General features: G+C 52.8%; 50 protein-coding genes and 1 tRNA gene. 18 read left to right on the top strand and 33 right to left on the bottom strand.

Annotated features, from left to right (window positions below):
* Position 1: 1 nt before the first annotated feature.
* Complete coding sequence (locus AB1483_08500; protein ID MEW6412496.1) at positions 2 to 961, top strand: site-specific DNA-methyltransferase; 960 nt, start codon at positions 2 to 4, stop codon at positions 959 to 961.
* On the opposite strand, the gene AB1483_08495 is transcribed toward AB1483_08500, so the two are convergent.
* The 8 genes from AB1483_08495 to AB1483_08460 all read right to left on the bottom strand — a co-directional run bounded on the left by AB1483_08495 (position 962) and on the right by AB1483_08460 (position 7806).
* Positions 962 to 1402, bottom strand: coding sequence for a hypothetical protein (locus tag AB1483_08495; GenBank protein ID MEW6412495.1), 441 nt, complete (start codon positions 1400 to 1402; stop codon positions 962 to 964).
* Between the two features lie 113 nt (positions 1403 to 1515).
* Entirely contained in the window at positions 1516 to 1725 is a 210-nt protein-coding gene (locus AB1483_08490; protein MEW6412494.1) for a TOBE domain-containing protein, read from the bottom strand.
* Between the two features lie 437 nt (positions 1726 to 2162).
* Positions 2163 to 2501 carry an RNA-binding protein gene (locus AB1483_08485; GenBank protein MEW6412493.1) on the bottom strand — a complete coding sequence of 113 codons (339 nt, stop codon included), beginning with the start codon at positions 2499 to 2501 and terminating at the stop codon, positions 2163 to 2165.
* Positions 2502 to 2885: 384 nt separating this feature from the next.
* Positions 2886 to 3152 carry a bacteriophage holin gene (locus tag AB1483_08480; protein MEW6412492.1) on the bottom strand — a complete coding sequence of 89 codons (267 nt, stop codon included), beginning with the start codon at positions 3150 to 3152 and terminating at the stop codon, positions 2886 to 2888.
* Positions 3153 to 3177: 25 nt separating this feature from the next.
* Positions 3178 to 3645 (bottom strand): YbaK/EbsC family protein, encoded by a 468-nt coding sequence (locus AB1483_08475; protein ID MEW6412491.1) that lies wholly within the window; start codon positions 3643 to 3645, stop codon positions 3178 to 3180.
* Between the two features lie 480 nt (positions 3646 to 4125).
* A complete protein-coding gene (locus AB1483_08470; GenBank protein MEW6412490.1) occupies positions 4126 to 4854 on the bottom strand; it encodes a UDP-2,3-diacylglucosamine diphosphatase in 729 nt (242 codons plus the stop codon).
* A 37-nt stretch (positions 4855 to 4891) separates the two neighbouring features.
* The gene (gene purL, locus AB1483_08465; protein ID MEW6412489.1) at positions 4892 to 7132 is read right to left on the bottom strand and encodes a phosphoribosylformylglycinamidine synthase subunit PurL; all 2241 of its coding nucleotides are present in this window, start codon (positions 7130 to 7132) and stop codon (positions 4892 to 4894) included.
* A 107-nt stretch (positions 7133 to 7239) separates the two neighbouring features.
* Positions 7240 to 7806, bottom strand: coding sequence for a YdeI/OmpD-associated family protein (locus AB1483_08460; GenBank protein ID MEW6412488.1), 567 nt, complete (start codon positions 7804 to 7806; stop codon positions 7240 to 7242).
* A gap of 234 nt (positions 7807 to 8040) precedes the next feature.
* Here AB1483_08460 and AB1483_08455 point away from each other — a divergent pair, with 234 nt between their 5' ends.
* The gene (locus AB1483_08455; protein ID MEW6412487.1) at positions 8041 to 8463 is read left to right on the top strand and encodes a C-GCAxxG-C-C family protein; all 423 of its coding nucleotides are present in this window, start codon (positions 8041 to 8043) and stop codon (positions 8461 to 8463) included.
* Positions 8464 to 8655: 192 nt separating this feature from the next.
* On the opposite strand, the gene AB1483_08450 is transcribed toward AB1483_08455, so the two are convergent.
* Positions 8656 to 9657 carry a membrane dipeptidase gene (locus tag AB1483_08450; protein MEW6412486.1) on the bottom strand — a complete coding sequence of 334 codons (1002 nt, stop codon included), beginning with the start codon at positions 9655 to 9657 and terminating at the stop codon, positions 8656 to 8658.
* A 32-nt stretch (positions 9658 to 9689) separates the two neighbouring features.
* Complete coding sequence (locus AB1483_08445) at positions 9690 to 10091, bottom strand: cupin domain-containing protein (protein MEW6412485.1); 402 nt, start codon at positions 10089 to 10091, stop codon at positions 9690 to 9692.
* Between the two features lie 223 nt (positions 10092 to 10314).
* On the opposite strand from AB1483_08445, the gene AB1483_08440 reads away from it, so the two are divergent.
* Positions 10315 to 11064 carry an SDR family oxidoreductase gene (locus AB1483_08440; GenBank protein ID MEW6412484.1) on the top strand — a complete coding sequence of 250 codons (750 nt, stop codon included), beginning with the start codon at positions 10315 to 10317 and terminating at the stop codon, positions 11062 to 11064.
* 7 nt (positions 11065 to 11071) lie between these two features.
* A complete protein-coding gene (locus AB1483_08435; GenBank protein MEW6412483.1) occupies positions 11072 to 11362 on the top strand; it encodes a TIGR04076 family protein in 291 nt (96 codons plus the stop codon).
* On the opposite strand, the gene AB1483_08430 is transcribed toward AB1483_08435, so the two are convergent.
* Complete coding sequence (locus tag AB1483_08430; GenBank protein MEW6412482.1) at positions 11359 to 13059, bottom strand: cation:proton antiporter; 1701 nt, start codon at positions 13057 to 13059, stop codon at positions 11359 to 11361. The genes AB1483_08435 and AB1483_08430 overlap by 4 nt on opposite strands.
* A gap of 357 nt (positions 13060 to 13416) precedes the next feature.
* On the opposite strand from AB1483_08430, the gene AB1483_08425 reads away from it, so the two are divergent.
* On the top strand, positions 13417 to 14124 hold the full coding sequence (locus AB1483_08425) for a class I SAM-dependent methyltransferase (protein ID MEW6412481.1): 708 nt from the start codon (positions 13417 to 13419) through the stop codon (positions 14122 to 14124).
* A 15-nt stretch (positions 14125 to 14139) separates the two neighbouring features.
* Here the strand turns inward: AB1483_08425 and nth are convergent, their stop codons facing one another.
* From nth to gcvT, 13 genes are all read right to left on the bottom strand, one after another.
* Complete coding sequence (gene nth, locus AB1483_08420; GenBank protein MEW6412480.1) at positions 14140 to 14790, bottom strand: endonuclease III; 651 nt, start codon at positions 14788 to 14790, stop codon at positions 14140 to 14142.
* A 5-nt stretch (positions 14791 to 14795) separates the two neighbouring features.
* A complete protein-coding gene (gene prmC, locus AB1483_08415) occupies positions 14796 to 15689 on the bottom strand; it encodes a peptide chain release factor N(5)-glutamine methyltransferase (GenBank protein MEW6412479.1) in 894 nt (297 codons plus the stop codon).
* Entirely contained in the window at positions 15686 to 16645 is a 960-nt protein-coding gene (locus tag AB1483_08410; protein ID MEW6412478.1) for a hypothetical protein, read from the bottom strand. The genes prmC and AB1483_08410 overlap by 4 nt, the downstream gene beginning before the upstream one ends.
* A 6-nt stretch (positions 16646 to 16651) precedes the next feature.
* Positions 16652 to 17731, bottom strand: coding sequence for a peptide chain release factor 1 (gene prfA, locus AB1483_08405; protein MEW6412477.1), 1080 nt, complete (start codon positions 17729 to 17731; stop codon positions 16652 to 16654).
* Between the two features lie 75 nt (positions 17732 to 17806).
* Positions 17807 to 18775 carry a DUF1385 domain-containing protein gene (locus tag AB1483_08400; GenBank protein MEW6412476.1) on the bottom strand — a complete coding sequence of 323 codons (969 nt, stop codon included), beginning with the start codon at positions 18773 to 18775 and terminating at the stop codon, positions 17807 to 17809.
* A gap of 123 nt (positions 18776 to 18898) precedes the next feature.
* Positions 18899 to 19111 (bottom strand): 50S ribosomal protein L31, encoded by a 213-nt coding sequence (rpmE, locus tag AB1483_08395; GenBank protein MEW6412475.1) that lies wholly within the window; start codon positions 19109 to 19111, stop codon positions 18899 to 18901.
* A 189-nt stretch (positions 19112 to 19300) separates the two neighbouring features.
* Positions 19301 to 19963, bottom strand: a complete 663-nt coding sequence (locus tag AB1483_08390; protein MEW6412474.1) for a class I SAM-dependent methyltransferase — start codon at positions 19961 to 19963, stop codon at positions 19301 to 19303.
* A gap of 4 nt (positions 19964 to 19967) precedes the next feature.
* Positions 19968 to 20588: a flavodoxin family protein gene (locus AB1483_08385; protein ID MEW6412473.1), complete on the bottom strand. Its 621-nt coding sequence runs from the start codon at positions 20586 to 20588 to the stop codon at positions 19968 to 19970.
* Positions 20581 to 22467, bottom strand: coding sequence for an ABC-F family ATP-binding cassette domain-containing protein (locus AB1483_08380; protein MEW6412472.1), 1887 nt, complete (start codon positions 22465 to 22467; stop codon positions 20581 to 20583). The genes AB1483_08385 and AB1483_08380 overlap by 8 nt, the downstream gene beginning before the upstream one ends.
* Positions 22464 to 24539, bottom strand: coding sequence for a BatA domain-containing protein (locus AB1483_08375; protein MEW6412471.1), 2076 nt, complete (start codon positions 24537 to 24539; stop codon positions 22464 to 22466). Before AB1483_08375 ends, AB1483_08380 begins: the two co-directional genes overlap by 4 nt.
* 14 nt (positions 24540 to 24553) lie before the next feature.
* Complete coding sequence (locus AB1483_08370) at positions 24554 to 26443, bottom strand: hypothetical protein (GenBank protein ID MEW6412470.1); 1890 nt, start codon at positions 26441 to 26443, stop codon at positions 24554 to 24556.
* 43 nt (positions 26444 to 26486) lie between these two features.
* Complete coding sequence (locus tag AB1483_08365; protein ID MEW6412469.1) at positions 26487 to 27221, bottom strand: 2-phosphosulfolactate phosphatase; 735 nt, start codon at positions 27219 to 27221, stop codon at positions 26487 to 26489.
* 4 nt (positions 27222 to 27225) lie between these two features.
* Entirely contained in the window at positions 27226 to 28329 is a 1104-nt protein-coding gene (gene gcvT, locus AB1483_08360) for a glycine cleavage system aminomethyltransferase GcvT (GenBank protein ID MEW6412468.1), read from the bottom strand.
* 265 nt (positions 28330 to 28594) lie between these two features.
* Here gcvT and AB1483_08355 point away from each other — a divergent pair, with 265 nt between their 5' ends.
* Positions 28595 to 33463: a tetratricopeptide repeat protein gene (locus tag AB1483_08355; protein MEW6412467.1), complete on the top strand. Its 4869-nt coding sequence runs from the start codon at positions 28595 to 28597 to the stop codon at positions 33461 to 33463.
* Positions 33464 to 33575: 112 nt separating this feature from the next.
* Here AB1483_08355 and acnA read toward each other — a convergent pair whose 3' ends face one another.
* Positions 33576 to 36254: an aconitate hydratase AcnA gene (acnA, locus tag AB1483_08350; protein ID MEW6412466.1), complete on the bottom strand. Its 2679-nt coding sequence runs from the start codon at positions 36252 to 36254 to the stop codon at positions 33576 to 33578.
* Positions 36255 to 36456: 202 nt separating this feature from the next.
* On the opposite strand from acnA, the gene ispE reads away from it, so the two are divergent.
* The 5 genes from ispE to AB1483_08325 all read left to right on the top strand — a co-directional run bounded on the left by ispE (position 36457) and on the right by AB1483_08325 (position 39509).
* Positions 36457 to 37350, top strand: a complete 894-nt coding sequence (ispE, locus tag AB1483_08345) for a 4-(cytidine 5'-diphospho)-2-C-methyl-D-erythritol kinase (protein MEW6412465.1) — start codon at positions 36457 to 36459, stop codon at positions 37348 to 37350.
* A 17-nt stretch (positions 37351 to 37367) separates the two neighbouring features.
* Complete coding sequence (gene spoVG / locus AB1483_08340) at positions 37368 to 37631, top strand: septation regulator SpoVG (protein ID MEW6412464.1); 264 nt, start codon at positions 37368 to 37370, stop codon at positions 37629 to 37631.
* A 22-nt stretch (positions 37632 to 37653) separates the two neighbouring features.
* Positions 37654 to 37725: transfer RNA gene (locus AB1483_08335), tRNA-Gln, on the top strand.
* A gap of 89 nt (positions 37726 to 37814) precedes the next feature.
* Positions 37815 to 38774, top strand: a complete 960-nt coding sequence (locus AB1483_08330; protein MEW6412463.1) for a ribose-phosphate pyrophosphokinase — start codon at positions 37815 to 37817, stop codon at positions 38772 to 38774.
* Between the two features lie 42 nt (positions 38775 to 38816).
* Positions 38817 to 39509, top strand: a complete 693-nt coding sequence (locus tag AB1483_08325) for a 50S ribosomal protein L25/general stress protein Ctc (protein ID MEW6412462.1) — start codon at positions 38817 to 38819, stop codon at positions 39507 to 39509.
* Between the two features lie 93 nt (positions 39510 to 39602).
* On the opposite strand, the gene priA is transcribed toward AB1483_08325, so the two are convergent.
* From priA to AB1483_08305, 4 genes are all read right to left on the bottom strand, one after another.
* Positions 39603 to 41987, bottom strand: a complete 2385-nt coding sequence (priA, locus tag AB1483_08320) for a primosomal protein N' (protein ID MEW6412461.1) — start codon at positions 41985 to 41987, stop codon at positions 39603 to 39605.
* Between the two features lie 66 nt (positions 41988 to 42053).
* A complete protein-coding gene (locus AB1483_08315) occupies positions 42054 to 43442 on the bottom strand; it encodes a tetratricopeptide repeat protein (protein MEW6412460.1) in 1389 nt (462 codons plus the stop codon).
* A 90-nt stretch (positions 43443 to 43532) separates the two neighbouring features.
* Positions 43533 to 44885, bottom strand: coding sequence for a DUF4139 domain-containing protein (locus AB1483_08310; GenBank protein MEW6412459.1), 1353 nt, complete (start codon positions 44883 to 44885; stop codon positions 43533 to 43535).
* A 123-nt stretch (positions 44886 to 45008) separates the two neighbouring features.
* Positions 45009 to 45944 (bottom strand): squalene/phytoene synthase family protein, encoded by a 936-nt coding sequence (locus AB1483_08305; GenBank protein MEW6412458.1) that lies wholly within the window; start codon positions 45942 to 45944, stop codon positions 45009 to 45011.
* Positions 45945 to 46025: 81 nt separating this feature from the next.
* Here AB1483_08305 and AB1483_08300 point away from each other — a divergent pair, with 81 nt between their 5' ends.
* The gene (locus AB1483_08300; GenBank protein MEW6412457.1) at positions 46026 to 47219 is read left to right on the top strand and encodes a glycosyltransferase family 4 protein; all 1194 of its coding nucleotides are present in this window, start codon (positions 46026 to 46028) and stop codon (positions 47217 to 47219) included.
* 114 nt (positions 47220 to 47333) lie between these two features.
* The gene (locus AB1483_08295) at positions 47334 to 48050 is read left to right on the top strand and encodes a cytidylate kinase family protein (GenBank protein MEW6412456.1); all 717 of its coding nucleotides are present in this window, start codon (positions 47334 to 47336) and stop codon (positions 48048 to 48050) included.
* Here AB1483_08295 and AB1483_08290 read toward each other — a convergent pair.
* The 4 genes from AB1483_08290 to AB1483_08275 all read right to left on the bottom strand — a co-directional run bounded on the left by AB1483_08290 (position 48047) and on the right by AB1483_08275 (position 52508).
* The gene (locus AB1483_08290; protein ID MEW6412455.1) at positions 48047 to 48427 is read right to left on the bottom strand and encodes a CoA-binding protein; all 381 of its coding nucleotides are present in this window, start codon (positions 48425 to 48427) and stop codon (positions 48047 to 48049) included. The genes AB1483_08295 and AB1483_08290 overlap by 4 nt on opposite strands.
* A 131-nt stretch (positions 48428 to 48558) precedes the next feature.
* Positions 48559 to 48999, bottom strand: coding sequence for a VOC family protein (locus tag AB1483_08285; protein ID MEW6412454.1), 441 nt, complete (start codon positions 48997 to 48999; stop codon positions 48559 to 48561).
* 141 nt (positions 49000 to 49140) lie between these two features.
* A complete protein-coding gene (locus AB1483_08280) occupies positions 49141 to 49893 on the bottom strand; it encodes an FAD-binding oxidoreductase (GenBank protein MEW6412453.1) in 753 nt (250 codons plus the stop codon).
* A 449-nt stretch (positions 49894 to 50342) separates the two neighbouring features.
* Positions 50343 to 52508, bottom strand: a complete 2166-nt coding sequence (locus AB1483_08275; protein ID MEW6412452.1) for a sigma 54-interacting transcriptional regulator — start codon at positions 52506 to 52508, stop codon at positions 50343 to 50345.
* A gap of 1490 nt (positions 52509 to 53998) precedes the next feature.
* Here AB1483_08275 and AB1483_08270 point away from each other — a divergent pair.
* The 5 genes from AB1483_08270 to AB1483_08250 all read left to right on the top strand — a co-directional run.
* The gene (locus tag AB1483_08270) at positions 53999 to 54883 is read left to right on the top strand and encodes an RHS repeat-associated core domain-containing protein (GenBank protein ID MEW6412451.1); all 885 of its coding nucleotides are present in this window, start codon (positions 53999 to 54001) and stop codon (positions 54881 to 54883) included.
* A 373-nt stretch (positions 54884 to 55256) separates the two neighbouring features.
* On the top strand, positions 55257 to 55967 hold the full coding sequence (locus AB1483_08265; GenBank protein ID MEW6412450.1) for a hypothetical protein: 711 nt from the start codon (positions 55257 to 55259) through the stop codon (positions 55965 to 55967).
* A gap of 10 nt (positions 55968 to 55977) precedes the next feature.
* Positions 55978 to 56754 carry an RHS repeat-associated core domain-containing protein gene (locus AB1483_08260; GenBank protein ID MEW6412449.1) on the top strand — a complete coding sequence of 259 codons (777 nt, stop codon included), beginning with the start codon at positions 55978 to 55980 and terminating at the stop codon, positions 56752 to 56754.
* A 37-nt stretch (positions 56755 to 56791) separates the two neighbouring features.
* Positions 56792 to 57358, top strand: coding sequence for a hypothetical protein (locus tag AB1483_08255; protein ID MEW6412448.1), 567 nt, complete (start codon positions 56792 to 56794; stop codon positions 57356 to 57358).
* Positions 57359 to 57433: 75 nt separating this feature from the next.
* Positions 57434 to 57671 (top strand): hypothetical protein (locus tag AB1483_08250; GenBank protein MEW6412447.1); only part of this gene is annotated, 238 nt, incomplete at its 3' end.

Below are 57671 nucleotides of genomic sequence, written 5' to 3'. Positions count from 1 at the left end.
TATGGAACATCACGTACTGCCAAGGCTCGATATCAACGCCGGTGAAATCCGCGAAAAACTTCTCCCGCATTGCCGCCTGAAACCGGGCGATACCTGGCACGACCCCCTGAATGGTCACATCGTAGCCTGTGGTGATGCCGCCGACAGCGAGTTCATCAAAAGCCTATTCGGTACGCATCGCGCCACTCTGGCGGTACACGACCCACCCTACAATCTGGTGATGTTCGAGAAACAGTCGGTCGATGAATTCATCGACTGGTGCCGCCTGTGGATTGATAACACATACGCTGTGCTATCCGATGACTCCTCTCTCTATGTCTGGCTGGGGGCGGATCAGAACGATAATTTCCAGCCGCTGCCGCAGTTCATGCTCATGATGGCGGGCACTCTGTTTCAGTCGCGGTCATTTATCACTATGCGCAATCAGCGCGGCTATGGTACCCAGAAAAACTGGATGGCGGTTCGTCAGGAGCTTCTGTACTACACCAAAGGGGAGCCGTCGTTTGAAGTTCAATACACGGATATTCCGAAAATTCTTCGCGGATACTACAAAGAGGTCAATGGTGAGATGACCGAGAATCTGGAACGCGGGAAATCACCTAATATACGTCCGGGGAATGTATGGGTGGATATACAGCAGGTCTTTTACCGGATGCAGGAGAATGTGAACGGATGTTACGGCCAGAAACCGCTGAAAGCGATTGAGCGGATCATCGAGGCGTCATCTGGAAGAAGAGATATAGTAACGGATTTCTTCAGTCATTCCGGCACGACCCTTCTGGCCTGCGAGCGCACCGGCAGGAAGTGTATTACGCTTGATATTGATCCGATTTTCGCCGAGATAACGATTCGCAGGCTTGAGCACTACCGCGCGACCGGCCGCACCGGCTGGCAAGCAGGCAATCCGTTTCAGCGGGAGTTGGCGGATCGCAGGGGCCGAGCTAAGGCTGCGAGCGCCTGATCAAACTATTCCTCCGCCGGTGTATTCTACCTCAAGGTACGTTGACTCGTCCTGCCAGAAAAACACGGAGTCGGGCATTTCAAATGTCTCCGAAGACAGGGTAATCAATATTCGCACCGGAATCACCGTAGTGTCTGCTGGACAGGAGTCGCTACTGTCACGAGCAACGAAGACCTTCACGTAGTAATTTGGGCCGATGTTACTGGTTTCGATGTGACTGTACTCCCAGCAGGGACTGGTTACCGTCGTGAACACGGTGACTTCAACGTATCGCAGTTCGGCGTAATGGCCGGCATACCAGGATTGGCCAATCGAATCGACCGCTACGGCGGTCAGGTACGGATCAGGCTCTTCAATCGGTTGATACGTAACTCTCTTGTCGGATGAACATCCGGCGGCGATTATGAGCGCCACGCCCAGCAATATGATATAGTGTCTCAAGATTGTTCCTCCCTCGACAATGTGCTAAAATCGTTTTCATTCCAAAGACGTAACTTCCGGCCGATTTGTAAAATCTTTTTTTGAGCCGAATCGGTAGCCCGCCCGGCGGTAGACTATTCTTTCACCAGCAGGACATGGATGGCCTTAACGACCACTTTGACCGGGTCGCCTTCTTTGAGGCCGAGGTCATTGAGTGAATCTACCGTGAAGACTGACTGCATTTTGGAATTGGCGGGGATATCGAGTTTGACCTGACACATGATGTCCCCTTTTTTGATCTCGGTAACTTTGCCGATCAGTTCGTTTCTCGCGCCGTATTTCATGAGCTTTTCTCCCTCTTGCCGGATGGTGATTTGGCTTTTGTTTCTGCAGTCCAAGTTATGTATCAGGTCACAATTTCCGCAAGCAGAAATCAGGACCTGACACAACGGAGGCGGTCACAATTTCCGCAAGCAGAAATCAGCCTTCGACACAACTGGTTTGAATTTCCGTCTTTGTTTACGCCTTCGGGCTCAGGTTCCGTCAGGTGTTGTCCCGATAGTTTCGGGATGTCACCTGACGGTGTTTTGCTCCTGTGTCAGGTCACAATTTCTGCAAGCAGAAATCAGGACCTGACACAACGGAAGGGGTGCTAATCTTCGCAAGTGGAAATCGGGAGTCGCGCGGGGCAAAGCCAGCCGCAAGAAAAAGGGGCCGGTTGAAACCGGCCCCTTAAAAGTCGTCGACCAAAATCTATTGATCGGCAGATGAAAAGAAGACTCTACCAGTCCTCACGACGGCCACCACCGTGACCACCGCCGCCGCGACGGCCACCGCCACCGCCGTCTCTACGACCACCGCCGCCGCCACCGCGTTCTTCACGCGGACGGGCTTCGTTGATGTTGAGAGCACGACCTTTGAGGTCTTTTCCGTTGAGACCCTCGATGGCGGCTAAGCCTTCATCCTTGGATGCCATCTCAACGAAACCGAAACCGCGGGATTCACCGCTGTAACGGTCCTTAATGATGTTGACGTTTGTGACCTGCCCGTAGGCTTCAAAGGCCTGGCGAATATCCTCTTCTGTCGCTTGGTACGACAAGTTGCCGACGTAGATATTCATTATGTTCTCCAGCTTGGTTTTCCGCAGCTACAAGTTTGGACAAAGGCCGACCCGCGGCAGCGGACAAACACGTTCTCGCGCACTATTGCGCCTATATTTTAGGATTAATTTTATTCAGGAGTTCGAGATAGATAAAAACCTTGACCAATAACTAATTAACAATGACTAACATTCACACTTAATATATCGGCATGAAGTCCGGTCGTCAATAGTTTTTTTTGCTGTCCCGCCCGGATTTGCCCGGTTAACCCGAGTGGCTACACGGTCTTATGGGTGGGCCTTGATTGTCGAAACCTCCCCGCCGATGGCGGCGACCCTAACGGGCCCGCCGATGGCGGATTAGGAAACAAGGGATTTCGACCTGCCTGATTTCTTGCCGGGGGCTCAGGTGGATTTTACGGATGACTTGCCGGCAAACCAGTTGTACACCCAGGCGAAAAGCGCCCCGCCGATCAGACCGTCCACCATCCCCCAGGCCAGCCCGATAAGGCTGCCCAATGGGCTTACATTGTAGCCGCGATAGATGAGGGACAGGCAGGTCGGGTCGCCGGTCGGGCCATCGAAAAGAATAATCCACCAGGTGATAACGAACAAACCGGCACCCCAGAGGATGCCGCCCGTGAGGGCAAGCGCCCAAACATTGAGTTTCATAATCGGTCTCCGCGTTTTAGTGGCATCAGACTCTGTGGGAGAATTTCAGCACCTTCGGTTTGACCAGCCGGGCGTAGTCATTCATGGAGAGCTTAATTAGCTCCGTGTGCGACCCGGCGTTGAAAGCTATCTCCTTGTCTTCGAGAAGGCTCTCCGCCACGAAAACGTCCATTCCGTACAGGTTGCCGAACGGCGGCATGGCGCCGATCTCACAATCCGGGAAAAGGTCTTTGAACTCGCGCTCGGTGGCCAGCGCCACTTTGTCGCTGCCGATCAAATTCTGGAGAACGCCGAAATCGACCTTGTAAGAGGCCGGTAGCACCGCCATAGCCATCTTACCACCTACTTTGACCATCACGGTCTTGGCCAGTTCCCGGCCCGGAATGTGGGCCGAAGCGGCGATCTGCTGGGCGGTGTAGGCGGTCGAGTGCCTGATGGACACGTACTTGACATCGTTGGTGTCAAGAAAGCTTTTTAGTTTGTCTACTGGCATGTTTCCTCCCTTGCCTTTCTGCTCGCGCGAAAGCTGCGGCCTGTCGCGACGAAGCGTTTGTCTTTACAATAGAATCACGGATGTCGAACCGATGTTGTTGGAGGACACAAAAGACGTTTACCCCCGATGGGGGGATACAAGGAAGCCACCCTCTGATTTTAATATGCACTCAGGAGCGAGGAGTGTCAATAGCGCTTTGGTCGAGAAAACCCATCGGGTGGCCCACCGCCCTACGTTTGTTGAAGAAGTCCTCGTGCCTGGTTGTGGCAGGTCATGTAAATTCGCGTAGCAGATTTAGGTGACCTGACGCTTGTGCAGCTCTTGAACTTAGGTGTCAGGTCACAATTTCTGCAAGCAGAAATCAAGACCTGACACAACAGCGCAAAGGTTCTTCAACAAGCCCTTTGGGTGGGTTGCTCGTTGGTTTATTTTTGTGGCCGGAAGAACCAACCCAGAGGGTGGGGCACTGCGTTGTTGTGACTACTCGCTTTGGTCGAGAAAACCGAGTTCAATTTTACCGTCGGCCAGACGGGCATAGCTGAAATGGTGTATGAAATCGCCGGTGTTGATATACGTGCCGCCGTCGAGCTTCTTCTCGACAGGTATGTGCAGATGGCTTATCGCCACGATATCGAAACCATCAGCCAGCTTGCGCTGAGCGTAGGCTTCATAATCCGGCGCGAAAGTGTGGTCGCGGCGGGAAGTGTATTCGCGTGATGACCCGCTGACGGCCTTGGCGAGCGGAATAGCCCAGTCGGGGGGGAGTTTGCGATAGAGCCAGATGTTGAACCGGTTGCGAAGGATTCGTTTCAGCAAGCGGTAGCCGCGATCCGCCGGCGCCAGACCATCGCCGTGAATCAAATGCAGCTTGAGGCCATCGTACTCCATTTCAAGACAGTCACGATGAACCTTCATGCCCATCTGAGTTTCGAAGAAATCGCCCATCCAGAAATCATGGTTGCCGCTGACATAGTCGATTTTGATGCCGCGATCGATGAGTTCACTGAGCATGAAAAGCACCTGATGGTGGTCCTTTGGGATGGCGTGTTTGTACTCGAACCAGAAATCGAACAGGTCGCCCAGAATCACGAGACGGTCACCATCGAGCTTGACCTTCTCGAACAAGGCGCGAATCGCGGCGACTTTCCGGGCCTCTTTCTCCTGCGAGGCGGATCCCAGATGTGCGTCTGAAAAGATATACAATGCCATAGACTAAATATGATCTATCGGCGGCGATAGAAAGACACTACTTGACCTTCTCCATGAATCGGCTCATGGCGTTGTACCAGGAGTCATCCATCGAAGCCAGGTCGATATCGACCAGATCATTTATCTTTAGGCGTCCGCCGCCGACTCTGCCGATCTCTTTGAACGGCACTTTCGCACCGGTGAACAGTTTCGACACGTGCTTAACCATCGATGGTTCACAACTGATGATTACTCTCGATGGTACCTCGCCGAACAGCAGGGCATCGGCGCGGATAGAATCATCGAGCGTGATCCGGGCGCCGATTTGATTTTCTCTATTCGAGATACAGCACTCAGCGAGCGCCACAGCCAGGCCGCCTTCGGAGCAATCGTGAGCCGAGCGGATCAGACCTTTTTTGATAGCATCGAGCAAGGCGTCCTGCAGGCGTCGTTCGGCCTGTAAATCGAGCGGGGGAACCTGTCCTTTGGTCTGGCGGAAGATCGTGTGGAGATATTCCGACGCGCCGAGATGTTCTTTGTTTTCTCCGAGTAAAAAGACAATGTCGCCATCCTTTTTGAACCACTGGGTGGTAATGTGCGAAGTGTCCTCTACCAGACCGATCATGCCGATCACAGGGGAGGGGAACACGGCTCGGGCGGGGTCTTCGTTGTAGAACGATACATTACCGCCGGTCACCGGAGTCTCGAACACCCGGCAGGCGTCGCCCATGCCGCCGACTGACTCGGCGAAGCCATAATAGATTTCCGGTTTGTACGGATTGCCGAAATTGAGGCAGTTGGTAATCGCCAGCGGTTTGCCGCCGGAACAAACGATATTGCGGGCCGCCTCGGCCACCGCGCTTTGCGCCCCGAGACGCGGATTGATATAACAATACCTTCCATTGCAGTCAGTGGTCATGGCCAGGGCTTTTTTGGTTTTGCGAAGACGAAGAATCGCGGCATCGGAGCCAGGCCCGATAGCGGTGTTGGTCCGCACCATGGAATCATATTGATCGAATACCCAACCCTTGTGACAGATGTTCGGAGCCGAAAGCATAGCGCGCAGGGTCTCGTTCCAGTCGCGATCGAGGGGGTAGTCGGCCAGATCGATCTTCACGATTTCATCCATGTATGCCGGGCGCTTTGTCTCGCGATGATACACCGGGGCGCCACCGCCGAGCACGAGGCAGTCAGAGGGGATACGGGAGACTACTTCACCATTGAGCCTCACCGTCATCATTTCGTCGCTGGTGACACGGCCTATGATGACCGAGTCGAGACCCCATTTATCGAAAATGGCTTTGACTTTATCTTCGTTGCCCTTCTTGACACACACCAGCATCCGCTCCTGTGATTCGGATAGAAGCGTTTCGTAAGGGATCATGCCCGTTTCGCGCACGGGGACTTTTTCGATATCTATTACGACACCCGACTTGCCCTTGGCCGACATCTCCGATGACGAACAGGTGAGACCCGCCGCCCCCATGTCCTGAATGCCGACGATCAACCCCTCGCGGATGATTTCGAGAGTGGCTTCCACGAGAAGTTTCTCGGTGAACGGATCGCCTATTTGCACCGATGGGCGCTTGGACTCTGATTTTTCGCTGATTTCTTCGGAGGCGAATGTCGCGCCGTGGATACCATCGCGGCCCGTCTTGGAGCCGACAATCATAACCGGGTTGCCCTCGCCCTTCATCACCGCCGACGCCATCTCGCTGGTTTTCACGATACCGACCGCCATGGCGTTGACCAGCGGGTTGCCGGTGTAGGATTCATCGAAATAGACTTCACCAGCTACGGTCGGGACGCCGAACGAGTTGCCGTAGTCGCCGATACCGCGCACGACGCCATCCACCAGATATCTCACGCGTCCATTCGAGGGCAAGCCGAAGCGCAGGGAGTTGAGCGAGGCGATAGGTCTTGCGCCCATAGTGAAGATATCGCGAAGGATGCCGCCCACGCCTGTTGCCGCGCCTTGATAGGGTTCGACTGCCGATGGGTGGTTGTGGGATTCGATTTTAAAAATGACCGCCAGACCATCACCGATATCCACCGCGCCGGCGTTTTCTTCGCCCGCCTTGGCGAGCAGACTTTCGCCGTCGCGGGGGAGAGTTTTGAGCAGGGCAATGGAGTTTTTGTAGGAGCAGTGCTCGGACCACATGACCGAGAAGATGCCGAGTTCGGTGTAGTTTGGTTCGCGGCCGAGGATCTGTTTTATTTTCTCGTATTCTTCCTTGTTAAGCCCGTGGCTTTCAATCATTTCGGGGGTAACATCGGGTTGCTTATAGGCGGCGGCCATATTATCTCCTTATAGTAAAAACCGAATATAGCCCCCGCAGAGGGCAAGGTCAACAGGCATTTGGGGGGCGAGTCCTGATGAGAATGATGTGCAGATCCTCCGAGTCGTTATTTCATCCCCAGCTTCTCGCCGCGCTCAAGCAGAGCGATAGACTCAGCAACGCGTTTGGCTCGGGTCTCGGGACGTTTCGCGAACGAAATCCATCCGATGAACTGCTTCTTGTACGATGGAGCGAGATTGTCGAAGTGCGTCTTCGCCTTCTTGTTCTTCGCCAATGCCGCCTTGAATTCATCGGGTAAGTCCGGAGGCAACGACGGAGGGTCGGGTTTGTCCCACTGGCCGGATTTCTTAGCTTCATCCACCAGCGCCAGTCCGGCATTGGTCATCAGTCCAGTCCTGACGAGTTTGGCGACGCGTTTCTTGTTAAGGTCGGACCAGTTACTTGAAGGTTTGCGCGGGGTGAACTTGCGAACATACTTGTGATCATCAATTTTCTTTATAACGCTGTCGATCCAGCCAAAGCACAAGGCTTCTTCCACCGCGTCATCATATTCCAAAGAGGGCCTGTCCGCGCCTTTTTTGTAGAAGACCAGCCAGACGCCCTCGCTACGGCTACGGTTTTTCGATAACCATTTTCGCCAATCACCGCGGGTTTTCAGATATAATTCTTCCATCGTCTCGCTTCGAGAGATTCTTCCGGCCCGTGACGTACGCCTGAACAATATATACTTTGTATTATCATGAAACAATAATTCGGTAGCCGCCGTAGAAACTTGGAGGTGAATTGTTGGCAGGTTGGACCGGCAGTTCAAAACCACTTCAAGTCCCCGCAGAGGGATTGATATCCAAGTGATTTTGATGTAAGTTGGATTAACTCAAGGTCGAAGGACATCTTAAGGAGATAATGTATGTCACGTGAAAAGATAGAGAAGAAGGCTTACAGTTACATGGCGTCAGGCTTTAACTGCGCCGAGTCGGTACTCCTGGCGACAATAGAGTCGCGGATAAATGATCTGGATGGAGAACTTCCGCGAGTGGCTTCCGCCCTAGGCGGCGGCGTAGGCGGCACGCACGAAGAGCTCTGTGGGGCGCTTTCGGGCGGAGTTTTGGCTATCGGCCTGCTTTATGGCAGGACAAGACCGGGTGTCGATGTTCAGAAGGCGAAAGACCTGGCGACGGAATACCGCGCCCGTTTCGCAAAAGAATTCGGCTGCACGAAGTGCAGCACGCTTCTGGAAGGATTCGGCGAACAAAATGACAGCGATAAATGCCGTGCCCTGACAGGGCAAGCAGCGGGTTTGCTCTCGGATATTCTGGATGAAAAGGGGTGATGGCACTAATTTCATGTTATAGCGTGATGCCCGGTGAATCTTCACCTAAGTTGTGCCCGGTCAATCTGTGCTTAGGTTGTGCCCGGTGAATCTTCACTTAAGTTGTGCTGGTGAATCTTCGCTTAGGTTATGCCCGGTGAATCTTCAGATTCACCGGGTTTTTTACGCGATGGCTCAAAGCCCCATGCCCGTTTATCCGAGCCGCTTCATAAACCGCAGGGCATTCTGATTGGCTATATTATTTGCCGTTGACTCCCCGAACCTGCCGGTCAGGTCGTGGAGGATATCGACATATTTCCCGGCGTTCTCATGCTCGGGGAAATAAAACGGTCTTCGGCTCTGATCGGGGTGGTCATCGGTATAGAAAAAGTCAGCCCCAAGCGCGATTGCCTTCTCACCGCCCAGACTCAAACCATATTCGATATGTTTCATCAGATACGCCGGGTCCGAGGGGTGCATGAAAGCACGAACGAAATTGATTCCGATAAGGCCCTGACGGCTCATGATTTCCTTGGCGAGTTCATCGGGAAGGTTACGTCGATGGTCGTGCACCGACCGAAAGTTGGAATGGCTGGCGATAATCGGAATCCTCAGGCCCGCTGAGTCGATATGGTCAATGATATCGTGCGCCAGATCGTCACTGGTGTGCGACAGATCGACCGCGATCTTCTTGCCGTTAAGGTACTGCAGAAGCGTTCGGCCGTCATCTTTCAGCCCGACATCGGTCGTGTTGCCGCCGCCAAACCTGTTTTCCCTGTGGTGAGTCAAAGATATGTATAGCGGTCGTCCGATATCGGCTATCAGCCGGTCGAGAAACATGAAAGCGTCCTCGAGTGAATCATCGGCGCCGCAAAAAGATGAGGCGTTTTCTATAGCTGGTACTATCGCCGTTTTGCCGGATTGAGAGATCCTGTCGATTTCCTGCGGATCCCCAAAAGTTGTAAAAGAGTCACTGTAGTCGGCCAGAAGTTTGCCGTACCATGCTATCTGCGCGTTACTGACGCTCAAATCAGGCGTTTCTTCGACCGAGCTTATAGCCATCACCTGCAGCGCCACCTTGCCCTCCTTCAAGAATGGCGTGGCGCAGCCAACCTGTTGCGTGTTATCGGGGGAGGCGTTATCAACAGTGGCCAGGTAGTGGGTCATATCACAGTGGAGATCGACAACGGGATAGGTTCGTTTGGCCTGCGTCATGATGATTCCTTTCGTTTTCCCTCGAATATAAGCTATAGCTGTTCTTCGATTGATTTCGCGATGTGCGAGATAGCGTCGCCGACGTGCTTCGTGCTCTTGTTCTCGATAAGCATCATCCAGCAATCATCTCGCGAGCTTACCCGGTGCCTGACACCTTGCTTGACGATGAAAAATTCCCCGGCCTCGAGTGTCAGCGGCGGCTCGTTCTCAACGAACATCGTAAGACTACCCTCGAGAATGTAAAACATCTCGTCTTCGTTGTCGTGCGTGTGCCAGGGAACATCCTCACCCTTCGTCTTGGTAACCTTGATAAAGACGTCGTTCACTTCACCGATAACTTTCGGCGCGAAATACTCATTGAGCCGTTTACTCAGCTCTTTTATGTTTCGCTCGGCGGTGTTTCTGAATTCCGATTTTCTGACAGGTTCGCTCATGGCAGCCCCCTTCTGTGTCAATGGGTTTGTTCTGCAATCAGCTCAGCATTGAGTACACACTTCTGATGACAACTATTACGATACCAGCATACGAGGCTCTTGTCAAGGCGTGTAGTGGTCGTTCGCTGAATCGGTCGACTTGACTATTGTTGGTCAGACTGTTATGCTTGAGGAAAATCATCACAAACAAACCGGGGATGTTCATCCCCACCGAGGTGGCCTTATGATATTAAAAGGAAAGGTCGCGGTTGTGACCGGATCGAGCCGTGGAATCGGCGCGGCCACGGCTAAAATTCTGGCAGCCAACGGCGCTAAAGTTGCGGTCAACTACGTTCAGAACAGAGAGGCGGGGGAGAAGGTAGTCAGGGAGATTAAAGACGCCGGCGGCGAGGCTATTTTGATTCACGCCGATGTTTCGGTTCGCGAACAGGTCGTGGCCATGGTCAAAAAGACCGAAGCCGAACTGGGGACGGTGGATATTCTGGTTAACAACGCCAATATGAGTTTTCCCGTGGTGCCCTTCGTGCAGTTTCCGTGGGAAGGGTTTGAAAACAAGCTTCTGCACGAAATGCGGGCCGCGTTCTTTTGTTGTCAGGCGGTGGTGCCCGGCATGATTGAACGCAAAGGCGGATGTATCGTGAATATCAGCAGCGGGCTTTCGCGGGTTCCTGGTGTTGGATTTATCGCGCACACGAGCGCCAAGTCGGCCCTTGACGCGTTCTCGAAAGGGCTGGCCCTGGAACTGGGTCCGCACGGTATCAGGGTCAATGTAGTCGCTCCGGGGCTGACCAATACCGATGCCACCGCGCATCAGCCGCCGCAGATGAAAGAAGCAGTGGCCAACCATACGCCGCTGAGACGTCTTGGAGAGCCGGATGATATCGCCGGCGCCGTTCTATTCTACTGCGCCGATTGGTCAAAATTCGTCACCGGTACTTACCTGCCGGTTTGCGGCGGATCCCAAATGACTTGAGGCAACTATGGCAGAGGTTTACGACATCAAGATTACGCTGATCTCGCAGATTAAAAACTGTCCGGCGGGCCACAGAGTCGGCGATGTCTTCTATATCAAAAGACACAGCCCCGGCGGGATGTGTATGGGGGCGCTGAATTCGCTGATGCCGTTTATCACGGCATTGCGTTTTGGCGGATCGTTTTTCTGGGAGAAACAGGAAGGCGTGGGGACATTCTGCTGTCCCGACCCCGAAGTGGTCAACACTTTTCGTTTGGAACGGATATCGCGGACGGAGCAGGACAATATCGAGGCCTAAATTTCCTCTTCGCTCCGGGTGCGGATTTGCGAACAATAATTATCGATCTGTCCGGCGCCGAGACTGTGATTTTTGAGTACCTGTGATGTGACAGCCACCGCGGCTTCGCGTTCGGCCGGGATGACATAATCCGCCCCCGCCTTCTCCAGCGACCCTATATCAAGAAGGTAACTCGTCCTTGCCACTATGGTGAGATTTGGCGCCAGGCGCCGGGCGACCTTTACTGCCATCTCGGTAGCACGCGTGTCGTTCACCAGAAGCACCAGTTCTCGCGCGCTCGAAGCCCCGACTTTCTCGAGCACCTCAACACTGGTGACATCGCCGAAATACGTGTTGCCGACCTCGGTTGAAGCTTTCCGGACATTCTCAACATTCAAATCCACCACCACATAAGGGATATTCACGCTCATTAATGCCATTGCGAGTTGCTGGCCCGCGAAACCGTAGCCGCCGATTATGACATGGTCGCGAAGACCGCGCATCGATTCGGGCGCTTCTTCCGCCGAGGTGACCTTCATCAGTCTCGTTAGTCCTCGAATCTTACCGACACCGGCGGCGAAATTCGGTCCGTAGCTGATGGCGATGGGGGTCAGGAACATCGACAGTATCGCCGCAGGTATAAGACTTGCCTCAAGGGCGCTGTCGAGCAGGCCGGTATCCTGAGAAGCAAAGAACAACACGAGCGAAAATTCGCCCACCTGCGCCAGCGAAACAGCCGCAAGGGCGGCAACCCGCGGGGGAAGTCTCAGGATCAGGGCGGAAATGAAGACGATCAGCGCCTTTCCGGCCATTATGGCTGCCAGAAGTATGAGAATCGGCGTGATGTTGGTGAGCATCGTGGCTGGAGCCAAAAACATCCCCACCGAGACAAAAAACAGGCTGGCGAAAACTTCGCGGAAGGGGATCAGATCGGCCAGTGCCTGATGACGGTATTCACTTCCGGCGACGACCAGTCCGGCCAGGAAAGCGCCAATGGCCAGCGACGCGCCCGAGCTTGTGATCAGCCACGCTGTGCCCACGCTGATTACGAATACAGAAAGAATAAAAAGCTGTCGCTCACGGGTTCTCGCGACAAGGTTCAATATGCGGGGGACCAGCACTCGCGCCGCCAGCAGGACGCCGACGACTATGGCAACGGATTCAACGGCCGCAATGAGCAGGTCGGAGCCGGAGGTACCGGTGCCAATCAGCAGGGGGATAGCAAGCATCATCGGTACCACACTGAAATCCTGGAAGACCAGTATACCGAGCGTCAGGCGGCCGTGGGGTGCGTCGACCTCGCCACGCTGCTGAAGTCCTCGGAGAACGATAGCGGTGCTCGACAGAGCAACGAGAAAACCAACGAATACAGCGGAGTTGCCCGGCAGTCCGTAGAAGCGCGACAGCGCGTATGTCACTACAATCGTTATGCCGACCTGAAGAAATCCTCCCGCCAGAATCGGCTTCCAGAGCCGGCGGAGTTTTTCCAGCGATAGCTCAAGGCCGATGCCGAACAGAAGCAGCGCCACGCCAACCTCGGCGAGGGTTTCCACCTTGTGTACATCGTCTATAAAACCAAGTCCCTGCGGGCCGACTATGATACCGGCGAGAATAAAACCTGTCGTGGATGGCAACTTCAGACGGTGAAACAGCGCGACTATGACAACGCCGAATCCGAGAATGAAAACCAGGTCACGAAGGTACGCCAGTCCTTCCATACCATTTCCCCTTCCAACAGCTTGTGATCAGATGATGTATAATAATAACTAACAACGGGGCGCAAGGAAAGTTTTAGATTCCAGCCGATCAGTCTTATCGACACGTAAGAATCGGCCGCTCACTGGTTGCGGCAGGTCCTGTCGCCGATAGTATCGGTGATGTGACCTGCCGCCACGTTGAGCTTTGGACTTTAGTGTCGGGTCACAATTTCCGTTAACGGAAATCAGGACCCGACACAACGGCGGAGAAGTCTTCTACCTGTTCTATAGGCTTTGGAACCGGGGGCGCCCTTGACTCCGCTGTCGGGATGTCCTATTTTGCGTGGAGAATTGTAAAGTGTAAGCAATAGGAGTCTTATGGATCCACTGAATGACAGACTGAAAAGCTACAGTGGAGGGAGAATCCTCGATGTTGCCACCAGTCACGGTGATTTTCTGAAAGTCCTTACCGAATCATTTGGCGACTATGCCGAGGCTATAGGAATCGACAACAACTCCGAGCGTGTCAAGGCTGCGCGCGAGAACTGTGACGGAGGCCTTGAGTTCGAGGTGATGGATGGCGGCAAGATGTCGTACGGTGACAGCTCATTCGACACCGTGGCGATCCGTCACTCCCTGCATCATTTAGAAGCGCCCGGCGTAGTGCTTGCGGAAATGAAACGGGTGCTCAAACCCGGTGGGCTTTTTATCGTGTGCGAGGTCTTGCAGAGTCCGGAGATAACGGCGCCGAATGCCCAGCGACATATTCATCACTGGTGGGGCGAGGTCGACCGGGCGTTGGGCAAATACCACGGCCCGACATATACCTCTTCAGAGGTGATCCGGACGCTCAAGCCACTTGGGCTGAACATAATCGATCAGTTCGAACAACTGGATAAGTCAACCGAGGAAGAGTTAAAGCAGTTTGTTGAGTTTATTGGCAATACCGTTGACGAGTATATAGGAAGGCTCCAGGCAGCCGGTGGCCATGAGGATATAATAGACAAGGGACGTGCCCTGAAAGAGATGTACGAAAAACAGGGCTATGTGGATGAGAAGTCGATCTACGTAATTGCGCGCAAGTAGGTTTCTGCTGTAACGCTATAGTCTTGCCGAAGGGCATAGCTTGTTTAAGAAGCAGCGGGGGCAGTCGGGTCTGCGGGCCACGCAAATCGCCCGGCCGTGAAGAATCAGCATGTGCGAGAAGTCTATCCACTCCCTGCGCTCAATGATATCCATCAGGTCGTTCTCCACCTTCACCGCGTCTTCGTGCTTCGTGAATCCCAGAAGACGGCTGATGCGCATGACATGGGTGTCGACAACAATACCCTCGGCGATGCCATAGGCGTTGCCGAGTATCACCGATGCCGTTTTGCGTCCCACACCGGGCAGCTTAACGAGATCATCGAGCTTTCTTGGTATCTCACCGTTGTGCCGCTCAATCAGCGCCTTGGCGGAGTTGATAATTGATTTGGCCTTCTGGTTGTAAAAACCGGTGGTGAAGATATCCTGAGCGAGCACTTCAAGGTCGGCATCGGCAAATGCCCTCACATCCGGGTACTTCTCAAAGAGAGTCGGTGTTACCATATTCACGCGTTCATCGGTACACTGCGCCGACAGAATCGTGGCTACCATCAACTGGTGTACGGACTTATATTTGAGCGAGGTACTCGCGCCGGGGTAATGTTTTCTCAGAAGCTTAATGCAGGTCTTCGCCCGCTTGATTTTGTTGTCGCGTGATTCTCGTGGCATGGCGTTCAATCACAGGCGAGAATTACCACCCGGTCGATATCGTTAAGATCCTTCAAAATCACGATAGATTTATACCTATCATCTTCGGCGGTGAGTTGTGTCACCCGGTCCGCCTGATTGTACCCGATTTCGAACATGATCCTCCCACCCCCGGCCAGATAATTCGGAGCGCCTTTCAAAATGGTTTTGACGGCATCGAGGCCTTCCTCACCCGATGTCAACGAAATCCTGGGGTCAGCCAGAACTTCGGGAGGAAGACTCTTGTACTCTTCGTCGGAGATATAAGGCGGGTTGGCCATAATGAGGTCGAATCGCGCGTCATCGGAGATGTTCTCGAAGTAATCGGACTGCACGAATGTAATTTTTTCAGAGGCGCCCAGATCATCCGCATTCTTTCTTGCGACCTCGATTGCGTCGGAGGAAACATCAATTGCGAGAATTTCGCAATCGGGCAGTTCCTTTGCCATTGTTACAGAAATTACTCCGGACCCGACACCGAGATCCGCTATGCGAGGTCTTGAATAACCCTTCTGCTTGATAAACCTGAGAGCCGATTCGCACAATAGCTCTGTTTCGGGAGTCGGAACCATCACGGCCGGTGAGACAAAGAATTTTCGTCCATAAAACCACGACTCTTCGAGTATGTACTGCAGAGGATAGCGGGTGAGGCGCTTTTCCATGATCTCATCGAAGCGTTTGAGGATATCATCATCGATGAGGGTTTCACCGTGAAGGTAGAGTTGAAGACGCCCGATATCGAGAAGATAACAGAGAATAATTTCGACCTCGCCGTTGGCGCGTTCGATCCCCGCCTTTTCCAGAATTTTGCCCTTCTCGGAAATAAAGCGGGGGAGATTGTCAACTGACGGCTTCACGGTCTTTCGAAAAGCGCGGTTCATGCCCGCGCGCTTCGTAATCTTCCTATAAGATACAGCAGAAACACCACCCCGATCCACGAATAGCAGAAAGCGTAAGTCAGAGTGGGGGAGAACTGGATCGAATGGGGAATCAGATATATGAACCACATGACAGCGAACGAGCCGATTGCGAACCATCCGAGCGCTTTCGGTGAGTACAGGTCTTTACCCCACTTGTTCTTCGTCAGCGTGCCGAGAGTGGCAAGTGTGACAAACAACAGGTAGACGAACAGAAGCTGGGTTTTGTTGTCGGTGGCATCGGTGCCAAAGGGCACACCCTCCCACGTTCCCCCGAACGCGTACCAGTTCATGGGAATTCCAAAGGGGTAGCCGCCCAGGAAGGCGCACACCGCGGCCAGCAGCGAGTATTTGGCCATCGGCATTACATCGGTTCCGCCCTTTATCAGCGCGAGCGCGTGCATGGCCGCCATGCTGATAAAGAAAACGGTCGCGAATATCAGCACAATGTGGGTCAGTGTGATGGCCGAAGGTACGGCTCCGATAAACCGGAACATGAACGGCGAACCATCCGGCTGGGTAAAAGTCGCCAGGGCCGCGCCGGTGCTATCGACCACCTCGATATAGTAGTAGAACCGGCCGTTCCTGGCGCCGGCCGTGACCTCGGCGAAATAGCAATTGGCGGCGGTATCGCACGGGCTCATCGGCATTATGTCAAACGTCGCGGGATCGGCGCCGCGAATCTGCCCCGGGCGAGACCTGCGGAGCATCGGCCACGCGTTCTCGTTTATGTCGCCTTCGATTGTCAGCGGTATCTTTGTCCTTTCGAACTCCAGGCCCTTGGGCACGGAATTGTATTCGAAAGTGTATCCGTTTTCGTTGTGACTGAAATACTCCGGCCGCCCGCGTGAATTGTTGCGGGCGATGTACAATAGCGCGATAGTGAGAATTACCGCGATGACAATTCTTAGTGCTTTCATGATTCCCTAAACTCTATCTGCTGATTGAAGTTTGAGTGATTCTTCCTGATCGTGCTGACGCAGCTGCTCGATGACTCCATCGAGGTCGCCTTCCATGACTTCTTCAAGTCGATATAGTGTCAGGCCGATGCGGTGATCGGTGACGCGCCCCTGCGGAAAATTGTAGGTGCGGATTTTGGCGGACCGGTCACCGGTGGAAACCATCGAGCGGCGCTGAGCGGTCATCTTCGCCTCCTGTTCGGCGATCATCTGGTCATACAGGCGCGCCCGAAGGACTTTCATGGCCTTGATTTTATTCTTAAGCTGAGATTTCTCATCCTGACAGGTAACCACCAAACCGGTGGGAAGGTGGGTAATCCTGACGGCGGAATCGGTGGTATTAACCGACTGCCCGCCCGGTCCTGACGACCGGTAGACATCGACCTTAATCTCGTTTTCTTTTATCTCGATATCCACTTCTTCGGCCTCCGGGAACACGGCAACGGTTACGGCCGAGGTGTGGATTCTTCCCTGAGATTCCGTGAGCGGTACACGCTGGACCCGGTGAACGCCGGACTCGAACTTCATCAGGCCGTAAGCGCCTTCACCATCGAGCGAAAAGATGATTTCCTTGAAGCCTCCGGACTGGGCCGGGGCGGAGTTCATGATCTCCATCTTCCAGCGCTTCGAGTCCCCATAGCGCTGATACATGCGGAAAACATCGCCCACGAAAATGCCCGCTTCGTCTCCGCCGGTGCCGGCGCGAATCTCGACTATCGCGGCCTTATCGTCGTTGGGGTCCCGCGGAAGCAGCTTGAGTTTAAACTCCATCTCAAGATTGTCAATCTGAGCTTCATATTGAGCCAGTTCTTCCTTCGCCATCTCGACCATCTCCGGCTCGTCGCTCTCCTCGATAATTTCCAGTGCGTCCTCGATTCCCTTTGCCGCCTTGCTGTAGGCCCTTCCCGCAGTCAGAATATCCACGAGTTGGCGCCGTTCCCGGTTGAGTTCAATCATCTTCTTCTGATTGGACAAAATCGCCGGATCGGACATCTGGTTGTCTATGTTTTTGAGCTTTTGTTCTAATTTTTCTACCAGTTCAAGCATACTCTTCCAACCTGAAAATTTAAACAATGTTACAAGAATTTTTGTAGCAGAGCAAGTTGTTATATCGCGGCGTAGCTAAGAGACGGGAGTCTTGTCGGCTTCAATGGTGGCCGGAACCAGGCCAAGAGAGGCCTTCAATGCGGTTATTCCGACCTCGAGCTGATCCATCGATGGCTCTTTGGTGGTGATCTTCTGGAGCCACAGACCCGGTTTTATTAGAACCCGGGTAAGGCGGCTCTCACGAGTTTTTCCGGAAATCTTAAGGAGCTCGTAGGAGCCTCCGGCGACAATAGGTAAAAGCGAAAAGTGGATCGCGAAGCGGGTCAGCAGGGCGGGGGCGTGGCCGGTGTATAGAGCATAGATGGAGTCGGAGACAGCGTAGATGAGAATCGCCGTCAGGGCGACAATCAGAATAAACGAGGTACCGCATCTCGGGTGAAAACGCGTGTGGCAGGCGGCTCTCTCCGGCGTGAGGTCATCGCCCATCTCATGAGCGAAAATGGCTTTATGCTCCGCCCCGTGATACTGAAAGATTCGCCTGAACTCCCCGAAAAGCGAGATAATCCACACGTAGGCGACGAACATGGCAAGTCTTATGGCCCCGGCAATAAGGTTGAACGAGACCGCGTTTTCATCGACCTTGAAATAGTTCGAAATAGCCAGCGGCGTGAAAAAGAAAATCAGGATACCCAATCCGATGGCCATCACGGCGCTGAAGGCCAGCCAGAGAGCATTGGACTTGCGCTGCTTCTCTTCGTATTCTTTTCCGTTTCTGGCAGCTTCTTCTTTCTCGATTTCCTTCATGGCGATGTCGGCGGAGAAATTGAGGGTCTTGATTCCGATGATGAGCATCTCGACGAAGGCGATTGCTCCCCGGATAACAGGGATGTTAAGCAGCTTGTGCCGTTTTGAGAGGGAGATGTAGTCTTCGGTTTTGACCAGGATCTGGCCATTGGGCTTTCGAACGGCCGTCGCGATTCTGTCGGCCGAGCGCATCATTACGCCTTCAATTACGGCTTGTCCGCCAATGTTCAGATCGGGCATGTCTTTCTACTTTCTGCGTGTACTCGCCATCGCTCGATGGTGTCAGTCAATAAATTATAAAGCGGTGGCGCCCTACACTACATAGATACGCACCGCTGATACAAAATCGTGAGAATTTTTGAACTACTCGCTCTTTTGATCCAACTTGTATTTGCGACGGAAACGCTCGACACGACCGGCGGTGTCGATCAGTTTCTGCTTGCCGGTGAAGAAGGGATGACAGTTGGCACAGATCTCAACCTTGATCTCTTTTCTTGTGGACCGCGTCTTGTATTTGGCGCCGCAGGCACAGGTGATTTCGAGTTCATGATACTCAGGATGAATTCCGGATTTCACAGCAATTGTCCTTTATTCGAGTTCTCTTGTTTGCTAACCTAATTAACACAGCCGGGTTCCCGGGATATGTCGGCAACCCAAGCGTAGTAATATATGAATTTCCTCAACTTTGGCAAGGGAGATATTGATCCTCTTCGTCCACGCAACCCAACCTTTTGGTACACAACCGATTAGACCACGCAAGCCAAATCAGTGAGCCGACAGGACAATTGACCAATAGCATTCGTCATTCGTCAGGCGCTCGATCTGATAGTACTTACCGAAAATGTCCCGAAGCTGGTTTTCGCTGAAATAGTTCTTCAATATGGCGAACTCTTTGCCGGAATTGAGAAACCGCTGCTTATAATTGTTGCCGTATTTATCAGTGCCGACCGACTGCAGGTCGGGACCTTCGGCGGGAGGGTTGTTGTCAATCATCCAGATCTTCCCATTTTCGGATAGCAGAGGCTTAAGCATTCCGCAGAAGACATCATAATTCTGCAGGGGTTCGTGCGAAAACCAGAAGCCGAGAGTTATGAGATCAAATGAGCCGGCGGCAACCGGCAGATGGTACAGGTCGGCTCTTACAAAATCTACCGGGCACCGGTAGCTCTTCTTTTTCGCTTCGTCGATCATTTCGCCCGAGATATCGCTGGCCAGAATATAACTCGCCGTCCGGGAGATCCTCACTGTCCAGTAGCCGGTGCCGCAAGCCAGGTCAAGAACAGTTTTGTCTCGGGACAATTGTTTGAGGTCTTCCGACAGAACCGCGAGTTCCTTTTGCTTCTGCGGAATGTCGCGGTAGTAAATCTGTTCGTATTCGGGGGCGCGCTGCTCGTAGTATCGTATGATGGATTCTGGATCCTCAAACATAACTTCACTCTGTCTTCTTTATGAGTACCGATGCGAGATGTTTGCCCAGCTCGCCTATCCGGGCGGAGAGCTCAGCGTCATCCGCGGCGCTGCCTTTTTTCCTGAACTCCGGAGAGGCATAGGTAATGAGACCTTCGTTAACCACCTCCACCCACTTGAAGAATCCGGCGATAACACGTCGGGCGCCTTCGTAATACCCGTTCTCACCGCCGACAAGGATGATGGCCCCCGGACGTTTCTTCTTCAGCAGTTTGATGAAGTCATGGGCCGGGTCGGAGTTTTCGAAATCAGCGGGCCGGAAACAGTTGCATCTGTCTATAAATGCTTTGGCCTGGGCCGACACCGAATCAAAATAAACCGGTGAGCCGAACAGAAGAAGGTCGCATTCGTTTACGAGCAGGTCGTAAACCTCGTTGAGGTCGTCCCAGAAGCAAAAGCGGGGAGTGGGCGCCTCGCCGCAGGCCTGGCAAGGGATGAATTTCAAGTCGTTGAGTTTCACAAAAGACATCTCGGCCGTCTCGTGCGGTCCAAGAGCATCTATGACAGCCTCCGAAAGCCTGTGAAGAATTATGTCTGTCGATGCTTCTTTGACCGGCGAACCCGATATCGATAGGATTTTAATCAAGGTCCACAGCCTCCAACTCGTCCAGCTTATGATACAACCGCAGTATCTCATCTTCCAGTGCATTTTTGCGCTCGGTGCTTTCAGCCAGTTTCTCCCAATCCGAGCGCGGGATGCCATGGTCAATCGCCTCGGTAAGGGCGGCAACTTCCTTTTCAAGATCGGCTATTTTGGAGCGGGTCGATTGAATGTCTTTTTTGAGCCGTGAGCGTTGGCGGGATTTCTCCTTGAACTCGAAATAAGATTGCTTCGATTTCGGCTTCCTGTCCGGAGCCGCTTCGGCAGCCATCCGCTCGGTCTTTTCGCGGAAGAACGAATAGTTGCCGCTGTAAATGCTTATCGAACCGTTGCGGACATAAATTATTTTATTCACTACCTTATCGAGGAAATAACGGTCATGGCTGACTATCAGGAGGCTGCCGTCATATGCACCGAGCGCTTCCTCGAGAACCTCGCGCGATACTATATCCAGATGGTTGGTAGGCTCGTCGAATATTATGAAGTTGGCGGGATGATATAATAGCCTGGCCAGAGAGAGTTTGGTCTTCTCGCCGCCGGACAACATGGCCACTTTCTTAAGTGAATCATCACCCGTAAAGCCGAATCTCCCCAGAAACGACCGGATAGTCCCCATCTCCGCAGTCGGGTCAACCTCCCAGAGGTTTTCCAGCACGGTGCGGTCGGGATCGAGATCCGTAAGCTCCTGATCGAAATAAGCCACATCGACATTGTTACCGAGTTTGATATCACCCTGTATAGGCCCCAGTTCCCCAATGAGTGTCTTGAGCAGGGTCGTTTTGCCCGAACCGTTGGCGCCAATAAGTCCGACCCGGTCACCGCGGTAGAGATCGAAACTGACATTCGTTACAACGGTGGTGTCGCCATAACCGACCGCTACATCGTCAACCGCCAGAACATGAGCGTAAGAGCGGCCGGATGACTGTACTCTGATAGTCGGTCCGCGGCCATCGGTCTTTGGCGGGGGGAGGCGTTTGATGCGCTGAAGGTACTTCAGTTTCGACTGAGCCTGCTTGGTTTTCTGGCCGGCCATGTTGCGCCTGACGTAGTCTTCGAGCCTGAGGATTTCCTCCTGCTGGTGGCGGTAGCGGTGTTCGTGAAGGCGTCGGCGCTCGGCCCGCTCGCTTAGATACTTTTCGAAAGTCCCCACATAAGTATCAATTTTGGCGGACTGAATCTCCCACACCGCCTGCACGGTATTCTGAAGGAAAGCGCGATCGTGCGAGACAACGATATAGGCTTTATCGGTCTTGGTCAGGTAATCCTCGAGCCAGAGTGTCGATTCGATATCCAGATGGTTGGTCGGTTCGTCCAAAAGCAGCAGGTTGCCCTTCCCGGCCAGAATGCGGGCAAGACCGGCCCGGTTCTTCTCGCCGCCGGAGAAATTGACCAGCAAATCTTTATGGCGCTCGACGGGGAAACTCAGCCCGAGCAGTATAGTCTTGATTTCGTTTTCGAATCCGAACCCGCCCTCATGCTCGTATCGATTTTGAAGATGCCCCAACTCGGCAAGAGTTGACTGATCCGAGGGGCGACTGGCAAGATGTTCTTCGAGATGAGCGATTTTCCGACGAAGGTCGAGCAGGTCCTGTCGAGCCGAAGCAACGTAGTCAAACAGACTGTGCTGGAGAAGTTCCGTCTTGTCCTGCTCGGCATAATCTATCAGGCACCTGCGGCTTTTGTTGATCGTCCCTGAATCGCACTGCTGATAACCAACCAGCAAATCGAAGAGAGTGGTTTTGCCGCTGCCGTTTTTGCCCACGAGGCCAATCCGGTCGCCGGTCTTGACGGTGAAAGAGACATCATCGAAGATGACTTGATCGTTGAACCGTTTGCTGAGTTTTTCGGCCGCAAGGAGGGTCATGGCTGCTCCTCAACGCGGGTACCTCGCGAAAGCAGAATCTCCGCGGCAATAAAAAGCAGCGCCAGCCAGACAAAGATCGGCCAGAGTTCGCGGCCGAAACGAAACTCCGAGATAACCGCAGCCATCTCCGCATCATCGGGCAACACTTTCATCCCCGGCGCGCCTGCCGCCATAGCGAACTGGTCAGTATCGACAGAGGTGAGATCGGATTCCTGCGGATCAATATTCACCGCCAAGCGGTCGATTTCACGTCCTGCGTACACAATGTGATAGATGCCCGGAATGCCCGCCTGTGTGATCCGCAGCACCAGCGAGCCATCCTGCTCCTGCGGCGCTATGGCGTACTGGCTGGAGTCAGGCGCAATCAGCTGCATCGAGGTAGCCAGCGCGCCCTTGACCGAGATTGTCCTGGTCAGATTCGTTCCGCAGTAAAGCCGAAGGTCATAGGCCGAAAGATCAGCGGCCAGATACTCGGCGATCCTCGATATGAACGGCACGAAAAAGGCATGACCGGTCAGGTCCGAGAAGCGGGCGTCAAGCGGCGCCGTGAATGTGAGAACTCTCCCGGTGATATACCGCGACTCGACCAGAGCCGGTCGGTCGCCGGTAAATCTCATGAGTGTTCGAGCGCCGGGCACGGTGCGCATTCGGGGCAGGGTATAGAATTTTATTTCCGGCGGACGGTTGTCCGTGAAATTGAACACGGAGAATATCGGATGAGCCATTTCGAACGATCCCAGAGAGTAATACCCGGCCCGGGTGAAGGTCCTTGGAACCGGCTGATCGTAAACGACGCCGGTCAGACCCGACCAGGTCGAGTTGAAAAGTCCCGTATCAGATTCGGGTCCATAGGTGATGAGCAACGACCGTCCCTGTCCGACAAAGGCTTTGATGCGCTGGGCATACGTTTCCGGCAGCGGGGGAGCGCCGGCGAGAAAGATTACATCGTACTCCCAGAAATTGACACCAGACAGATTCTGAGGCTCGGCCACTTTCACTGACCAGTACTGGTTGATGTCGTTTGATGGCGCCAGGGCGAGCGAAAGAAGGCCGCCGGTGTGGTCACCGTCTATGATAAGCAGGTTCGATCTCTCGGGGATGCGGAAACTGAAATAGTAACGATTATCGCCCTGATACTTATCATCAGAAAGCTCAACGTATCCGGAATGGAACCCGGTGGTGGAAACGGAGCGGGTGAATCTGACAGGAGTTTCATCGCCGGCAGGAGCGTCGAAATCGCTCTGGGCCACCCTGTTGCCGTCGATAAACAACGACGCGATGATATCCTGCTGAGCATTTTCGGAGTAATTTTTCACTTTGGCCGTTACGGTGAAATCATGACCCGGAAGGATAAGTTGTCCGCCGAAGTCCAGCTGGGTGATGCCGAGGTTGTCGTTTGGCTCAATAGGAAGGTCAACGAAATAGACCGATGCCGGCAGGTCAGTTAAGACGGCGCTGTCGGGGAGACTGCTGCGCTGTCGGTCCGTTACGATATAGAGTTCCTTGTTGACGTTGACAGCGCTGCCGAGAAGCTCCGCGGCCTGCTTTAAACCTTCAGTCATAGCGGCATCATCGAATGCCGGCGAAATCTGATCGAGCTGCTCGATTGCTATAACCGGCGATGTGAAGTCTGTCGCTTCAAGACCGGTGTCGGTTCCGGCCAGAGCGACAAGGTGAACCTCGTCGGATTCACCAAAGGTCTCAAGCAGCTTGCGGGCACGGTTTTTGGCGATATCAAACAGGTTACCGTCGACCACATAACGATTCATCGAGGCCGAGTTGTCAAGTAACACCACGGCTGACACCGAGGCATGCGAGCCAACCGCACCGGATCGTGTCGTTGGCCGGGCAAAGGCAAGCACCACGAGCAGAATTATCAGCATGCGGATGATGAGCAGCAGAAGCTGCCTTATCTTGAGCCGCCTCACCTGCCGCCGCTGCATCGCCTTCAGATGCTTGAGCGACGAGAACTCGATGACTTTGACTTTTCTTTTCGAGAACAGATGGATAATCAACGGTATCAACGCCGCCGCGGCGGCAAAGAGTACCGTTGAATTCAGGAAATTGAACATGTTAGCGAGCTAAGTTACAGCTGTTCGAGATACTTCTTGGCTTCTGCCTGATGGCATTCTGCCGACGGCAGTCGCAAGACGTTCGCGAAATACTCTTCGGCCGCCTGTTTGTCACCGGCCTTGAGCATGGCTTTACCCAGCCAGAGGTTTATCATACCGCTGTAAAACGGCCTCGTCTCGAGAAATTCGGCCGCCTTGAGATTCTCGATCGCGGGATTCACATCGCCCAGACCGAGTTTGGCCACGCCCAGCCACATGTAGTGAGTAGAGGAAGCCCGGTAGATGGAAATCGCCTGTTCGAAAAGACCGACTGCCTGATGGTAATAATCGGTTGCCGCTTGACGGTCGGCTTCGCTGCCCGATTCGTTGAGAATGTTCGCCAGCATAACATAGCCCTCGCCCTGCGCCGCCGCCTGTTTGCCGCTTCCGATATTGTCCAGCAGAATCGCCCGGGCCGTGCTGTCATCGCCCTGACACAAATAGTACAGAGCCAGATTAAAGTCGACCAGATTATTGTCCGGATCAAGATCATGCGCTTTGGAGTAATCCTCAAAAGCGCCGCTGTAGTCTCCGTTCATCATGCGATAGGAGCCCCGCGCCATGTATCCGGAGGATTGACCGCTATCGATACCGATCAGAAGGCTCTGTATCTCGGCCGCCCCGTAATAATCAGCAGTGTAAAAATATGCCCGCCCAAGAAGCCTCGCGGCTCGAACGGAATCACGGCTGTCGGTCGAAATCTCGAGCGAACGCCGGGAATAATCAAGCATCAGATTGTAATTGAGCATTTGCTCGGCCAGTTGGGCGAAATCGAAGTAATCTTTGGCGGAGACAGTGAGCGTATCAACATACCGTTTCCACTCACCATCAAGCTCGCCTGCCGATTTGCCGTAAGTCTCTTCGAGTTTTTGTCTGAGATTGAGATCATCGCTGGCGGCGTAAACCTCTCTCAGGCGATCAAGGCCGTAACTATCGATCAGATATCTTACGAAACTGGCCGAAGCTCTGTCGGCGGTTAATGGATCGGCGGTAAGATAAGCATGGGTATTGAGAAAAGACTCTATGGATAAGCCGTCATTTTCCTTCAGAATCCGTTTCATGTCGGGAGCGAAAAATGAGTAGTACCCGGCCAGACCTTCGGCAATAAACGGAGGAGCATAGCCATAATTTCGCAACATGGCGGAGTAGATCAACACGAACGGATCAACGGTGTTGACATTTTTGTTGTAGATACCATAGGCGGCGCCGCGCGTCGGGTCGACCGCCATACCAAAGCGGTTGTCCCAGATAACCGAGTTAATCTGGCACGGACAGAGATAGACCGATGTCTTCCCGGGAAGCGTGAAGCCGGCAAACACCTGGAAACGACGGTAGGCTATATCGAGATATTCTCTCACCGCGTGCGCGTGAAAGTCGGCCAGCGTCGTGGGGACATAGTAAATATCCATAAAGGCCGCCGGCAGCACCGAAAATGTCTGATAGGTCCGGTGACTGTAATCGCAATCATCGTCTGTTTCGACTTTCTTCAGGGGAGTTATCACCAGATTGTAGCGTGATCCATTCTTGACTTCAATATCGTCGATTCTGGCGGGAAGGGAGTACTCCATGAGAAAAGCGCGGGAATATGTGTTCACCGGAGGGCCAAGTGTAATAACCTGAGCGCTGAACTGCACGGAGGCGCTGTCAATCCCGGTAAATCTCACTTCGACCGAAAAAGGTCCAACCAGCCCGCTGGCCGGAGTGTCCTTGGCGAATGTCGCGCTGTCCTCAAACAGCAGTGCATAACTCTCTGTCTGCGTGTCATACTGCGATACGGTCAACCGGCACTGCACACCGTCGGCAGCGCTCGAGAAGACCGGCAGACACAGCCCAATAAGAATCAGGGTAAAAAATAGTCTGGTCATCTTTACTTATACTTCTAAATCAGGGTCTGGTTTAAATTCAGTTTCAGTTTTGGTCGGTTTCCAGCACCAGCCGCCCGTCTTTAAGAACAGGCAGAACCGGCATGGAGTCAGTCGCCGAGGCAACCGCGACATCATCGGCAAAGCCAATCGAGGCCAGAAAGCGGCCATGCTCGCCTTCGGCAATGGTCTGTTTGATCCTGCCTTTGTTGGTGCGATACAGCAGCAGCGCCAGCGAGGCAGCATCGTTTTGAATCAATTGAGCCTTGTGCTTTTCCATCAGGAGGTCAATCAACATGCCGCCGCAGATTGTGTCCTCGATAGAAAAGTGACCGTCGCGGCCAGCACAGGCGATGATAGTGTCTTTGTTTTCTTTCGCCAGTCTATCAGCTACCACCGAGACATTCGTCAGGCCGCAGGAGATAACGGGATTGGCGTTGTGGGTCTTGACGAACAGGCCGGTACCGTTGGTCGTGGTCATAATGACGAATTTGTCGCCGACCGTCGCGGCGGTGAACTCAGCCGGCGAGTTGCCGACCTGAAAATTCTCGATTTTGACTCCCTTGCGCTCCCCGGCCAAAACCGCCATGTCGCCGCCAATCTTGGTCCACATCTCACCCGCCTCTCCGGGCCCCGGCGTCGGTATAACGCCCCGGGCGCCGGCGGCAAGAGCAGCGCAGATCGATGTTGAGGAACGAAGTACATCGATCACAACAACCGCCTTTTTAGCGGTCGTGGCTTTACTCAGCGGCACCGGTGTCAGATAGAGGTCTATCTTCATAGCTCTACTTATGTGTGCCGTGTTTATAAAATGGAGGTTTCACGACGGTCGCGGGGAATCTCTTGCTTCGTATATCAATATCCACGGTTGACCCTATTTTGCTTTTGTCCGTTGGAACATAGCCGAGCGCTATTGGTTTCTGAAGCGACGGGGAGAAAGTCCCCGAAGTAACACTCCCGACCATGGCGTCACCATCGAAAATATCATAGCCGTGACGCGGGAATACTTTCCCCTCGAGTTCCAGACAAACCAGCCGCCGCTTCGGCTTCTCTTCTTTCTGGCGCAAAATTATATCTCTGCCGATGAAGTCTTTGTCGAACGATACAATCCAGCCCAGTCCGGCCTCGATGGGGGAGGTGGTCTCGTCGATGTCGTTGCCATAGAGCGCCATCTTCATCTCGAGTCTCAAGCTGTCGCGGGCTCCCAAACCGATAAGCTCCAGCCCCATCGGCTTGCCTTTTTCCATAACGGCGTTGAAGAGCGTCGTGGCGTGTTGCGGAGGGATATACATCTCGAAGCCATCCTCGCCGGTGTATCCCGTACGGGAAAACAGAATCTTAACCCCCGCCACTTTGGCTGTGGCGCAGGTATAATATCTCATGTTGTCGAGGTCGTAATCGGTCAACTGTGACATGAGCTTCTGGGCGTTTGGCCCCTGAATAGCCAGCAGGCCGAAATCATCTGAGCGGTTTTCCAGACTAACATCGCCAAAAAGCTGCGACTGGAGCCACTCGAAGTCTTTGTCGATGTTGGAGGCATTGACCACCAGGAAATAGCTTTCCGGCAGGCGATAGACCAGAAGGTCATCGACTATCCCGCCGGTTGGCAAAGGCATGCAGCTATACTGTATTTCGCCTACTTTGAGGGAGGAGACATCGTTGGTGGTGGTTTTCTGGAGAAACGCCAGGGCATCCGAGCCCGTGACCTCGAACTCACCCATGTGGGACAGGTCGAACAGGCCGATATTTTCTCTCACCGCGAGATGCTCGGCGGTAATTCCCTTATACTGAACGGGCATATTGAAACCGGCAAAAGGGACCATTTTGGCGCCGGCGGCGACATGGAAATCGTAAAACGGGGTTTTAATCAGTTGTTGTGCGTCAGACATTTCTATATTCCTTGCCCCGTGAGGGGCCTTTAAGCTTGTAATTTGAAGTAATAAAGCCGATTGCGAGCGAATGTCAATATCATAGTTGGGGGAAAATGGGAGGCGACAGCTAACCAGGAACAGGATGGCCTAACATGTGTAATGCCAATACCCGTGGGACGTTTGCAGCATTGGCATGTGCGCTTGAAATCTCTTTTGATTCGAAAAGTATATGTAGTATATTGGTCCCGTTCACTCACCCGATCACTTGCTCAAGGGAGGATCCGTGCTCAAGAGATACCTTTTCGTTCTAGGCATAATGATAATGGTCGTGTGGCCGGTCCTGCGCTCCGGCCAGTTGTATGGCGCCGAATATGAAGGCAAGGCCTTGTCGCACACCGAGGGAGGCACTTCCATATCTTTTGACGCCCCCTTCAGGCACGCCGTGGATCTATATACAAATGGAAGCTACGACGAGGTCCTGACGTACGTAAGAGAGATTCAAGCGAAAGATCCCAGCGAATTACGATACTTGAGTTTGGAAGTTGCCGCTGGCATTCTTTCGTCCGATCCAGAAAGTTATCTCGAATCTGTCTACGCCGACAGCGCGACCAATCTGTCAAGTCAACTTCGTCCTGTGATTCTTCAGAACCAGTTGGGCAGGCCACGTGAAGCCTGGTCGGCTGTTGGAGATTTGGTAACAAATTATCCCGACGAGTGCTGGGTTGCTTATTGGGCGGGGATTATCGCTGAAAGCCTTGGAAAGGATTCTCTTGCCCTGGCATACTGGGACTTGTCGTCTCAGAATTCGGTTTGCTATTGGAGGAGTCTCCGCGAAGTGATCGCTCTTCGAGCCAAACGGGGAGAGACCGATCTGGCTGATTCTCTGACGGGCGAATTATATAAGCATGAAGATTATCGCTCCAGCGCCATTACGATTCGGGCCTGGGCGAAAGGGCTCGGTGGAGACTGGGAAGAGGCTCTTTCGATGTTATCGTCCGGCTACGACAGCCTCGGTGAACCGGATCTGGTGACAAATTTGGCTAATGTATACTATTTTCTTGGTCGTCACAATGAATCCATAGCGGTTCTTGAGCAGGCCCTTAAGAAATGGCCACTTAATAAGACACTGATCTGCCAGTTGGCCGAAACGTACGCAGAAGTGGGATTGGTTGATACAGCTTTAAGCTTGATAGTAGGCTTGAAACCCATCCACTTGGCCTTCCACGAGTGCGATGTCCTGCAAAGTATCGCACTTGCGGTGAATGATACTTTGGCCATCAGGAAGTCATCTCACTCTTTGATCAGTGCCAACTTTAACAACATCTATTCAGGGGCGGTCTATCTTGGATGGTTAAATTCGCGGGGCGCCTCAAGCGAAGCAGACTCTATATTTAAATCCCTGGTTGGCTCCTGTTCTCCGATTGCCGAGGCGCAGTACCGAATTACACATTTGGTCGCAGATAATCCCAGGCGCGCTCTCGACGTATATGATTCGGTGATGACCGGGATAGAGCGGTATGATGGCGCAATGGGAACCCGCATAAATCTACTCTTTGCCGCCGGGGAGTCTGAATACGCTGAGAAATTGGCTTCGCAGTATTTGGAAAAATTCCCCGGCGACGTGCGGATACTCAAAACCATTGTGACCCAGGAGTACGGAGCGGGGCACAGAACGCGTGCTCTTGCATGGTTGAACACGTGGGATAGTATGGCCCCCGGCGATTGCACATCAGCGGAAATTCGCGCAATAATCTATCTCGATCAGGGACGAATGGATGAAGCCTCCGAGATAATCGAATCGCTCTTTCAACAATATCCGTTCAAAGCCTACGAAGTCTATCTCTTTGGAATGCTTTGTGGCTTTGAGAAGAATGACCGCCTGAGAGAAATCGCCACACGTTACCTTGCCTCAGGGATTCACTCCGGTGCCCAGGCCATAGAGTTGGCCTCCGCTCTTTCTGTCCTGGAAGAACACGATACAGCGGATAGCATCTTGGCTCATGCCTTGACTCTTCATCCAAACTCCGCGCATCTTTACTATTCCCGAGGCTGGGTAGCAAAGACGGCAGGCAAGTACCAGCTGGCACAGGTTTATTTTCAACGCGCCCTGGAGCTTGATCCTTCCGACCAGCGGTATCAGGGTGCGCTCGTTGGTGCAACCATGGAATCAACGACTCTTGACTCAGCAGTTGTTATGGGACAGCCCGACACCGTTGGTCTGGCCAGGCTGAGTGTCGATTCGGTACTTGCTTTATCGGCTAGCCGCAAGGTCGAACCCGGTGAGTATGGCGGCGTGGTTCTCCACGAAAAAATCCAACACATTTATCGCGATCGGAATCGCAGTCTGTATCGAGTCCATCAGGTCACTCAATTGTGTTCCTCGATGGCAACACAGTGGTACGGTGTCCTGTCGATGCCTTTCACCGCTTACTTGTATACTCCTCATCTTATCCTGGCCAGGACTATCCTGTCGAGCGGTGAGACGATTGAACTCAAGCCCAGCCAGGTTAGGATAACGTCTCCTCCGGTAGACGTGGAGGGCGCCGACATGTCGGACTTGCGGATGTTATCGTTTACGTTCCCGGCAGCTGACAGCGGCGCTATAGTCGAATTTATCGTGCAATTTGAGGGCCGGGACAATCGACCGCAGGATTTGTACATGGATGAACTTCTATCGGATCTCGATCCGGCCATTGAGCGTGAGATCGAACTGGTAGTCCCGAGCTCCTGGCCTATACTGTATGAACATTTCGGAGACTGTGAGTTTAGCATTCTGGAAGATGAAGCTCTGGCAACTTATCGGTGGCGAGCCAACAATGTCGACCGACTCTGGTGGGAAGAGAACGCACCACCTATCTCCGAAGTTGCGGACGGGGTTCGAGCCGGTTACAAACAATCCTGGCAGGATGTGGCATCATCGACGTGGAGCATTATGTCTCCCAAGATTGAGATAAACTCTCAAATTGTGGATCTTGCTCGGAGAATCTCAGGGCGAGCGACGAAGCGAGATGAAAAGATCGCGGCCCTGTTCAGGTTTGTAGCTGACAGTATCCGCTATGTCGCCGTGGAGTACGGAACCGGATCCCACGTTCCTCGGTTGCCTTCAGAGGTCATCGTCAACAGATACGGGGACTGTAAGGACAAGGTGATACTTCTTATATCACTGCTAAAGACCATAGGAATCGAGGCTTATCCAATGTTGGTGGCAAGCCACCCGGCGGGCAACCGTTCGATGACCATCCCGACTTCCGGAATATTTGATCACGTAATCGCCTATTTGCCGGGTGAGATGGGTCGATTCATGGACCCCACGTGCACGGTGTGTGAGACCTTCGTTCTTCCCGTGGAATATAGGGGGCAACAGGGTCTGGTGCTGAAGGGACAGGGGGATCAACCGCTCCTGTCGACGCCCGAACTGACTCCGAATGACGATGCGCTGGGTAGAAGAATCAGGATATTCGCTCAACCTCAGGGAGGAGCCCGAATCGATGTCCAAGTCACCTTCGGCGGTCTCACGGCAGCGGTACTGAAGAGCAATATCGGTAACGCGAGTGCCACTGAGGCTCGTCAGTTTATCGAATTCCAGAGCTGTACAGGGATCTGGCCCGAAGCCAGAATGATTGGCTACGACCACCACGGATTCACGGATCCCGGATACACTGTCGGCTGGAACGCCGAAGTACGTGTCGACAGCGCATTCTTGCCGGGCTACTCGTCTTGTGAGGTTCCGCTGTCCTTCGGCAGTCTCGATGTCATGGTCGATATTCCCGATACGACCGACCGGTTACTCGATGTTTGGTTTGAATCACCAAAGAGAGTCAGGGACGAATTTGTGATTATCCCGGGGCCGGACTGGGAACTTGATGGTTTCTGTCTGCCATGGAGTATGGACACAACTTGGTTCGCAGCCTCGATGGACGCGGTGGAGTTCGCCGACTCGATTGAGATTGCAGTTGAGTTCACCCTGAAAACGAGCCGCGTTCCTGTGGCCGAGTTGGCTGGCTTTGTCGAATCGGTGTGCGAAGTGAAGCGACTGGTGAAAAGCCGAAGTGTCAAATTCCGAAGACAGTTGGATAACCGGAAATTGACCACGCTTCAAGAGGCCTTGGTAGATTCTCCGAATGATGTTTCGATTTTGGTTTCGCTTGCCAATACTTATCTCGGGCGGGATAACGGCGGCAGTGGCTGTCGTGGGAAGGAAAACCGTGCAGAAGCGAAGAAACTCTTGTCTCGTGCTCTCCAGGTGAATCCGGATAATGATATGCTGACTATGCGCTTGGCTCTGCTGCATATGCAGGATGGTCTATTTCTCTCAGCAGACTCGGCAATCCGAGCATTTGCCGCACTAAGGAATGGTTCGCTGCCGACGATGCTGAACATGCTAATGGTCGGGGTGTCGACAGAACTGGGCGATTTTGAGGATGCCCTCGAAAGGCTGGAGACTATAATGACACAGGCCCCTTCGGACCAATTTCGCACTGTTATGGTCAAATTGTATTGTCAGACTGCAAAATTCGATGATGCCCGCAGGCAGGTCGACCTGATGAAGAAACTCGGTTCAGATGCTGGTCAACTGGCGAGAGCGGAGTTCTATTTCTGTCTTTATACCGACAATATTGCCGGAGCCGAGGCCGTGCTCAAACGCTGGCAGACGACACTTATCACCTCGACACTGGCGGCCATGAAAACAGAACTCTATGATCGTATGGAAGACTGGAGTGGGGGCAGTAAAGAGTTCAGGAAATTGCTGGATTCAGAACCGGACAATCATGCATATCTCAACGCTTTTGCCTGGTATCTGGGATTGGCAGACTCCAACTTGACGGAAGCGTTTGAAGCTATAAACAGGGCAATTGACCTCGTCGGCGGCTGCCACGCGACATATTCCAATACGCGGGGTTTGATCTACCTGAAAATGGGCAGTGTTGCTTTAGCGGAAAAGGATTTTACTGAGTCCCTGGAATATCAGGGAGTTGAGGCGCGTGCGACCAACTACTTCTTCTTGGGAGAATGTTGCCTGGCAAAGAACGAACTCGGCCTCGCAAAACAGTATTACTCCAAAGCGGCTAGTGCAGCGCGGGCGAGTTGGATTGTCCGCCAGGCTTCCGCTCGTCTCAACGAGATTGAGGGTCAAGCGGTCGGCTCTGATTAGGTCTATTCCAGCGGGCATCACCCCTCCGGGGGCGCATGGCATGAAATAAAACAGGGGTTCAGAATGTGAACCCCTGTCTCCGTTTACGATAAGATTCTGGACAGCAAGGCTCTCAGCCCTGCTTCAGAAGCTGGCGAAGAACCATCTGAAGAATTCCGCCGTGGCGATAATAGTCGATCTCAACCGGCGTGTCCAGACGCGCGATCATCTTGAATTGCTTGTCACCATGCTTGTTGAAAGCCTTCACCGTCACCGTCTGCTTCGGACGGATATCGTTCGAAAGACCCTCAATCGTGAAAAGCTCGTGACCGGTCAGGCCAAGCGACTCTCTGGATTCGCCGGACAAGAATTCAAGCGGAAGAACACCCATGCCAACGAGATTCGAGCGGTGGATGCGTTCAAAACTCTGCGCCAGCACGGCCTTTACTCCAAGAAGCATGGTGCCCTTGGCGGCCCAGTCGCGCGATGAACCCATGCCATAATCCTTGCCGGCCAGCACCACCAGCGGGATGTCGTCGGCTTTGTATTTCTCCGATGCCTCATAGATCGACATCTGTTCACCTGTCGGCAGGTAAGTCGTCACGCCGCCTTCGGTGCCGGGAGCAAGAAGATTGCGCAGACGGATATTGCCGAAAGTGCCGCGGGTCATAACGCGATCATTGCCGCGGCGCGAGCCGAAACTGTTGAAATCAGCGAACGGTACTCCGTTATCCAGAAGGAACTTGCCCGCAGGGGAATCAGCCTTGATAGCTCCCGCAGGGGAGATGTGGTCGGTCGTGATAGAGTCGCCCAGCACCGCCAGAGCTCTCGCATCCTGAATCGGAGTAATGTCGTGCGGCTTTTTCGGCAGATCGATAAAGAACGGCGGCTCCTGAATGTAAGTCGAGTCAGCGTCCCACTCGTAAAGGTCGCCCGAAGGACTCTTTATCTCGTTCCAGGTTTCGTTGCCATCGAACACCTTCGCATACCTCTCACGGAACATCTCCGGCTTAACCGCCTTCTCGACCGCTTCCAGTACTTCCTTTTCCGTCGGCCAGATTTCTTTCAGGTAAACGTCTTTGCCGTCGCTGCCCTTACCGATTGGTTCATCCGCCAAATTTATATTCGTGGTACCGGCGATGGCGTAGGCGACCACGAGCGGCGGCGAAGCCAGATAGTTGGCTTTGGTGTATGGATTCACGCGACCTTCAAAATTGCGGTTACCGGAAAGAACCGCCGACACTACCAGATTACCTTTCGTGATAGCATCGACCACCGGCTGCGGGAGCGGCCCGGAGTTGCCAATACAGGTGGTACAGCCATAGCCCACATTGTGGAAACCAAGTTTGTCCAGATATGGCGTCAAACCGGCTTTATCGAGATAGTCGATTACCACGCGTGATCCGGGCGCCAACGATGTTTTTACGTACGGCTTGGTTGTCAGTCCTTTCTCGACAGCCTTCTTGGCCACCAGACCCGAGGCTATCAACACGTAGGGATCAGAAGTGTTGGTGCACGATGTAATCGCCGCTATAACGACCGCGCCATGCCCCATCGTCGCTTTATAGCCGTTGGTGATCTCCACCGTTTTGTTGATTTCACTGCCGGGCAGTTCGAATCCGCGCTCTTTGATGGGTTTTGTGAGCGCCCTGCTGAACTCGGACTTCATATCGGTCAGAGTGACCCTGTCCTGCGGACGTTTCGGCCCGGCGAGTGACGGCTGCACGGTAGAGATATCGAGCTCGATTACATCGGTATACTCCGGTTCGGAGGATCCTTTCTCTCTGAACAACATCTGTTCCTTGGCATACCTTTCAACCAGCTCAACCTGTTCATCCGTACGACCGGTCATTCTCAGATAATCGAGGGTGGAGGCATCGAACGGGAAATACCCCATCGTGGCGCCGTACTCCGGTCCCATATTGGCAATCATGGCCTTTGTCGGAAGGCTCAGGTCATCAAGCGCCGGACCGCAATATTCGACGAACTTGCCGACCACGCCCTTCTGGCGAAGCATCTGTGTGACAGTAAGCACCAGGTCCGTGCCGGTAACACCCTCACACAGCTTACCGGTAAGCCTGAATCCGATAACTTCCGGTGTGAGCATATAGATCGGCTGACCGAGCATTACCGCCTCGGCCTCGATGCCGCCGACACCCCATCCCAAAACGCCCAGGCCGTTTATCATGACAGTATGGCTGTCGGTACCGACGAGAGTGTCGGGCATAGCCACGCCATTTTTGACCAGCACGCACTTGGCCAGATATTCGAGATTGACCTGGTGGCAGATACCGGTAGCGGGCGGGACAACCGAAAAATTGCTGAATGATTTTTGTCCCCAGTGGAGAAACTCATAGCGTTCCTTGTTGCGCTCGAATTCCTTGTCCATATTGATGTTGAGGGCCTCAGGCGAGGCGTAAGCATCGACCTGCACGGAGTGATCGATAACCAGATCAACATTAACCATCGGATTGATCTTCTTGGGGTCACCCCCCATGCGCTTCATGGCGGCCCGCAGCGCGGCCAGATCAACCACCGCCGGTACGCCGGTAAAATCCTGAAGCAGGACCCTGGCCGGTTTAAACGGCAATTCAATGTCGCCCACCTTCTTCGGGTTGTAGGCGGCCAGTTTCAGAACGTCTTCGTCTCTGACAATCCGTCCATCGACATTTCTCAAAACGTTTTCGAGCAGTATCTTGATGGAATACGGCAACTTGTCAATAGCGCCGTGTCCGGACAGCTTATCGAGACGGTAAATCTTATAATTTTTGAATTTTGTTTTTAGCTCCGAGGCAGCGCCAAAACTGTTCATATCTTAACTCCTTTTCTGGCTATCACCAAAAATGTCAGGCGCTAATTATATAATACCCCGCCGGTTTTCACAAGCGCCGATGACAATTTCGTCTCACTAATTTCTTTGATTTTCACAGCACACACCCTATTTTAGCGTACATTTTTTTACTATATGTGGTTAAGAACGTCTCTATTAATGAAAGAGAGGCGCACTGACAGGCATGTTCATAAAGGACGAAACAGACAACTCGATAGTAATCGACGCACCGGCGAAGATAAATCTATTCCTGGAGGTGATGAACCGTCGCGAAGACGGCTACCATGATATCAATTCAGTCTTCCAGGCGGTGTCGCTGTATGACCGGCTGGAGTTCACGATATCAGCGAGGCCGGGAATTAAGATTAGTCTGACGGGTGATATCGAGCTTTCGACCGGAGAAGACAACCTGATTGCCCGGGCGTATCGGATGATTTCCGAAGAGTTCGGGGTCGACAGGGGGTTGGAAGTCGTCCTTGAGAAAAACATTCCGGTGGCGGCCGGTCTGGGTGGAGGTTCGGCCGATGGCGCGGCGACAATTCTGGCATGTAACCGATTGTTTAAGTTGAACTTAAGTGCCGGAAGCATGGGCCGATTGTCAGAGCGGATTGGTTCGGACATGCCATTTTTCTTTACCCGTGGTCAGGCGCTGGTAACCGGCAGGGGAGATATTATCGAGGAGATCGAACTACCCACCGATTACTGGGTGGTTCTGGTCAATCCCGGCTGGGAAATCTCTACTGCCGCGGCCTATCACGCCCTTAAAAGGGGCTTGACAAGGTCCAAGAATCCCTTTAACTTGGCTGCGTGTCCGAGGGCTGAGGAGCTTGTTCGGTTATTGAATCTTTCCGGCAACGATTTCGAGAAAGTCCATCTAAAATCCTATCCAGAACTCGGTAGAATTCAGGAGGGGCTTTTACGGAGCGGTGCATCGTTGGCCAGAATGACCGGCTCCGGTCCGACTTTTTTTGGCATTTTTAACAGCGCACCCGAGATTAGGGAAGGAGCAACGTTGCGTCAGGGGAGCTGGCAATTATTCACGGTTTTGCCGGTAACCTTTGCATCGCAGGGCAATTAATTATGGGGGAACCAACCGTGCAAATTACAGAAATCCGGGTCACCCTTCGGGATGAAGAACGGCTCAAAGGTTTTGCGAACGTGACATTTGACGACGCTTTCGTGATTCGAGGCATGAAAATTATTCAGGGCAACAATGGTTATTTCGTATCGATGCCGAGTCGCAAGCGCCCGGATGGAACCTATCAGGACATCGCCCACCCCATCAATAGCGAGATGCGGCGGATGATCGAGGAGAAGGTTCTCGAGGCTTTTGAGGCTGAGGTCAAAGCTCACACCTAAGAATGGGCAGGCCGAAAGATATTGGGGCGTCGTCAAGCGGTAAGACACCAGCCTTTGGAGCTGGCATTCCCAGGTTCGAATCCTGGCGCCCCAGTAAATGAATGCCGGGCTTACAGAGAGCGTAGGTCGACGCGTTTTACGGAAGCGAATTGAATTGTTATTCTACTTGGAAATCAGGCAGCTATGAATTTACGCGATGAGATAAAACTTGTCACCGGGACATCCAACCACGATCTGGCCGAGAGAATCGCCCGCTATGTCGGCGCTGAACTGGCCGCCTGCACGGTGACGCGGTTTTCCGACGGCGAGGTTTTTGTTCAGATTGATGATAATATTCGCGGCGCGGATCTGTTTATCATTCAGCCGACCAACCCGCCCGCGGATAATCTGATGGAGCTGTTGATGCTGATCGAGGCTTCTCGCCGAGCCTCGGCGATGCGCATCACGGCAGTCATCCCCTACTATGGCTACGCTCGGGCCGACCGAAAAGATCGCCCGAGAGTGTCGATTACCGCCAAGCTGGTGGCGAATCTTATTACAACCGCCGGCGCCGATCGCATCATAACGATGGATCTTCACGCCAGCCAGATTCAGGGTTTCTTCGACCTGCCGCACGACCACCTGTATTCATCGGTCATTTTCAACAAATATATTGCGGCTTTGAACCTGATGAATCTCTGTGTGGTGTCGCCGGATGTGGGCTCTATCAAGTTGGCTCGGGCCACGGCAAATATACTCGACGCCGAGTTGGCGATTGTCGACAAGAGGCGGCCCAAGGCAAATGTCTCGAAAGTCATGAATCTGATAGGCGAAGTAAAGGGCCGAAATATACTTATCCGCGATGATATGGTGGACACCGCCGGTTCGATCTGTTCGGCGGCCGAGTTTCTCAAGGAACGAGGAGCGCTCGATATCTATGCCGCCTGCACTCACGGCGTGTTGTCCGGACAGGCCATTGAGAGGATAGACAAAGCCCCTATTAAGCAAATGTTAATTTCTGATTCCATAGATCAAGGCTCTCGGAACCTGCCCGAGAAGTTTCAGGTTCTGAGCTGTGCGGAGTTGATCGGTGAAGCGATAATGAGGATTTTCGAGGAAGAATCCGTTTCATCGCTTTTCGAAGATCAGCCGGTGGTGGATTGAGGACAAAGTGGTAACAATGTATTTGGAGGATATGGTTAGAAAATGAAAGAAGTTAGTTTGGCCGTTTCATCGCGCACGACTATCGGCAAGGGCCCGGCCAGGCGAAGCCGCAGAGAGGGTAGAATTCCGGCCGTTGTCTATGGCCCGGAGGTCGAGCCGGTATCTGTCGAGGTAACCGAGCAGGCTCTGCGGGCGGCTATGAAAGAAGCGGCGGGCATGAGCGCGATTTTTAATCTGGAAGTCAATGGCAAAACAAGAAAAGTGATCGTGCGTGATGTTCAGCGCGATCCTCTTACCAGCCACATAGTTCATATTGATTTTCACGCTATCAGCATGACCAAGCCGCTGCACCTGTCGGTCCCCATCCACATCACTGGTATCGCCCGTGGTGTCAAGACCGATGGCGGCATTCTCCAGACGACCATGCGCGAGCTTGAGATATCCTGTTTACCGTCGGATATTCCCGAACATGTCGTTGTTGATGTCAGTGATCTCGGGATCGGCGATTCCGTTCACGTTCGTGATCTCAATGTCCCCAACGCGAAGATACTCACCGAGCTGCAACGCACCGTCGTTGTGGTTGCCGCTCCTACGATCGTGAAGCTCGAGCCTACCGCTGAAGAACTGGCCGCCGCCCAAGCCGCCGCCGAGGGTGCCGAAGCCGCCGCTGAGGGCGCCGAAGCTGCCGAAGGTGAAAGCAAAACGGAAGAAAAGGGAAAAGAGAAAAAGGAATAGTGCCGGGCACGACATTCCGTTTTCCGATACAAGAAACCGCCGGATCGCCGGCGGTTTTTTTTTGTCAGTCGCTGCGAAAAAAATCTATAATTGCTACATCATATCGTCGGGGTCAACATCAACCGAAAGCTTTATGGTCGATGGCAGGCCAAAACGAGGCTGGCGACTTTCCCAATCGGTCAGGGTGCGAACGAGTTTGACCATCTGATTGGTTTTCACGAACAGATGTCTTCGATATCTTCCCCTCAAAAAGTACATCGGACACGGCGCCGGTCCCAGAATCTGCGCGCCGCTGAGCTTCCGGTCGAAAGCGTTCTTTAGACGTTCCCGGAAACTCAAGGCTTCCTCTTCCAGCTGCTGATCGCGAACCGCCGACAGCACGAAGTTGATGATACGCGAAAAAGGCGGATACCGCAGCGTTTGGCGCGAGATGATCTCACGCTCGTAAAAACCCCGATAGTCCTGGCGGGCGGCATCGATGATAACCTCATGCTCGGGATAATACGTCTGTATGATAACCTCACCCGGACTCCCGGAACGCCCGCTTCGCCCCGCCACTTGAAGAAGACGGGCAAAGGCCTTTTCCGAGGCGCGAAACTCGGGCAAATCAAGATTCATGTCGGCCGACAGTACTCCGACCAGAGTGACATTCGGCAGATCCAGTCCCTTGGTAACCATCTGCGTGCCGAGCAGAAGATTGCTCTTGCCATCGGAGAAGTCCGTGAGAATCTTGTAAGCCATCTTCCGCCCCGTGGCGGAGTCGGAATCCAGCCTGACCGTCTGTGCCTGCTTAAACAGGCGGGGTATGTTTTCCTCGACCTTCTGTGTCCCCACCCCCTGGTAGATGAAATCGCTGCCTCCACACGATGGACAGTTGTCGTAGCGATGCAGAAGATAGCCGCAATAGTGACAACTCAGTTTGCGGCCCACTTTGTGAAAAGTCAAATTCACCCGGCAGTTCGGACATTTCCCCACCAGTCCGCACTCGGCGCACTTTAGCTGCGTGGAGTGACCTCTCCTGTTAAGATATATTATGACCTGCTGATTTTGCCCCAGCCGATCATCGATCTTTTTCTTCAGAGTGTAGGATATATAAGGCAGATCGCCGCGCAGACGGTCGCTTCTCATATCAACCACTTCCACAGTCGGAAGAGTGGCTCCGGCGGGACGCCTGGTGAGCTCGAGTAACTCGTATCTGCCCGTAACGGCGTTGTGGTAAGACTCAAAAGACGGAGAAGCAGAACCCAGCAGTACCGGAATATCGTTCATCTTGGCCCGCATGATGGCGGCATCGCGGCCGTGAAACCGAGGTGACGGATCATCCTGCTTGTACGAACTGTCGTGTTCCTCATCGACTATGACAAGCCCGGGATTCTTCAACGGCGCGAACACCGCTGAACGCGGCCCGACAACAATCTTATAACGTCCCTGCCTGATACCGCGCCAGCTTTCGAGGCGCTCAACACTCGTCATGGCCGAGTGCATGACCGTGACATCGTCACCGAAAAAACCGCGGAAGTATGCCAGTGTGGTCGAGGTCAGCGCTATCTCCGGCGTAAGCACCAGCACTGTCCTGCCCGAATCGATAAACTGACGACAGAGTTGGCAGTACACCAGAGTCTTGCCGGAACCGGTCACGCCGTGGAGGAGGAAGGTCTTGAATCCCTTGTCCGGACTTGGCGAGAGTTTTTCAAGGGCATATCGTTGTTCCTCATTCAGAATCAGTTGTTTGAGATTCTCGCGAGGTCGGATGAAATCGAGCAGCGGCACCGGCTCTTCGCTGTACACGCTCTGAAGGACGCCGGCGACCCGGGCCTGTCTTATGTGATAGTCCGACCACCCGCACGCTTTCAGATCCGAGCGGGACTTGATGTCGTTGAAGGACTCCGGCTGAAATTTTTTGCCGCGGAAAAATTCGTACCATATCGAGGTCTCGCCCGCTCTGAATCCAATCAGTCTTTTACTGTCGCGCGTGTCCTCGTCGGGCCAGCGTTCGATAACAGCCCCCGAATCGACCAGGCGGCGAAGCGACTGCCTGTCCTTTTGGACCAGGTTGCTTAACGTCGCGGCGGTGAGCCTTTTGCCCGGTTTGTACAGTCTCTCCAGATCGTCGGGGAGAGGTTCGCGCAGTATCTCGCTCCAGACATAATCGGCCCCGCGGGCTTTCTTGTACACCGATGGAAGGGCGGCGCTCAGGCAATCGGCTGGATTGGCGAAATAATAATCAGCCATCCAGAGGCAGAAATCAAAAAGTTCCCCTGAAAAATAGGACTCGCTGTCGAGGGTGCGAATGATATCTTTCGTATCGATTCCACCAACAGGTTCGGTGTATTGGAGAAAAAACCCCAACTTGCGACTTCGCCCGAACGGAACGAGCAGTCGCTGACCGCCGCTGAGGCCGGCAAAGTTGTCGGGAACGCGGTAGAGAAACGATTTCTTAAGAGGGCCGCTCACGGCGACCAGAGCGTATCTGGGCATACTCACTAAAATAAATAAAGCGGCAGGTTTTGAGCCTGCCGCTTGAAGATTGTCAAACCTGCTCCGCTACTGCAGGCTCTTGAGCTTTTTATCGACCTCGGCCTCTTTGGCTGACTGGCCTTTCTCGTGATACAGGCTTTTCAGACGTTCCCACGTCTCTTTGTCGCCCGGGTCGATTTCGACCGTCTTCTCGTAGGCCATGATGGCGTCATCGAACTTCTTCAACCTCAAATCGAAATCACCCAGCGAGCGCCAGTACTCGGCCCGTCCGGGATCCAGTTCGGTAAGTTTCTTGAAAGCGCGAGCGGCGTTTTCATACTGGCCCCTGATAGCCACGATCGTGCCGTACTGCTCCCAGGACATGATATTCGTGCTGTCGCAATTTACCGCTCTCTCAAAATATACCAGCGAAGAGTCAAAGGCCTCGTCGCGCTTGCTCCGCCACAGAGTAGCGGTCTTTTCGTCCTGCTGTGTCTGATAATGATTGGCCGAATCAGAGGCGTTTCGAGCGTTCTGGTTGTGGTACAGGCCAACCGCGGTGAGGGCGTCTATGTTACAGGAAGCGTACTCGATAACTCTCTGGTTGACGAACAGGGCCGAGTCATAGAACCCGCAATTGTTATAGCAGGCGGCAAGGTTGTAGAGAGTAAGGGTATCTTCGGTGTAGATATCCGTGTACTGCTTGAAGTAGGGTATCGCTCCGCAGAAATCATTCATCTGGATATTATTATAGGCCAGAGAGAACAGAAGTGAAGCTTTCGAGGCAGTGTCCTCGACCATTTCCACACCCTTGGAAAGCCATTTGATCGCTTCCTGGTATTTGCCCACTTTCTCGTTGGCCTGTCCGGCCGCTATATAAGCACGATGATCGACCGGATTGAGCATGATCGATATTTCCATGTTGGTTACACAGGAATCCACGGTAACATCGATCGACTTCTGCAAGTCGGCTGCCCAGGTTGAATCCGACGCGCCGGCCATCTCCTGTCGAAGCGTGTCGATGCGATGCATCTGCTCGAAGCCTCTGTTGTAAAACTCCTGCCAGTAACGCACTTTTACCGAGTCGTTAAGCTCGGTGTACTCGTCACAGCCCTTCCGGTACTTCTTATCGATCTCTTTGTTTTCACAGCACCTGTGAAGCGAATCGACATAGGCCACCAGCTTTTCAACATACTTCTTCTTGGATTCCAGTTCCGGCGTCTTGTCGATATAGTCGACCATAATCTGAGCCATCAGGTGGAGTCCTTCAGCGTGCGGACCATAGTTTAAGAAAAGGGAGTCAAGATACGTAATGGCCGTTTCGTAGCGCTCGAGATCGCCCGATACAATTTCAATTTTGGCCGAACTGATATAGGCCCCAACCGTTAATTTGCGGTCTTTCTTCCCGGCAAAGGTGCTTCCGACCAAAAATATGGTAATCACCAGAATAATTGCCAGCTTAGCAGATATTTTCAATTGTTCCTCCAATCTTTGGAAATGCGATATTCGGCAATTTTGGTTGCGTAATTTATGCTATTATGTCACCCTTGTCAACTTACATTCTCCCTATCTTAAGTAGCTGCGAATCTTGAACTTCAATACGGTGGACTTATCCGCCCCGACAGGCACTCTGAACACCAGCGTGTAGGCATCCTTCTTCTGGTATTCCATGCTCGACTCAAGTACATCCCAGTAGCCGTATATCTTCTTTTCAACCTCCACCGTCACCGGCTCGTCCTTGCGGTTTTTCAACTCAATTTCGAACATCTGATCCTGGACTTCTGACGAAATCCGGGTCTGGTCAATCACTCTTTGCTCGGCCACGATATCAAAAGCGTATCCGACCCTGACCTTCACTTCTTCGTTTTTCGGAGTGTGATCAATCATGTCTTCGCCCAGAAGAATCATCGAACCATCATCGTCGGCCTTAAACATCCGCACTCTGCCTGCCGGCAGGGGCATACCCAGCCCGGTTTCTTTTGAGTTCGTGAACTTGATATCGACTTCGACCTTCTTAGCATCCCGCTCCGGTCTATAAATAAAGACCTTTTCAACACTCGTGCCGGCTGGCTCGAACAACGATATTTGTTTTGTCTCTTTATCCGCAATCGTGGCCTTGCGCGGGAGAGTGTAAAGATGGTATTCGAAGAAAGCCTTTTCCTCGAATCCGGCGGCTCCCATATCGGCCGTGTAAACCGCCTTGCCTCGTCCGCCGCGAATGAATATCTCCGGTTCTATCCGGCCTATATCTCCGGCAATCAATTTCAGCGTTGCTTCCTTGAAGGTTTTGCCCGAAGTGTTGTCTATGGACGCCCACCCCGAGAGATCCAGGTTCTTTTCATCAGAACCCAGTACCCCCACATATTCGGCGCTCCAGTTCATCCCCGACGTCTGATAGCCGATCTTCCCATCCAGTTTTCCGCTAAAGTCGGAATTGTAAATCCAGAACAGTGTAGGGCGGGTGATCAAACCTTCGGGCAGCGATGGGAAATTCACTTCGGTGATGTGTTCCATCATCACAATTTTGATTCGGCCGGATTTCTCCTGCAGCGTGATGGCGTCTCCGGAAAAGGCCAGAAGCGTGCCGCTGTAGAGTTTGCCGTCTTTATCGATGAGTTCAATTTGCTGGTCAATGTACTTGTTGTACATCTGCTGCGGATCGACCAGATCGAACGCGTAGTTTTGTTCGAGAATGGAAATGTTGGCGTTTGATCCGACAACCTCGAATTGTACCGAAGCCGGGTCAATCTGCGATGGAACATCGGTGAAGGCGAACCGGTTTACGCCCTTCTGGAATTCAAGCGAACGGGTCTCGCTGACTACGCCGAGATTGCTGTTGTAAACAGTAACGGCGACATCATCGGCCATGGCGGCGGCTGACAATATCACCAGCGATGTCGTTAAAATAAATCGTACCACTTTGTCTCTCCGATAATTATACATTTCAAACATCCCCGGGATGCCACATTTCGATACTGCCGGCATGGCGAGCATCCCTTTTCACACTATACAGATATGATAAGAATTTCTTCCTGAAAAGCTTTAATTAATTGGCCTGAACATGCTTACCGTGGCATAGATGCGGTCCTGAACCTCATCGGGGGTGGGGTTGAGCTCTCTGCCTGAGAAATTACCCTTTTCAGTATCAATTCGCTCAAAAATCTGCGAATAGAGGTTGTAAATAATCTCGAGGCTAAGCTGGTACTGAGGCTCAAGATATGGCCGGGTGACATCAACCGTTTTCCTCGCCAGCCCCTGATAATAGGTGGCGAAGTCTTTATACATCGCCATTAGCTGGCGAAATTGCGTAGAAATTGAACCACCCTCGGCTACCGAGGTGAGATCTCTGCGACCAAGTCCACATCGCTTGAGAAGATCGTCCGCAAAATAATTCAGCCCCCTCTTTTGATCCTTCTCGAAATCCCGAATGATATGAACCAGATAGGAAAATACGGCCAGCGGCCGTGCGGCTTTCCTGATATCGAATTCCGGAACCGTATAAACATGGTCAGCCCGGTTGACTCCACACAGGTGCATGAATATCGACGCCGGGGCTACAGCGGCGCCTTCGGTGTATCTCAGAAAACACAGAAACGACCTGAAACCATCGTGGTCCAGATCGTACAGCATCGCTGTGGAAAGCCTGCTCCACGGCCAGACAGGGATGCAAAACCTGTCCATCGTATCAAGTAACTCAACGAGAAAGTCATCGGCAGCTTCCCGACAATTGAGGGCGCTCAGCCAACCGTTGATTGCCTGGGCTATCTGATTTTTCTCCCCGGCGGAAATAGCGCCTTCGACTTTTCTGTCATCGACAAGGTCATCGACAACACGCATCGAACGATAACACACCCTGAAGGCGTCATACCGGTCATCTTCCCAGAATCTCGCCGCGATATCCAGAATGGGATTGGTCAGAATATCCTTGAAGTCGGGCTGCCGGGTGAAATCGAGATATTTTTTTTTATGATCCGCCATGATTACTGGTGAATATAACAAATGGATTCGGGTGGCAAAATTTATATTTCTCGCAGGACTTTAATTTTTTAAAATGAAGACATGGCTCGCAAGTTGAACGTTCTCATGGCAACCCACAATTACCCCCGTTTTAGAGGGGATTTCGCTGGTGTCTTTATCGAACTTCTGGCCCGCCGGCTGGTCGAGCACGACATACAGCCCATTATCGTAGCGCCCCACGCCCGGGGAGCAGAGGTTTATGAGCAGGTGAACGGCGTCAAGATATATCGCTTCCGATATGCCGACAAGGAATCGGACGAGAATCTGGCCTATCATGGCAATATGCACCGGCTGGTGCTCGGCTCGGTGGGCGGAGTGTTTCGCTTCAAGCGCTTCCTCGACTGTTTTCGTCAGGCGGTTTGGCAGGCCATTGAAAAGGAACAGGTGGATGCCCTGGTGGGCCACTGGCTGATACCTTCGGGTATGGTCCTCAAAACTGTCAATCAACGGATGAAGCTTCCCACCTTCATGTATTCGCACGGTACCGATGTCCGGCTGGCGCGCAAATATTTCAAGGTCGCTTACCGCTACCTGAAGGATTTCTGCTTACGGCTCAATCGCTGGACGGTTGTGTCGAGTTATCTGAAGGACGAGATTGTCGCCCTGGATCCCCGCCTGGAGAGCATTCTCGAGGTTCTCGCGGTGCCCCACGACGAAACAACCTTCTACCGTGACGACGCCATCGCCAAAGAAGACAACCTGGTGGTGTCGGTGACGCGGTTCACCGAGCAGAAAAGAGTGGATTTCCTGGTAAAGGCATTTGCGCTCGTGAGTGAAAAGTGCCCGCAGGCAAAGCTGGAGATATACGGCTCCGGTCCCCTGCAACCGACCATCGAAAAGATGATCGAGCGCTTTGGCCTGACGCAAAAGATTACCATCAACGCGCCGGTCACACAAAACGAACTCCGCCGGGTTTACAACCGGGCGGCGATGGTCGTTCTCAATTCGTATCAGGAAGGCTTCGGCCTGGCGCTGTCGGAGGCCATGCTGTGCGGCACGGCAGTGATAGGCACCGACTCCGGTGGCATAACGGACATTATACAGAACGAAACGAGGGGGTTGCTGGTAAAGCCGGACAATGCCGCTGCGTTGGCCGGCGCCATCGAACGTCTGCTGAGCGACAAAAACCTCAGGGACACTCTGGCGGCTGAAGGACACTCCCATGCCGGGCGCGCCTATGCCTCGGGGGCGCTTGGTGAGAGGTACGCGGCCATTATAAGAAACGCGCTTGCCTGAAATCCACTCCTTTCACAGGGCTAAGTCTTAAAACCACAATCACTCTCGACAGCCCATAACTGATATTTTGTAGCGAAATGACGTGTTTCTTCGTAATTACTTACGGAGGAGGTGATGGGCGTGTCTTCAATCGACAGTATCATCAACAGACAACTTCTGCGATGGGAACTCCAGCGCAAGAAAGATAAAGAGCACAGGCTGGAGCGGACACAACCGCTGCCGATAGTGACGATCAGCCGCCAGACCGGGAGTCGAGGTTCCTATTTCGCCTCGCGGCTGGCCGAGAAGATGGATTACCTGAAGCTGCATCGCGAGGTGATCGATACGATATGTCAGACAGCCGGTTACCGCAAGCGGATCGTGGAATCTCTCGATGACCGGTTTCGCGGCCAACTGGAACTTATGGTCGAGTCCGTCTTCACCGGACAGACTTTCGATCACGCGGATTACTTTATGCATTTAGGGAGAATAGTTTTGTCCATGTCGCGCCTCGGTGGAGTGATTCTCATGGGGCGTGGCGGCAATTTCATCCTCGGTCCCAAACGCGGTTTTCATATGAGATTCGTGGCCCCCAGGCAGAAGCGGATTCTGAACCTGGTTACATACAAGCTAATGCAACCGGCGGCGGCGGAGAAACTTGTGCAGCAGTCCGATGAGTCACGCAGCCACTTCATACGCAAGCTGTTTGACGCGGATATCGACGATCCTCAAAATTACGACATGGTCGTCAATGCCGCCTATATGGATATTGAAGAACTTGTCGAGGTGGCGATTAAAGCGATTCAAGCCAAGTTTGAAAAACTCCAATACCTTGACCACGAAGCCGACTAATACTGGTTGGTTCTAAGCATCACCAGCGTGCACGCTTCCACAACCTCGATGCCGTTTTTCCTCAGCTCTTCGGCGAGCCCGGAATTCTCCGCTCCGGGGTTGAAAATAACACGGCGAGGTTTGAGTCTCAGAATTCTATCCAGTTCGGCGCTGGATATGCCGGGGCCGACATACACGGTCAGCGTATCCACCGCACCGGTGATATCATCGAGAGATTTAAGGCCGGGGACACCGTCGACAGCGTGGCCCGCCGGGTGGACCGGAATCGGCTGAAAACCATGCTCCTTGAGCATCCTGACGGCTTTAAATGAGTAGCGGTCTTCTTTCGGGGAGGCCCCCAGAACCGCGGCCCTCGACGAAGGTGGTGCTTTGGTCAAAATGAAGTTCCTTTCACACTTGTTCTCATCTTCAATCTAATGCTCAATAACAGTCAAGACGAGAAATTGTTCAACAGAAAAAGCGGTACGAGTTGGTACCGCTTTTTTTTGTGAACGCTGTGACTTTCTGATTATTTCGGAATGTTGTTCGGGTCGAAGTCGGCGACGTTCTGGGCGAAGGTCCAGTTGTAGCCCTCCGGACACTTGATAGTGTACGTTCGGTCGCCCCAGAACTGCTCTTTCGGCTCGGAAAGAATCTCGCCACCCGTCTTTTTTGCTCTGGCAAAGTGGTCATCGACATTGTCCACATACAGATAAAACGACACCGGGCTGCCCTTAAGAGTTTTGGCGGCCAGCATTTTTTGCTCCGGCGATTCCGAACCGAGCATGAGAACACCGTCCTTGTGCGTCAACTCGGCGTGCATGATATTGCCTTCTTTGTCCGGCATGGTCATTCTGGTATGAAAGCCGAATGCTTTTTCGTAGAATTCCAGAGAACCCTTTACATCCTTGACAATCATGTATGGATTGAGCCACTGCATGCCATCTGATTTTGGAGGCCTGTTTGCCATATGATGCTCCTGCGCTTTGAATGGTTAATGGATTTCGTGTATCTATTATACGCCATCTTAAACGATTTGTTTATGGCGGGCAATCACATTTGACCCGGCTTTTAAGACTCGTCGCTAAATTGTGATACTTAAGAGCAGGAATCAGACCAAGGGAAGCACGCCGTTTGGATCGAGCTTTGTCTTGACCTTGCGCGAATAAACGGCATCGGGGTCGAGATTGTCATCATCCAAAACATCGAGCAGCGGCCGCCGATCAATAGCCTTGAGCTTCATCGAGGAGAATTCACCCGTGGCCGACTTCGGCATGACCCGGAACGTGGCATTGATAATAAGCCCCAGAAGGCCCCAGCTTCCGAAGAATATCTTCACTATATCGTACCCCGATACCGACTTAAAACACGCCGAACCCGGCTTGATGATATCCCCTTCCGGGGTGACAATTTCCGCCTTGATAAAGTACTTCTTTAACGGAAGATCATGCTTGTCGAGTGCGGCGCACAGTCCGGCCGCTATCGAGCCGCCAACCGATCCGACATAAGGAAGCGAAGAATGCGGCAGCCAGAGTTGGAATTCTTCCAGATCCAGATTGATCTCTTTCAGCGGAAAGCCTGAGCCGACTGTCACATAAAAATCATCGGCGTTCACCTCAATCAACCGGTTAAGCCGATCCGTTCGAACCGATACCATGTCGGTAAACGGTTCTCCCTGTGGGTCGATGTTGTTGCCGAAACCGGTGATAAACAACTTCTGGTGGTGTTTGTTGGCCAGACGAAACAGGGCGGCGGCATCTTCGGCCGATTGCGGATGGAAAGTCGGAACCGACTTCTGGTAAGTCAGACGGTCATCGGGGAATTCCGACTTGATAATTGAGACAAATTCATCCCTGCGAGTCATGGCGCAAAGATAGGTATAAATCGATGATTGTCAACAGCGACAGGTTTGCGAAACCGCTTCGTGGACAATAAAAAAACCGGGTCGACCAGTCACCTTTACACGCCCTAACGGTATCAATTCTGGTCGAACCCGGTACCGCAGTCACCGTTCCTTCTCGGTTCCGCCGTTCAACGACATTAATGCACACAAAAATTGTGCCATATATGTCATTCAGATGTTGCGAATCGTATCGTGTTGCTTTACAGCGGCGTAGCTGAAGATTTTCAAAGTTTGCAGTCTGTCAAAAATACCTCTAAAAGGCGAATTCAGGGGTAATTTCTGCGAATTTTGAGTTGTGGCGCTTAAGTTATTGTCAATCAATGAAGTTTTTCGTATAAAACGCGAACATAATTCGCAAACTCGCAACTGTTGAATCACTGATGTCGGTTTGAGACCGGGAAACCAGCGACTCAGGGGGTTCTGTTGCGGTATTTTTTTAGACGATAACGAAGAGTACTCTCGGGGATTCCGAGACTTCTCGCGGCCAGACTCTGATTGCCGTTGGCGAAATCGAGTGCCCGCAGAAGTTCGTTATATTCATTTCTGCCCCGGGCCGCCTTGCGTGCCAGGGTGAGCATCTGCCTGATATCGCGTCCGGATTCCAGTACCAGCCGGTTGATTTCAGCCCGGAGCTGACGAACGTTACCCGGCCAGTCATGCGCGGCGAGCACTTCGGATAATTCCTCAAGCCGCTTTGATGCTTCGCCCTCCTCAATAATCAACCCCGAGGTGCGCATGAAGTACCTGATGAGGGCGAGAAGGTCCAGTGTTCTTTCTCTCAGGGGAGGCAGATGTAATTGAAGCTGGTTTAAGCGATGGAAGAGGTCCTCGCGAAACTCGCGGTTTTCAATTCGAGACGATAAGTCCTGGTTGGTGGCGGCAATGAGCCTGAAATCCACCGGCCGGGGGAGAGTTTCGCCCAGTCTTCGCACACTCCGCGTTTCGATTACTTCCAGAAGTTTGGCCTGGAACGAGGGAGAGGTGTCGGCTATTTCGTCGAGGAAGAATGTCCCCCGGTCGGCCATCTCGAAAAGGCCCGGCTTACTCTGGTCGGCGTTCGTAAAAGCGCCTTTGGCGTAGCCGAAAAGCTCCGACTCAACCATCGTATCAGGTATAGCGGCGGCGTTTACGGAGATGAAGCGCCCGGGCCGTTTGCTGTGGAAGTGAATATATTTGGCCAGGATGTCTTTGCCGGTGCCGGTCTCCCCGGTCAGAAGAACACTCAGTTCACTCGCGGCTACATTCTGAGCGTATTTGATCAGATCAAGCATGATGGCGCTATCGGCGATGATGTCCGGGCAATCGACAATATTGCCGTGACCGTCAATACGCACCGCATGGGTGGTCGACTTGCTTTTCTTGACAGGCTGCGAGAGCCTGACAAGTTCTTTCTCTATCTTCTGGAGGTATGGCTCAACGTCCTCGGAGCGAAAGTATTCCCGGGCCTGCAGCAACAACCTGATACTCTCATCCAGATCATACAGGTCCGAGCAAGCGGCCATATAGCGCGTTACCGCAAGTTCGTAGCGGGATTTAATCACATAGAACAGGTCTATAGCTCTCTCGAACCAGGAGCGAGCCGTCTCGAGTTTTTTCCTGTGCAGGTCTATCCGGGCGAAGATGCGGTAGCAGGCGGCGATCTCGACACGCTCGGTCATCTTGCTCACCGTCGTGAAAAGTGGCTGAGCTATATCGGCGGCGTCATCATACCTTCCCGCGCATATATAGGCCTCAGCGAGTAAGCGTTCTCCGGCGGTGAAAACGAGCTGTCCGGGATACAACTCTTCCGCGAGTTCGGAACCCTTTTGCAGAATTTCCGCCGCCCTGGCGTAGTTGTCGCCCAGCAGATGTATCCACCCCAGGTAATGATAGTAGGATATTCTTTCAAGCGGATACTGCTCCAGCAGCGGCTGCACCTGTCGGATAATCTTCAATGCGTCATCACTATTGCCCCAGTGAGCGTGAGGCATAGCGGATACGAGGTAAAACACGATCTTCATCCGCTGCGGTGACTTCTCGAGAACCGGGGCGCTTTCGATACACTTCGTCAGCGCCTCCTTGAGGCGTCCGGTGCGCAAAAGAGGCAGGGGCAAATTGGCGGCTATCGATGCTGTCCCTTCGGCGTCGTTCAGTGATCGGTACAGGCGAAGCGCCTTTTCCAGACCGTCGACCGCCGCCTCGATATCACCCATGTGGTGTGCCACACAAGCTAGCCGGTTAAGACTCTTCGCTATGCCCTTGAGATCGCGGTATCTGAGAAAGTTGGTGTAAGCTTCAAGAAGGGCCTCCTGCGCTCCCACGAAGTCCACCTGGTTGGTCAGCGACCAGCCCAGCGCGTACTTGGCCCGGGCGAATTTGGAGGTATCGGGATGAAACCGGTAGAACTCTATCGCGGCCTCAAGGTCCCTCACCAGCGAGGGATTACCCGCCCCCAGCGCGGCCTCCGATGTCAAAAGATCACATAGCGCCCGGTCTTTCTCGGATAATTGCGATAAATCAATCGGCTGCAAAATCTTCAGCGCTTCGGCGAAGTTTCTGGCGAGTACCAACTGCTCGGCTCTCTCGAGATTATTCATATCAAAGTCTCGTATTTCGATATCCTCTGGTGCGCTTTACGGCTTTAGGAACCGGATGTTTCCCTCTAAAAGCTGTCAGCCGGGGCACTGTTCAGGTTGGACATTAGCGCACACCGTGAAACGGTATGCGTCAGGCTCTCCTTTGTGTTTATGCTGCCTGAAGATAACCCAAACAGCCGGGTCTGTCAAATGACAGCGCACATAAAGTCCCCATATGCCAATACATTTCATGCCGTTACCACGATTTGGGTTCGTTTCGTTATTTTTAATCGTCAATCGTTAATTATCCCGTAGGGGTTCAAAATTTTGAACCCCTACGAAATGTATGTCAGGCCCAAACGAGTTTGAGCCTGCCACCCGGAAATGTTGTGTCGGGCTTCCGAGTCCGCCACCGGCGGGTCCTGGGCTCCGTCAGGAGGTGGTGACCCGACGCGTTCGATCAAATTGCCGTCAGGTGACATCCCCGAAACTTTCGGGGACAGCACCTGACGGAACTCGTTAGATGCGATCGGCAAGATCGCGTCGTTCCGTTGAAAAACGGAATCCAGCAAGCATGAACCGGGAACGGTTCTGCCATGGTGGTGTATCCGTATTTTTCCGCGCAATCGTATATCATCCATTTCATTATCCGGATTTGGGTTCGTTTCGTTATTTTTAATCGTCAATCGTTAATTATCCCGTAGGGGTTCAAAATTTTGAACCCCTACGAAGTGCGTGTTGTGCGCGGTCCCGTGCTTCGCGGGATTTCATCTGCCCGTGGCGGTGACCCGACGCGTTTGATTTGATCGCCGTCAGGTGACATCCCCGAAACTTTCTGGGACAGCACCTGACGGAACCCGTTAGATGCGATCGACAAGACCGCGTCGTTCCGTTGAAAAACGGAATCCAGTAAGCAAGAACCGGGAACGGTTCTGCCATGGTGGTGTATCCGTAGTTTTCCGCGCAATCCTCTATCATCCATTTCATTACCATGATTTGGGTTCGTTTCGTTGTTTTTGTATGGTGCCCTCACCCCGCCCCTCTCCCGGAGGCCGAGGGGGAAAGAGGCGTGATGTCGTGTCGCGTTTGATAAATCAAACGCCTACAATTCCAGGTGTTTGCGCAATGGCGGGTTCGAAGACGGACCCGCCCTACAAAGCAGGGCTTTGTGCCCGGTGAATCTTCAGATTCACCGGGTAATCCAGAATTGGGTTTGTTTCGTTATTTTTCATGGGTCCCCAAAACGCGTTTTTCCCTTCTAACCTATTTTCCGGTAGACATTTACTGCCTGTCATCAATGCCGTTTGGATGCACAAAGTATTCGATTTATGGTCTGTGAGAATATTCCGTTTCATATTTACTCGGATGTCAATGCATTGACCATGGATTTTGTGGCGAAATTGCGCAGGTGGAGAGGATTTGCGACAAGCCGCGGTGGGGCTTGATTTGTGGCTCTCAAATACCGATAATATGGTATATGATTGGGGAGTAGCCACGACGGGGAGATCTTGATGGTATCAACTGACAGTCCAAACGGCAGGGTGCTGACCAGGGTGTATAATATAGTGGTTGATGATGGGAAACCGGGGCAGCCGGGGACGCCGGTCGACAGGGCCGAGACGGAGTCATCGGGGGGCGGTTCGGGCGATGTTGTGCTTGAGGGTCAGCCGGGGTCGGGGAGTGCGATCGTGTACAAGTTTCTGTATTATCATCTGGATCATCTGGGCACGCCTCTGGCGGTGACTGACGGCACGAAGGACATCGTGTGGAGCAGTGATTATTATCCGTTTGGTTCGCTGTATGATGAGCAGGTTGTTCAGAGCAATGAGCTGCGATTCCCGGGTCAGTATCATGATCGGGAGAGTGATTTGTATTATAATTGGCACCGGTATTATGAGCCTCAGTTGGGGCGGTATGTGACGCCGGACCCGCTGGGGATTGGCGCCGGGGATGTGAATTTGTACAGGTATGTATATGCGAACCCAGCCAACCGGATTGACCAGACGGGTCTGAAAGTATACCTGTGCAGTCGAGATACGGAGATCAACAGCGTGGTGGATTGGATTGCTGGCATATTCAGTGTAAAACACCAGTTTATTAAGACCGACACCAAAGCTGCGGGTATGGAACATGCTGGAGGAGGGCCTTTGCCAGTCAATCCAATCGGCATCCCAGTGGTGATTGCCGATCACTCCGGAGAAGCTTCGAGGGCTCAGTGCGTAGAGGTAAAAGACGTAGATGAAGAATGTGTAAATAGAGAATTAGAAATCGGCAAGTCAATAGGGAGGTGGTGGCCCTGGCACAACTGCAATTCATGGGCCGGCTCGGTACTTTGGAAGTGCAGGAAGGACAAACGCGCATGCGTGACAGCCGCACCGCAGAGGGCGTACGAATAGGATATCGGGAGCAATCAGGAGGACTATACTTTCGGACGAAGCGATAACCGAAGAGGTTCCTATTGGAAAGCCTTAATTGTTGAGGGAAGTATTGTTTACGAAAAGGAAACGACTTATGTTTTGGCGCTGGGTGTTAGTTGCAGTTATGATTGTGCTGGGTCTGATGTATGTAAACGCCGCTGTGAGCTGTTTTTGGGCCGCCGGTAGCCCTAGGAATCTCGATCCAGATTCCTGGATTCGGTGCGGTTATATTGATCTCGCAGCAGCTGGCCTGCTTTTGTTAGGCGCAGTAATCATGCTGATTAAGAACATAAAACGAGCGAGAAAAGATCGTCAGAAAGAGTAACAATAGACCGTTACTAAGCAGCAAACTATGAATCTGGTTCTTCTCCCTGGAATGGATGGCTCAGGGACGCTCTTCGGGCCATTTGTAGATGCTCTTGGCGAGAGTCACGACAATCTGATCATCCCTTTACCGACCGGACGGGAGCAGAGTTATGAATTTCTCGCTCAATACGTGCGAGAAAGACTTCCATGCCGTCGCGGGCTTGTCCTCCTGGCGGAGTCATTTTCTGGCCCAATTGCATATCGGTTGTTGCAGGACGGGGAACCCAACATTGAGTCAGTTATTTTCGTTGCGTCGTTTGTCAGGCGCCCCATATCACTTGCGTGGTGGGGATTGCGGCTCGTTTCCGGCCCTATGCTTAGAAGACATCTAATCTCGAATTTTGCATTCAAGATGTGTTTCGTTGGTTTCGGCTTCAATGAGATCTTGCTGAAAAGGTGCTGGGATGCCATCGGTGTGGCAGGCATCAGGACCATCAAGTCCCGACTGGAGGCTGTCTTGTCCCTGAAGGAACCTCAGCAGAGAATACGACAGACATGCTTTTACATTCAACCCCAGAACGACCGTATTGTGTCGAGGCGCGAGTATGATCCGTTCGCACGCCTATTTGATGATCTAAGGCTCTACCGAATCGGGGGCCCGCATATGATTCTTCAGGCCAAGCCTAGAGAGTGTGCGGCGATTGTCAACGACATTCTTGAGGATATGAGGTGGAAAACGGATTTAGATCTGTCGTAGCGAGGAGCACTTGAGCTATAGCGATCATCTTGGGACGCCTCTGGCAGTGACTGACGGCGCGAAAGACATCGTGTGGAGCAGTGATTATTATCCGTTTGGGTCGCTTTACGATGAGCAGGTGGTGCAGAGCAACGAGTTGCGGTTCCCGGGTCAGTATCATGACCGGGAGAGTGATTTGTATTACAATTGGCACCGTTATTACGAGCCTGAGTTGGGGCGGTATATCACGCCCGACCCGCTGGGTCTCGGTGCCGGGGATGTGAATTTGTACAGGTATGTATGGAATTCGCCTCATTCGTTCGTTGACCCTTGGGGACTCAAAATTGACTGGGGCCATTACAGGGTTAACAACATGTATGTGAGGTACAATCTTGAACGACTGAATCAGGCAATAATAGACCAAGGGTATGACAATGAAAGCTTCACTATTCGCGTAACCGGGGGTGACCGGTATTCCGATGAAAACGGTCTTCACTTTTCGGCCTCCGGGGAGGGTTTGGTGCGAAACTCCGATGAGTTGAGTCCTCATCTGATTGAAAGAGGGGCGAGAGCCGTGGATTTCCAACTTGAGGGGTTTGGTAGCGGACACTACAATTCTTGTATGATGTCGGTTTTTGAGAAGGCACTGAAAGACACAGAGTTCTTGCCGGAGAACAACAGACCCCTGAAGAAAAACGGTACTTGGACGAGGAAATATGGTGACGGTCATATTCATGTGGCTCTCCCTTATACTCCGCAATTTATGTGGCACCCCCCGATGACATGGGAAGTAACTCCGAGCGAGTGAGATCGAGAGATGTTTCAGAAATAAGAGGAAGCAGAGTATGAAAAACGCTTTATGGACTGCGATGCTTGGTTTTTGTCTGGTTGCCTGCATAGGTTTAGCAACGCAGGGCAGTGACGAAGAGACCCCTATAATGCCGACTGAGCTGATTGAATTGGCCAAGGCGCACGGATACGCACAAGTATCCAATTTTTACAGGATCCGCCCGGGCTACACGGAAGCACCATTCGTGTACGGATATGACGAGAGTAAACGTCATTATCAAAGTGTGGCCTTCTGCTGTCAAAGACAACAGGACAGTGCAGATGCAGCAATTTCACACTTGATACTTGTTGCCGTTGAGGATAATTACCTCACCGGCTTCGAGATAGTAGCTGAAATCGAGTGGCACTTCCCATTGGGGCTCTCAATTGTACGCGATAGCACTATTCCTCTCAGCCGTTTTGTTTATCTAGATAGCCGCGGTTATGTTGATGAGAAGTCTGAACCCGGACCGGAAGGCGTATACATGGAAGGAAATGCAATTTGCGGTGAATATGAAGATTATAGGGTTATTTTCTATAAACATCAGGGTCGCTGGCTAGCGTACGAGTCGTACGATGAATAGCCCAAGGTCGGGTTTCCGAATGAGCATCGCCAGGCAGAAACCCGACATGATGGAATGCTAGATACACACAGTTCATTGCCAACAAAGCGAGGAGCGCAGGATAACAGGGAGACCAAGACGGTTGGTATCAACACCACCACCTATGAGTACACAAACAATCGTCTGACTGGCCTAACCGGGGCTGAGACGGCTGCATTCGGCTATGACGCCCTTGGTAATCTGACCAGCAGTAATCTGGGTGGTCTCCCCCGGACGTATCAGTGGGATTATTCGGGCAGGCTTTTGAGTATTGACGAGGGGGCGGTGGCTGAGT

This window comes from Candidatus Zixiibacteriota bacterium (assembly GCA_040756055.1).
GTDB lineage: Bacteria > Zixibacteria > MSB-5A5 > GN15 > FEB-12.
This window is presented reverse-complemented; position numbering and strand designations above follow the sequence as displayed.

Coding starts and splice junctions, on each gene's coding strand:
- AB1483_08500 (MEW6412496.1), top strand. CDS start 2: ATGGAACATCACGTACTGCCAAGGCTCGATATCAACGCCGGTGAAATC.
- AB1483_08490 (MEW6412494.1), bottom strand. CDS start 1,725: ATGAAATACGGCGCGAGAAACGAACTGATCGGCAAAGTTACCGAGATC.
- AB1483_08485 (MEW6412493.1), bottom strand. CDS start 2,501: ATGAATATCTACGTCGGCAACTTGTCGTACCAAGCGACAGAAGAGGAT.
- AB1483_08480 (MEW6412492.1), bottom strand. CDS start 3,152: ATGAAACTCAATGTTTGGGCGCTTGCCCTCACGGGCGGCATCCTCTGG.
- AB1483_08475 (MEW6412491.1), bottom strand. CDS start 3,645: ATGCCAGTAGACAAACTAAAAAGCTTTCTTGACACCAACGATGTCAAG.
- AB1483_08470 (MEW6412490.1), bottom strand. CDS start 4,854: ATGGCATTGTATATCTTTTCAGACGCACATCTGGGATCCGCCTCGCAG.
- purL (MEW6412489.1), bottom strand. CDS start 7,132: ATGGCCGCCGCCTATAAGCAACCCGATGTTACCCCCGAAATGATTGAA.
- AB1483_08460 (MEW6412488.1), bottom strand. CDS start 7,806: ATGGAAGAATTATATCTGAAAACCCGCGGTGATTGGCGAAAATGGTTA.
- AB1483_08455 (MEW6412487.1), top strand. CDS start 8,041: ATGTCACGTGAAAAGATAGAGAAGAAGGCTTACAGTTACATGGCGTCA.
- AB1483_08450 (MEW6412486.1), bottom strand. CDS start 9,657: ATGACGCAGGCCAAACGAACCTATCCCGTTGTCGATCTCCACTGTGAT.
- AB1483_08445 (MEW6412485.1), bottom strand. CDS start 10,091: ATGAGCGAACCTGTCAGAAAATCGGAATTCAGAAACACCGCCGAGCGA.
- AB1483_08440 (MEW6412484.1), top strand. CDS start 10,315: ATGATATTAAAAGGAAAGGTCGCGGTTGTGACCGGATCGAGCCGTGGA.
- AB1483_08435 (MEW6412483.1), top strand. CDS start 11,072: ATGGCAGAGGTTTACGACATCAAGATTACGCTGATCTCGCAGATTAAA.
- AB1483_08430 (MEW6412482.1), bottom strand. CDS start 13,059: ATGGAAGGACTGGCGTACCTTCGTGACCTGGTTTTCATTCTCGGATTC.
- AB1483_08425 (MEW6412481.1), top strand. CDS start 13,417: ATGGATCCACTGAATGACAGACTGAAAAGCTACAGTGGAGGGAGAATC.
- nth (MEW6412480.1), bottom strand. CDS start 14,790: ATGCCACGAGAATCACGCGACAACAAAATCAAGCGGGCGAAGACCTGC.
- prmC (MEW6412479.1), bottom strand. CDS start 15,689: ATGAACCGCGCTTTTCGAAAGACCGTGAAGCCGTCAGTTGACAATCTC.
- AB1483_08410 (MEW6412478.1), bottom strand. CDS start 16,645: ATGAAAGCACTAAGAATTGTCATCGCGGTAATTCTCACTATCGCGCTA.
- prfA (MEW6412477.1), bottom strand. CDS start 17,731: ATGCTTGAACTGGTAGAAAAATTAGAACAAAAGCTCAAAAACATAGAC.
- AB1483_08400 (MEW6412476.1), bottom strand. CDS start 18,775: ATGCCCGATCTGAACATTGGCGGACAAGCCGTAATTGAAGGCGTAATG.
- AB1483_08390 (MEW6412474.1), bottom strand. CDS start 19,963: ATGTTTGAGGATCCAGAATCCATCATACGATACTACGAGCAGCGCGCC.
- AB1483_08380 (MEW6412472.1), bottom strand. CDS start 22,467: ATGACCCTCCTTGCGGCCGAAAAACTCAGCAAACGGTTCAACGATCAA.
- AB1483_08375 (MEW6412471.1), bottom strand. CDS start 24,539: ATGTTCAATTTCCTGAATTCAACGGTACTCTTTGCCGCCGCGGCGGCG.
- AB1483_08370 (MEW6412470.1), bottom strand. CDS start 26,443: ATGACCAGACTATTTTTTACCCTGATTCTTATTGGGCTGTGTCTGCCG.
- AB1483_08365 (MEW6412469.1), bottom strand. CDS start 27,221: ATGAAGATAGACCTCTATCTGACACCGGTGCCGCTGAGTAAAGCCACG.
- gcvT (MEW6412468.1), bottom strand. CDS start 28,329: ATGTCTGACGCACAACAACTGATTAAAACCCCGTTTTACGATTTCCAT.
- acnA (MEW6412466.1), bottom strand. CDS start 36,254: ATGAACAGTTTTGGCGCTGCCTCGGAGCTAAAAACAAAATTCAAAAAT.
- ispE (MEW6412465.1), top strand. CDS start 36,457: ATGTTCATAAAGGACGAAACAGACAACTCGATAGTAATCGACGCACCG.
- AB1483_08330 (MEW6412463.1), top strand. CDS start 37,815: ATGAATTTACGCGATGAGATAAAACTTGTCACCGGGACATCCAACCAC.
- AB1483_08325 (MEW6412462.1), top strand. CDS start 38,817: ATGAAAGAAGTTAGTTTGGCCGTTTCATCGCGCACGACTATCGGCAAG.
- priA (MEW6412461.1), bottom strand. CDS start 41,987: ATGCCCAGATACGCTCTGGTCGCCGTGAGCGGCCCTCTTAAGAAATCG.
- AB1483_08305 (MEW6412458.1), bottom strand. CDS start 45,944: ATGGCGGATCATAAAAAAAAATATCTCGATTTCACCCGGCAGCCCGAC.
- AB1483_08300 (MEW6412457.1), top strand. CDS start 46,026: ATGGCTCGCAAGTTGAACGTTCTCATGGCAACCCACAATTACCCCCGT.
- AB1483_08295 (MEW6412456.1), top strand. CDS start 47,334: ATGGGCGTGTCTTCAATCGACAGTATCATCAACAGACAACTTCTGCGA.
- AB1483_08285 (MEW6412454.1), bottom strand. CDS start 48,999: ATGGCAAACAGGCCTCCAAAATCAGATGGCATGCAGTGGCTCAATCCA.
- AB1483_08280 (MEW6412453.1), bottom strand. CDS start 49,893: ATGACTCGCAGGGATGAATTTGTCTCAATTATCAAGTCGGAATTCCCC.
- AB1483_08275 (MEW6412452.1), bottom strand. CDS start 52,508: ATGAATAATCTCGAGAGAGCCGAGCAGTTGGTACTCGCCAGAAACTTC.
- AB1483_08270 (MEW6412451.1), top strand. CDS start 53,999: ATGGTATCAACTGACAGTCCAAACGGCAGGGTGCTGACCAGGGTGTAT.
- AB1483_08265 (MEW6412450.1), top strand. CDS start 55,257: ATGAATCTGGTTCTTCTCCCTGGAATGGATGGCTCAGGGACGCTCTTC.
- AB1483_08255 (MEW6412448.1), top strand. CDS start 56,792: ATGAAAAACGCTTTATGGACTGCGATGCTTGGTTTTTGTCTGGTTGCC.